This is a genomic window from Paenibacillus sedimenti (genome assembly GCF_014534655.1).
In the GTDB taxonomy this organism is placed as follows: Bacteria; Bacillota; Bacilli; order Paenibacillales; family NBRC-103111; genus Paenibacillus_E; species Paenibacillus_E sedimenti.
The window spans coordinates 115344-163000 of sequence record NZ_JACVVD010000013.1; the positions used below are offsets into that span (position 1 = coordinate 115344).

At 41.3% G+C, this 47657-nt stretch carries 28 protein-coding genes and 12 tRNA genes (1 of these 40 only partly in view); 2 read left to right on the forward strand and 38 right to left on the reverse strand.

From position 1 onward, the window contains the following. The 11 genes from ICC18_RS27595 to ICC18_RS27645 form a co-directional block, all read right to left on the reverse strand. On the reverse strand, positions 1-167 hold the 5' portion of the coding sequence (locus tag ICC18_RS27595; RefSeq protein WP_188177648.1) for a hypothetical protein. The gene continues 163 nt to the left of window position 1, outside the view; the window shows 167 of its 330 coding nt (coding positions 1-167); it begins with the start codon at positions 165-167; its stop codon lies off the left edge, out of view. Between the two features lie 889 nt (positions 168-1056). Next, positions 1057-2154, reverse strand: coding sequence for an AAA family ATPase (locus ICC18_RS27600; RefSeq protein ID WP_223192918.1), 1098 nt, complete (start codon positions 2152-2154; stop codon positions 1057-1059). Next, positions 2151-3314 carry a hypothetical protein gene (locus ICC18_RS27605; RefSeq protein WP_188177649.1) on the reverse strand — a complete coding sequence of 388 codons (1164 nt, stop codon included), beginning with the start codon at positions 3312-3314 and terminating at the stop codon, positions 2151-2153. Before ICC18_RS27605 ends, ICC18_RS27600 begins: the two co-directional genes overlap by 4 nt. A gap of 12 nt (positions 3315-3326) precedes the next feature. Beyond that, on the reverse strand, positions 3327-4985 hold the full coding sequence (locus ICC18_RS27610; protein ID WP_188177650.1) for an AI-2E family transporter: 1659 nt from the start codon (positions 4983-4985) through the stop codon (positions 3327-3329). A 390-nt stretch (positions 4986-5375) separates the two neighbouring features. Continuing rightward, positions 5376-7154, reverse strand: a complete 1779-nt coding sequence (locus tag ICC18_RS27615; RefSeq protein ID WP_188177651.1) for a DUF262 domain-containing protein — start codon at positions 7152-7154, stop codon at positions 5376-5378. A 3-nt stretch (positions 7155-7157) separates the two neighbouring features. Further along, the gene (locus tag ICC18_RS27620; RefSeq protein ID WP_188177652.1) at positions 7158-8456 is read right to left on the reverse strand and encodes a DUF262 domain-containing protein; all 1299 of its coding nucleotides are present in this window, start codon (positions 8454-8456) and stop codon (positions 7158-7160) included. Positions 8457-8477: 21 nt separating this feature from the next. Beyond that, positions 8478-9053 (reverse strand): hypothetical protein, encoded by a 576-nt coding sequence (locus tag ICC18_RS27625; protein ID WP_188177653.1) that lies wholly within the window; start codon positions 9051-9053, stop codon positions 8478-8480. A 90-nt stretch (positions 9054-9143) separates the two neighbouring features. After that, on the reverse strand, positions 9144-9656 hold the full coding sequence (locus tag ICC18_RS27630; protein WP_188177654.1) for a hypothetical protein: 513 nt from the start codon (positions 9654-9656) through the stop codon (positions 9144-9146). 416 nt (positions 9657-10072) lie between these two features. Then, positions 10073-10567 carry a PD-(D/E)XK nuclease family protein gene (locus ICC18_RS27635; RefSeq protein ID WP_188177655.1) on the reverse strand — a complete coding sequence of 165 codons (495 nt, stop codon included), beginning with the start codon at positions 10565-10567 and terminating at the stop codon, positions 10073-10075. Between the two features lie 111 nt (positions 10568-10678). Further along, positions 10679-13336 carry a UvrD-helicase domain-containing protein gene (locus ICC18_RS27640; RefSeq protein WP_188177656.1) on the reverse strand — a complete coding sequence of 886 codons (2658 nt, stop codon included), beginning with the start codon at positions 13334-13336 and terminating at the stop codon, positions 10679-10681. Next, on the reverse strand, positions 13329-16223 hold the full coding sequence (locus ICC18_RS27645; protein WP_223192919.1) for a PD-(D/E)XK nuclease family protein: 2895 nt from the start codon (positions 16221-16223) through the stop codon (positions 13329-13331). Before ICC18_RS27645 ends, ICC18_RS27640 begins: the two co-directional genes overlap by 8 nt. A gap of 557 nt (positions 16224-16780) precedes the next feature. On the opposite strand from ICC18_RS27645, the gene ICC18_RS27650 reads away from it, so the two are divergent. Further along, positions 16781-18109, forward strand: a complete 1329-nt coding sequence (locus ICC18_RS27650; protein ID WP_188177658.1) for a DUF4365 domain-containing protein — start codon at positions 16781-16783, stop codon at positions 18107-18109. 662 nt (positions 18110-18771) lie between these two features. On the opposite strand, the gene ICC18_RS27655 is transcribed toward ICC18_RS27650, so the two are convergent. From ICC18_RS27655 to ICC18_RS27685, 7 genes are all read right to left on the reverse strand, one after another. Next, on the reverse strand, positions 18772-19065 hold the full coding sequence (locus tag ICC18_RS27655) for a hypothetical protein (RefSeq protein WP_188177659.1): 294 nt from the start codon (positions 19063-19065) through the stop codon (positions 18772-18774). A 94-nt stretch (positions 19066-19159) separates the two neighbouring features. Continuing rightward, a complete protein-coding gene (locus ICC18_RS27660; RefSeq protein ID WP_188177660.1) occupies positions 19160-20089 on the reverse strand; it encodes a hypothetical protein in 930 nt (309 codons plus the stop codon). 1602 nt (positions 20090-21691) lie between these two features. Then, positions 21692-22966: a hypothetical protein gene (locus ICC18_RS27665; RefSeq protein ID WP_188177661.1), complete on the reverse strand. Its 1275-nt coding sequence runs from the start codon at positions 22964-22966 to the stop codon at positions 21692-21694. A gap of 128 nt (positions 22967-23094) precedes the next feature. Beyond that, positions 23095-23658 (reverse strand): PIN domain-containing protein, encoded by a 564-nt coding sequence (locus ICC18_RS27670; protein ID WP_188177662.1) that lies wholly within the window; start codon positions 23656-23658, stop codon positions 23095-23097. Continuing rightward, positions 23645-27034 (reverse strand): type I restriction endonuclease subunit R, EcoR124 family, encoded by a 3390-nt coding sequence (locus ICC18_RS27675; RefSeq protein ID WP_188177663.1) that lies wholly within the window; start codon positions 27032-27034, stop codon positions 23645-23647. Before ICC18_RS27675 ends, ICC18_RS27670 begins: the two co-directional genes overlap by 14 nt. 15 nt (positions 27035-27049) lie before the next feature. Then, complete coding sequence (locus ICC18_RS27680) at positions 27050-28273, reverse strand: restriction endonuclease subunit S (protein WP_188177664.1); 1224 nt, start codon at positions 28271-28273, stop codon at positions 27050-27052. A gap of 1 nt (position 28274) precedes the next feature. Further along, on the reverse strand, positions 28275-31022 hold the full coding sequence (locus ICC18_RS27685) for a type I restriction-modification system subunit M (protein ID WP_188177665.1): 2748 nt from the start codon (positions 31020-31022) through the stop codon (positions 28275-28277). 457 nt (positions 31023-31479) lie between these two features. Here ICC18_RS27685 and ICC18_RS27690 point away from each other — a divergent pair, with 457 nt between their 5' ends. Continuing rightward, entirely contained in the window at positions 31480-34251 is a 2772-nt protein-coding gene (locus ICC18_RS27690) for a TrlF family AAA-like ATPase (protein ID WP_188177666.1), read from the forward strand. Between the two features lie 416 nt (positions 34252-34667). Here the strand turns inward: ICC18_RS27690 and ICC18_RS27695 are convergent, their stop codons facing one another. The 20 genes from ICC18_RS27695 to ICC18_RS27790 all read right to left on the reverse strand — a co-directional run bounded on the left by ICC18_RS27695 (position 34668) and on the right by ICC18_RS27790 (position 47624). Continuing rightward, positions 34668-35045, reverse strand: a complete 378-nt coding sequence (locus tag ICC18_RS27695; protein WP_223192921.1) for a helix-turn-helix domain-containing protein — start codon at positions 35043-35045, stop codon at positions 34668-34670. A 302-nt stretch (positions 35046-35347) separates the two neighbouring features. Next, a complete protein-coding gene (gene glmS, locus ICC18_RS27700; protein ID WP_188177667.1) occupies positions 35348-37177 on the reverse strand; it encodes a glutamine--fructose-6-phosphate transaminase (isomerizing) in 1830 nt (609 codons plus the stop codon). A 504-nt stretch (positions 37178-37681) separates the two neighbouring features. Next, complete coding sequence (glmM, locus tag ICC18_RS27705; protein ID WP_188177668.1) at positions 37682-39022, reverse strand: phosphoglucosamine mutase; 1341 nt, start codon at positions 39020-39022, stop codon at positions 37682-37684. 35 nt (positions 39023-39057) lie between these two features. Beyond that, entirely contained in the window at positions 39058-40302 is a 1245-nt protein-coding gene (locus ICC18_RS27710) for a CdaR family protein (protein ID WP_188177669.1), read from the reverse strand. Then, positions 40295-41110, reverse strand: a complete 816-nt coding sequence (cdaA, locus tag ICC18_RS27715) for a diadenylate cyclase CdaA (protein WP_188177670.1) — start codon at positions 41108-41110, stop codon at positions 40295-40297. The genes ICC18_RS27710 and cdaA overlap by 8 nt, the downstream gene beginning before the upstream one ends. 177 nt (positions 41111-41287) lie before the next feature. Further along, positions 41288-41893: a zf-HC2 domain-containing protein gene (locus ICC18_RS27720; protein ID WP_188177671.1), complete on the reverse strand. Its 606-nt coding sequence runs from the start codon at positions 41891-41893 to the stop codon at positions 41288-41290. A gap of 88 nt (positions 41894-41981) precedes the next feature. Next, complete coding sequence (gene sigW / locus ICC18_RS27725; RefSeq protein ID WP_188177672.1) at positions 41982-42560, reverse strand: RNA polymerase sigma factor SigW; 579 nt, start codon at positions 42558-42560, stop codon at positions 41982-41984. A 500-nt stretch (positions 42561-43060) separates the two neighbouring features. Further along, a complete protein-coding gene (gene ppc, locus ICC18_RS27730) occupies positions 43061-45847 on the reverse strand; it encodes a phosphoenolpyruvate carboxylase (RefSeq protein ID WP_188177673.1) in 2787 nt (928 codons plus the stop codon). Positions 45848-46557: 710 nt separating this feature from the next. Further along, positions 46558-46628: transfer RNA gene (locus tag ICC18_RS27735), tRNA-Gly, on the reverse strand. Positions 46629-46635: 7 nt separating this feature from the next. Beyond that, positions 46636-46709, reverse strand: a tRNA-Pro gene (locus ICC18_RS27740). 23 nt (positions 46710-46732) lie between these two features. Then, positions 46733-46809: transfer RNA gene (locus tag ICC18_RS27745), tRNA-Arg, on the reverse strand. Positions 46810-46817: 8 nt separating this feature from the next. After that, positions 46818-46892, reverse strand: a tRNA-Gly gene (locus ICC18_RS27750). A 46-nt stretch (positions 46893-46938) separates the two neighbouring features. Beyond that, positions 46939-47018 (reverse strand) — tRNA-Leu (locus ICC18_RS27755). Positions 47019-47037: 19 nt separating this feature from the next. Further along, a tRNA-Lys gene (locus ICC18_RS27760) sits at positions 47038-47113 on the reverse strand. 9 nt (positions 47114-47122) lie between these two features. Next, positions 47123-47194, reverse strand: a tRNA-Gln gene (locus ICC18_RS27765). Between the two features lie 9 nt (positions 47195-47203). Then, positions 47204-47276: transfer RNA gene (locus tag ICC18_RS27770), tRNA-Thr, on the reverse strand. 14 nt (positions 47277-47290) lie between these two features. Then, a tRNA-Val gene (locus tag ICC18_RS27775) sits at positions 47291-47366 on the reverse strand. 16 nt (positions 47367-47382) lie between these two features. Further along, positions 47383-47457: transfer RNA gene (locus tag ICC18_RS27780), tRNA-Glu, on the reverse strand. A gap of 13 nt (positions 47458-47470) precedes the next feature. Further along, positions 47471-47546 (reverse strand) — tRNA-Thr (locus ICC18_RS27785). Positions 47547-47548: 2 nt separating this feature from the next. Further along, a tRNA-Asn gene (locus tag ICC18_RS27790) sits at positions 47549-47624 on the reverse strand. Positions 47625-47657: the final 33 nt, after the last annotated feature.

Below are 47657 nucleotides of genomic sequence, written 5' to 3' on the forward strand. Positions count from 1 at the left end.
TCAACTGGATTATACAAAATCTTTATATCCCAGCCACCAGAAATTTTAGCATTTTCAAACCAACGCTCGGAAATTGCCCGCGGGCATGAATAATATAAGTTCCGAAAATGAACTCCTTTTGGTGTTACCGTGGCAATTCCAGTTAATTGCATCGTATCTTCTTGCATTAGACTCCCTCCAAATCTTTTGTTATAGTCCTTTCATCTCCATTAATATCCTTATTGCTATATTTATTTATACATTTTTTATTGTAATTCGGATATTTTTAACGCAAAAAATGAACCAGTTAGCATAAACTGATTCATCTTTTCAACTGTTGATCATCAAATACATCTATAAACCCATCCTCGTAGCTAATTTTATTAGCCTGTACGGCTGCAACGGGCTGTTGTTTATATTAAATTTCTGTTGGTTTTTATCTGCCTCAGAGGAAACATTACTCTTCACTCCCCAAAAGTCTATATACTCCTCTTGCCTCTCTAACAAGCAATCGGTACTCTGTCGGAACATTCGAAGAACTGTTGCCTCCATTCGCTTCCGAGACCATATCTGCCATAACTGTGCCGATACCTCTATTGCTTACATTGCAATTTTCGGAGATCCAATCAGTAATCTCCTAAATACTACGTGAGTGGCCAAGAGCCCTAAATGCACTGATCACTGCTTCATATTGTGTCATAACAACTCACCTCTTCAACAATTAGGCTGGAGATACTTAGTTTTCACCTTGATAGTTCAGTTTGCCATGATAATGATTATGAAAACTTATCTTACTAAGGTATACTTATTAGTTGGTGCTCTTCTAATTTTTCTTCGGATTCAGTATCGAAAATACATCTAAAACCCCCACCATTATAGCCATGAATTCGAAACAATCCTGGATTTTTTGCAAGGCACCGCTATGTGAGTTGTCAGAAGGAATAATCCTCTACCCTCTGGGAATGTTTTTATTGGAGGGTAACAGGTTGCATTTTCCAAGCTCCAAAGACCTGAAAAAATCCATTGCTTTTGACATTAGCCGTTACTCCTTTAGATATAAATTTAAAAATATGTCTGTCACGAGGGAACATCTTCTTTAGTAATTAACATCAACGATTCTTTAGCAATATGCCCCGTCAACTTCGACAGCCTCTTCGACTGATTCAGCGTTATATCATCAAACAAATTCCGAACAAGACGACCATTTGAAAAGTGATCATCTTTTTCATTTAATCTCGATTGCAACAAATCACGGACTTTTTCCATAGCTTGCTCTTCGGCAACATAGTCATTTTGATTGCAGGTGTAATTGAATATTTTAACAAGCTCATCGAGTGAATAATCACTAAATGGAATAAAAGTATTGAATCTTGACTTTAATCCTGGGTTGGATTCAAAGAACTGCTCCATCAAATCTGTATACCCAGCTACGATTACAACTAGGTCATTGCGATAATCTTCGAGAGCTTTTGTTAACTCAGTAAGGCTTTCTCTCCCATAACTATCGCTATGATCATTCTCTGTTATGCTATACGCTTCATCAATAAATAGGACTCCACCTTTCGCACGATTAATTAATCTTTTTACCTTGATTGCTGTTTGTCCTTGATACTCAGCAATTAAATCAGTCCTGCTCGCTTCAATAAATTGTCCTTTACTTAGTAATCCAATAGCTTTATACATCCTCCCAACAATACGAGCCACTGTAGTTTTAGCTGTACCTGGGTTACCTAGAAATGCCATGTGCAAAGTCTTGTTAGACTTCTTCAATCCGTTTTTCACCCGTAAATGTTGTATTTGATTATAGTCAATCAAATCACGGACTAGTTGCTTCACATTCTCGAGACCAACCAATTCGTCTAATTGGTTAAGTAACTCATCTAGTGAAACATTTGATGACTCTTTTAAGTCTTGGAAAAGCCCATCAACTTTTGATGCTCCTAGATATTTGTATAATATCTCAACAACTCTTTCTTGCTTTTGCTCCATATTAGGCAAGGTTTGTTTCTTAGTTAAGATACCTAAGTTTTTGATTAACTCTAAAACAGCTTTATCATTTTGTTCGTCTGTTATTTCTTGAACTAATTTTTCAAAATCAGATGTTTGCCCTAAGGTAACATCTATCTGCATAACTTCTTTAATCAGCTGGCGTTTGTAATTTCCTGAAATCATCATAGCACCCCAATTATTATCAAAATCACTAGAACACATGTTATAGCAATACTAGTAATTGAAATAATCTTAGTAGTCTTCAAAACTTTTGATAAGCTTCCTATCAACAGACTAAGCTCTGTAATCTCATTTTTCGCCCTTGACAATTCAGATTCAAGATAAACAGACATACTTTCTTCTTGTTGCTCGATTCCAACCTTGAGTTCCTTAATAGCATTTTCAAAATTTATCTTGTTTTTTGTGACTTCGTTAGTAGTTGAATCGAGTTTGGCATCCAACTCAGAATTGTTTCGAGCGACTTTTTTAGATAAGGTCTGGATATCATCCTGAATTAATCGTTTTAGATCACCAAGTTTCTCTCCATGAATAGCAACTTCTTTATTTATAGTTTCGATATTAGTATTGTTTTCTTTGCTTATTGCTTCGATTTTAGATATACTTTCGTTTTGATTTGAAACCAGTTGTTTCACTGTTTGAAATTGCTCAACTTGAATTTCTCTTAGGTGATTAAAATCATCTTGAAAAACTGACTGTGAAGATAACAATGCTTTCATTTCATCAGTCAGGTCAGCTACTCTCAGTTCTTGAGCTTCAACCTTTGCTTTGATTGCTTTAACATTACTTTGCATTGTAGAAAAGACAGCAAAAATTTTATCCACATCTGCCAAGTGTTCTATCTTCTCAATCTTTTCTTTAAAGTTTTTCAGAACCTGAATTACCTGTTTTTGTTGATTAATGATTTGTTTAATCTCATTTTGATTTTCTTGAACGCCTTCTATTCCTTTTAAAGCTTTTGAATTAGCTTCTTCAGCTGCTTTCAATGAGACTAAAATTCCCTGAATGTACTCTTTATCTAATGCAGAAAATGTATCGTAAATAGTATTAAACTCTTGAATCGTTCTAACAAGAACTTTATTCTGCTCAATCATTTTATCTTGAATACTTTCAGTTAGCCTATTTAAGTCACTACCCTTCACATCATAATTAAACAACCCAAATAACCCTCCCGAAGTCGGGACACAGGGTAACTCTGTTTCCTTAGGTAATTTCTGACTGAATGCCTTTAATTCATTTTTCTTTTTATCGAAACTATTGCTTCTCGTAGTCACATTTACTGCCTGTTCATTATTTGAGTTTCGCTCTATAGTCTTTATCTTTGTCATTTCCCTTCACCTTTAAAGTAAGCCTTCTAAATCTTTTTGCATTTGAACTAAATCACTCTGATTTTCACTAATATTGTTCTTATTTTTTGAATCATTAGTATTATCATCATAAAATATCTTATTAAGTGATTCCCGCATTACGCCCTTCGCTAATGCGTGATTCTCTAAAATTTCGCCCATAACATTTTCTTTCAATGCTACTACACGATTTTCAGCTACATAAAGTTGTGCTTGTTGAAGATTCATTATCTCATTTTTCTTACCGATAATTTGATGGCCCTTTTCTCCTTTTAACGTTTTTGAGATAAACTTATCGATAAGATTCAAAATTATTGCACCAACTAATCCAGATACTAAACTTGATAAAAACAAGCCAATCATATTAGCAAGAGTGCCAATTAGAGGTATATTAATTTGCATTCCAGGAACAGTTAGTAAGAATTTCTCGAAAACCTCTCCTAAGAAAATCGCACTGCCACCAACTAATCCAACAGTTATTATTTTTCCGACTTGAGCTGCCTTTACAGTAAACGGTTTGTCCTTATTCTTCTTATCACGAAGATAATTAACTGCATCAATAACAGAAGATATCCCTTGTTTAATTAAACTTGCCAATTTCTTAAAAAGACTAACAATAGGCCCGAAGATTTCAGATATAATTGTACCAATAAATGTTGATGCTCCCGTCTGAACAACACTGAGAATTTTGGAAAAGAAAGATTTTATCGATTCCTTCATTTCAGATAAGAATCCTTTAATCGACTTAGATTTTTCTTTAAAAAAACGAATTAGGCCCTTCATGATTTCTTTCAACAATGAAAAAAGTGCTGAGATGGCCATAGTCTTTAGAGCGTCTTTTCCGGCTTTTTTCCCGATTTCTTTTGCTGCATTTACACGAATATCTTTATTAATTGCTTTTCTTGCTTCTTTATCAGCTTGCATCATAAGATCGTCATCAGCAGCAAGCTTATCGTTCAAACGTTTATCATTCTTTTCTTTTTGTAAACGTTTTTCAACATCTGACTTGTTTGATTCATCGACTTTTTTATTCGCCCTTTCGTTTTCTTCAATAAGTTTTTTTTCCCTAGTCTCGCGGGTTTCTACATACTCTTTGTTGCTCTTTGCACCTTTGCTTTTGTTCAATGACTCGTTTGTCGGCTTTAGATTTTCTTCTTTGTTCGCAAGGTCAGCTACATCTAAATTCGCTTGCTTTCTTCTTTGATTTTCAAATACTTCTTTTCTAGATACTACATGGTCTAAATTAGCTTCTTCATTACGCTTTAAGTCTTTTCCTGAGTATTCATCCTTTAAAGTTCCAGCTTTTTGTTTTTCCTTCATTGCCTTATTGGCATCTTTGTATTGTTGATTTTGCATAACCTTGTCAGCAATATCCTTATACTGCTCAGGATGCTCTCTATCATATTTTTGAATTAATGTCTCATTAGTCATGTCGAGTCCAATTTGATTCCCAAACTGTTTCCAAACTTCATCCAAGACTACTTTTCCTAAAGAATCAGGTTCTGATATCGTTGCTCTATCTTTTTCCAGTAATTCTAAATCAGAAAAGCTTTCTTCCAACTGTTTTGATAAGAAACCTTCCACTTCTTCAAAATCAAAGTCAGTTTCAATATTATCAATTTCAATATTTTGATTTGCATTCTTATTAGCCATAGGTTCAAACAATCCTTCCAAAAAAAATTTATTAATAAAAAATTTGGTAATAATACCACCGTAATTTTTCTTTCTTGCGGCTTTTGACGGATATATGCCTCCCCAAACAATGAAAGAAATAATAAAGTCAAACGTTGCTCACCGTCAATCGGGCAGTATTTTCAGCCGATATACCCTTTTATTTGGATAGGGCGAGGAAGCTTGATAGTAAAAATACTGGAATTAGCCTGTGGTACATGCAGAATTACAATTCCACTTGCTGCGGAAGGTATCAACATATGGGGCTACATTGATACAAAGCTACTTTAACTCTTCAATGCTACTTCGGAAACATATAAACAGTTGTCGATAATCCATCTACTTCTTAAATCATACCTTCACTCATAAATACTAACCCTTCATAATCCTAAACATTTCTTCTTTATGTTTGCTTGCTTTTGCTTCAGTCCATCCTTCATCATCGAGAGTGACTAATTCTTTCATGATCTTAAGTTTCAAACTTTGCTCGATAACGCTTGGGTAAGAACTAATTTTTCCTACTGGTGGTAAATTAGAAAACTTGGAGTTTCCTGATACAGTTATTAATGCAAGGTTTCCAAAACCATCAAGATCATCCGATTCCCATTTTACACCTTCAATTGGATGTTGTGGTTGGAAGTGTTCAACGGAACTTCTAAATTGAAATTGCCAGTCATCATGCATCGGGTGGATAATTTCCTTGCCCAAGCAAGAATACCCATTTTTATATAAAAGATAATCAAGGTAAGTAAATATGATTCTTTCAAAACCAAATCCACTAGCATCCTCAAACCTTGTTTCGATAATTTTTGTTTTGCAGTAATCTTCAAGGATTTTAATGATGTCACATGTTTCATTCTCTAATAACCCTGTTAAGACTAGTGAAATCCAATGCATCGTCTTAGGTGATGTGTAGGTTATACGCAAGCAGGATTGCAGAGTTCTTATTTGTTTATTATTCCGACTATCGTCATCGCCGAAAGTGCCTATATATTTAGGCTTATCACCGTTCACATCACTATATTTCTCTAAACGTTGTAACGACCATTTTCCAATTTCTTTATAATCTCTAGCATATTCACGTTTCAATATATATTTATCAAACAATACGCGGCATTTTAGCATGTGATATAAAAAGTTCTTTGCTTTGTCAGCATCATCCCAAGCCCAAGATAAATTATTCAAGAAATGTTTATCATCAAGTGTTGAATCTTCCTCTTCTAACTTACTAATTACAGCATTTACCTGTAGTAAAAAATTGGGGAATGAAATAATCGATTCAAAACGTTCATTCTCAACTTCATTCTTACTTACAACATTATTAAGGAGTTTCTTATTTTTTAGAATTTCAATCAAAAGAACTAAATTTTTGTCTTCATCATCTTTCGGAATACATTTCCTAATTGAATCAAAATCGTCGAGATTATCCTTGATACTAGCCCATTCTTTTGTAAAAAGTGACATCCTAACTTTGGGACTGAAATTCATTTGGATATAAGAGTCCATGTTAGAGCATTTTTCCCAAATCAATGCTGCAGTTTTTTTATCGTGTTCTGTATCCAAAACTTCTAAAAACTTTGCTTTTGCTATTTCATGAAGTTCAAGTTGCTCTCCTCGAGTATTCATGATTTCAAAATAATGATTTAAATCTATACCTTGAGGAACTTGTACACGAACAAGAAAAACTTTTTCTAGTTTGCTAATTAACTTATTTTTGTCTATATCTTTAGTTTTGAAATAGTTATCAATGATTTGATATCCCTTTAAGATTTCAACAGATACTAATTCCTCTAATAATTCAGCACTGTCGCCATTGTTAATCATGTTAAGTGTACGGTTTGATTTTTCACGCGCCTCGAATCTTAACGCATCTTTTGTAAAATTCAAGCCAAGATAATTTTCTAAAAGAAATAATGTTGTCAATCTTTGTTGACCATCTATTACTTCATAAACATTATTATCAGCTTGATTAACAATCAGATTTCCAAGAAAATAGTTTTTATTAGAATTGTCAATTGAACTATCAATGTCTTCTATAAGTTGCTCAATCTCCATATCTCCCCAAGCATAGTTGCGTTGATAAATTGGAACTACATAACTAATATTGGTAAAAATGCTTGACACCGGTATGATTGTTAAATTATTATCCATCGCCTACCACCTATTCCATTCACAAAGTAAATCATACACCGCTTTGTACTTCTCTTTATTTTTCCCCTCAACATCGGGTTGCGCCAAAACAATAAGCTTTAATTCTTCTGCATTGTTCATTTCACTGATTTCTGAAAACAGATCCAAACCCTTGTTTACACGTTCATGGCCTCCTTGTGCATACTTATTTATTGTCTGAGGATACACAGCAGTCATAGTCAGTCGCAAAGAATAGCTCCATGAATATAATTGCTGCATCACACCTTTAGATAGACTTTCAATACCAAAGCGATCTGCAAAAAACAATAACGCACATTCATATAATTGTTTAATATAAAGATCTCCAGTACGTATACTCGGAACTTGTTCTTTCGTGTGAACTTTATTAATAAATTTTTGTATTTGCTCGAGTAGATTTCTATAGTGAAGAGTATAATTAAAAAATCGCTTTCCTGCCAAAAGTGGCTGTGTTAATTGAAATTGGTTTAATGTTTTAGATGCAAGTAGTTCACTACTTCCATTTGCATTAAACTGTTCCACGAAAAGGTTACTGGCTTTATGATAGATCGCATAATTAAATACATTTGTGGTTTTAATCCCTTTGAACACGTCGGTTTTACTTGACGAATAGTCAAACCCATTCTTTCCTTTATACCATTGAGTCAACGGGTAAAGATAAGTTTTAAATAAGTCATTCAAACCATCCTGGTTCATATTTTCCCATTGGCTGATAATTCTTACTTTCTGATGTTCGTCTTCATCATCCATCTCACGTAAATGATATGACTTCAATAAATCATGTGGTTTTAACTCTTTGCCGCGGGAGTTTTGTGAATCAAAGAATTGAAAAGCCTCTTGCTCGCTGTCTGTGACAATTTGAACTGCACTACAATGTTCGAGTAAATATTCTTTGTACCTGCTTCGCTCATCTTCCGAAAGTTCATTTATCCGCATAGATAAAATTTCAAAATTAGTTACTATTGCATCATTAGATAGTTGATTATATTTTTCTCGTAATAGCCCCTGATCCTCATCACCTAAACAGTATAGAAGAATCGAAAGAGTTGTCAGTCGCTGTTGGCCATCCACAATGTTGTATTTTTCATGTTCTTTATGTAAAATTACAGAGCCAATTCTGTATTCTTGTATACCATCTTGATATGCATTATAAGTATCAAGAAAAAGCGTATTTGTAGACTTCACACTCCAACTATACGGACGTTGATATGATGGTAAGGCTAATTTCATATCAAGTAATTCATTAATCTTTCTTATTTTTAATTCATTTCGAAGTAGAGCCATCTATAAATCCCCCTAACTACTTCAAATCTCGATTATGTAATATTTGCGACCCTCGCTTAAGTCTTGCCAGATAAAATCATATCTGCCTGATAAGGTAATGGAATCTTCGTTTTTTCCTACCCCGGTTGGTTTAAATATACTACCGTATACAGAATGTTCTTCTCTAAAAAATTTATACACGCCTTCAGTGTTGCGTCCTTCAAAGAAAGGCTTTTCTGAAACAAGGGTAACAGTAGCCGTTTTAGTAAATCCTCTGCTTTTAAGTTCTTCCATGAATTTAATGTCCTTCACGAATGAATACATCTGCTCTGGATACTGGCCATTTAATGGACACTTAAGTTCAATGGCATACTTCTCAGATTTATCTTCATTAAATATGGTAATATCTATTTCCTTCTTAATGGTTTTGTTGTCTGGAGTGAAGTATGACACATTTCTTTCAAATTGAATCCGATAGTCTGGAAGTTTTTTACGTAGAAATATCCCCAACTCATGCTGGTGGCTAAACTCATTATAAATTTCAATACCATTAGACTGAACACATAAGTAAAAATCCTCTATTAATTTCCTTATCTCTAGCAATGTTTCTACCCCCATATTTCATCATCATAGATAAGGCTTTATCTGAACAGAAACAAGAGTTTCCTTTAATTAATGCGACAGCAAGTGTGAATCGCCCTAACATCTTTAATCACAAAAACTCGATTTGTATTTCATCAGTGTATCTTCAACCTCGTGCCAGACTGTTACCGTTTCACCGTCATCCTCAAATACTTTACCGTGGCTCTTAGGTCCATCCAACTTCATCTGTGAGTAATTATTCTTAAAAGTAGGCACGAACAGTTCTGGGTTGTTTTCATCACTACACAAGCGTTCCATCATATCTATGGTAGCACGACCTGTGGTAGCAACTGCCTTGAAATAAGCACGGATGATCTTGTGATTATATTGATTCGGCTTAACAGCCCATACTGGGATTCGTTGATTTGCTTTTCCGTAAAAATCCTTGTTTGCATCCTCATTCTGTCTTACTACTGTTTTTGGGTTATAGGCTTGTGATGCTTTTTCAAAGGTTTTTGCAATATACCAACGCAAACAGCTTTCCACTGCGGTCTCTTGTGTTTCATTTGATAAATTCAATGCGATGCAGAATTTCTCATACACATCTGCATCCACTGTAAAGGTAACGCTCTTATTCACCTTTTACACCTCCGCTATTTACTCTATAAAAAAAATTATATCACTAATTTGTATTTTGTAATTACTAATATAATAATTTGTTTTGACTCATCGAAAGAAATATGAAAACACCCTGCATTCAGCAAGGTGTTAGATCCTAGTGACAATTTGTTTACCAATTTAACTTTCAACGGCTATGCTAATGCCTAACTTAAATTCCACCGCAATTCTGTCTATTTCTCATCACTTGACATCAAGACAACACACTAAACGTGTACTGTATGCGGGTTAAGATCCCTTTAGGTTGAGGTCTGTCATAGTCTGATAAGCCCTTGTATTTATTGATTTTTTTGTTCATCCCGTTTCCTCGCGTGTTAGCCCGCGCAAAGTAAGCCTATTATTTAAGGCAACCTCTCTGTCCCCGGCCTACTCACCAGCTATTTCACGCTCGGTGAAATCCTTACATACCGAAGCCGATCAACAAAAAACAACCCCGCTTCTTTCACACCACCCTGGGCGGATCGTTCCCATTCATAAACATAAGCCATAACTTGCGGCTTATAGTACTGGACAAGCTGGTCCTCCTGCCAGGCCTCGTATCGGTCGGTCTTAAAATCAACAATTACCCATCCATCTTCTTCCTCAAACACCAAGTCAATCACACCCCGAAGAACGTGGTTTTCCCCGTCATCACCGCCTGATTCCCGGACTAAGACAAATGAAAACTCATGATACCGCTGCAGTGCCAGCATGCTGCGCTTCCATAATTCGCTTTCCGTTACCCGAAGCACAGTCTCCACAGCCTGCTTCGTCCATTTTGGATCAACTCCTTCCTCCTGAGCGACCATTCGGCAGTAGTCCTCAAGATCATTTAATTCCAGCCCTTCACCAATCACCTGTAAGCATCGATGCACCAGACTGCCGTAGGCCATTCCTTTCCCTTCCGAAGATCTAACAATGGTAATCGCGCTGGCAGTCTTCGTTAGTCCGGTAACGCTGGCATTCCGGTAGCTTGGCTTAGAGGCCAGTTCTAGTCTCGACTCCTATTCGGCAATGTGAGACCCAATATCGGATGGAGCGTCTATCTTTTCGCGTCGCACCTGATCAACGACTACGATGTCCAGCTCAGGCTGATGTTGAAGGGAAACGGCCAGTTTGCTCCACGGATCAATTGCGGGCCTCGAAGGATATTGACTCACAATCAAAAGCTGCTTAGCACGGGTCGTTGCGACATAAAGCAGCCGCTCTTCTTCTGCGTTCATGTATTCGCGTTCCTTTTCAGATATCCCATTCCACCCAGCCGGTTGAGCGATGATTTCTGATTGGTAAGCGTTTTTCGGCTTCGAGATTGTAACATACCCGACCGGCGGCTCCACCATCCGATCGATATGCTCTTGTGCATCGTGGTCATCCTCACCGCAAGGACAAGCAAGTATGACGATCGGCGCTTCCAGCCCTTTGGCCTTGTGCAGATTCATAATTCGAACTGTATCAGCTTTGCCTGCAAAAATGCTGGCGGCTTCCATACTCTCAGCATCCTTCATTAATGCACCAAGCTTCTTAGTAAGGGCCAACCATTCGTTCGCAGCTTCGGTATCGCTCTGCAGTACTTCAAGCAGCTTCATCAAGGTACCGCAGCGGATCGCTCCCGACTCACTTACCGCCGCAGCTGGAATGAGACCGTGATCGATAACGATCTTCGAAAATGCAGACAATGCTGGCAGCTCACGCACCCATTTTGCATATTGACGAATCTTGTCCAGTGCTTGATCCACAACGGCGCTTTTGTCTGACGCGCATTCCAAAGAAGAATACAGGCTAATGTTCCCGCCCGCATTACGGTAGTGGTACAACGCATCGTCACTGATCCCAAAGAGCATACCGCGAAGAACAGCCAAGAGAGGAATCCGATCAGTTGGATCACATAATACCATGGCCAACTGATAGAGTGCTTTCGTCTCTTCGAATACAGCCAAACTCCCTGCAGTGTCCGAAGGAAAACCATAACGCTCGAGCAGCTCGGCATACAGGTCGATATATTCTTTGCGTTTCAATAAAATCAAAAAATCACCTGGCCGCGCAGGCCGTGTGGTCGTCTTCCCCTCTACCACTTCTTGAATACTAACCTTGTCTCCGCAAGCCCAAGCGACGAACTGTGCAGCCTGCTCCGCATCAAACCTAGCGATATCATCAAATCGATCAAAAGCTTGCTTAGGTACCGCCATCGTATATATACCATGGAGACCTGCATTCTCCCTCGGATTCGCTTGTGTTGTTAGCATACGAACGTAAGGTGCTTGTGTGTCCGAAAGCTGCCCAGGTGGAGAGAACTTGCTCTCAAAGGCATAGTTGACGTAGTCTCCAATCGATTTAACCGACCGAAAATTGCGGGTTAGCTGCAATACCCCACCACATTGCTCGATCCTTTTCTTCACGAAATTATAAGTAGAAATGTCCGCGCGGCGGAATCGATAGATCGACTGCTTCGGATCCCCAACGATGAAAACGGATCCTGGACGAGGCTGCTGCTTGCGCCAATTGGATTCCGCCGGATCGTCACCGGTCAATAGCAGCATCATTTCCGCTTGAATCGGATCCGTATCCTGGAATTCATCGACAAAGAGATGACTATAACGCCGGCCAAAATAAGCCCGCACCTCCGGATAACCACGTAAAAGCTCAGTCGCCTTCATTAGCAAATCCTGAAAATTGAGTTTACCCGCTTCCATTCTGCGACTGCGGTAAAATTCAACGGCAGGTAGCGCAAAACCGATCAACTTGGGATGGACGTATTCACGCCATCTTTGCAAAAACGGCTGCAACGTTGTAATTCGCCAATCCTGAAACTGCTCTTTAAACAACTTGGCCTGATTCTTATCTGTCCACCTTTTTTGCGTCACGTTTAAAGCCCGGTCAAAAAGCTTGGCAAGAGCTAGCACATTCAGATCGTCCGCCATATTCATACTGCGCAAATAACGCTTGGCGGCAAGAATTGTTCGCTGCAAATCATCCCAGTCTTTCTCCGGCACCACCGAAGGAATAAATAATGCGGCTTCCTCAACCATTGGAAATAGAGAATAACGGATGATATCTAAATCAGGTCGAATAGCTGCCTCATCTATCATGATCGCAACATCCTCATATTGGGCTGCACGATTATAAGCCGCTTTCAGATCGTCTATGTTGATTTCCATTTCCAACAGCTCATCAATACGAGAGTCTTCCCCGTTCGTACGAAGCTTTTCTAGATAGTCATCCCAGCACTTGTCTCGAAACTCACGGTCTTCCTGCGGATCCATCTCCTGAAATGAAGGGTCAAGCTTCGCTTCAATTGGACGCTCTCTAAGAAGACGACCACAAAACGCATGGATCGTTCCAATATAACTTTCCGGAACTTGTTGAATTGCCTTTTTCAGTAGAGCACGAACTGGGGACGCTTCCTCAGCCCCCGCTAATTCAGACTCCAACCGCATCCGAAAACGTCCCATCAATTCAGATGCGGCTTTGTTCGTAAACGTAATAGCGGCAATATCCCGTACCTCAGCCTTTTCCGTTTTGACCAGAGCAATCATTCGGTCAACAATGGACTTGGTCTTACCGGATCCCGCACCCGCTTCCACCAAAAAGGTCGTATCAAGATTGCGTTCAATACGTTCTCGAGCCTTCAAGTCTTCCTGCAGCAGTACTTGTTCATTAATCAAAACGTTCCACCTCCAGGATACTACCCAATTTCTCACTATGCTCTTGCATCTCACGCTTATCTGCAAATTGCTCCGCATGAACTCCGCATACATCCTTATAGTCACACCAGGTGCAGTTCTTTGGATCATTTGTGGGCGGATACAATCCTTGCTTCATGGCCTCAAGCATGGCCTCGACCAATATGGACAAGTCCTTACGGCGATGCTGCGGCCTGCTGATTTCTTCTCCCATCCCTTTCTCAGTCGGAAAGTAATAGACGGAATTCGTCACTCTAGCTTCCACATCGTACCCTGATTGCCGCATCCACTGCTCAACTGCCATGCCATATAACGGCAACTGAAGCTTTGTGCCCCCTGAAAAGCATTCATTTTGTTTAAACTTTCGCGGATTTCCCGTCTTGTAATCAAAGATTTTATATTGATGGGGCTCTATCTCATCCACTCGGTCCACAAATCCTCTGACTGGCAGTGACATTCCACCTTCTAGCTCCAAAAGCATTGGCGAATCCTGTTCATGAAGCTGCAGTTCCATATGGGCTGGAATTGTCGTTCTCTGCTGTTCATTCACAAAGAAGATATTTACATCTTTTCGAATGTTGTCGCACTCTTTGTGGAAAATATGCTCGCTTGGCGCAGGGATTTGCTCCTTATACTGCTGAATCACCTGCTCTGTCAACTGATTCAGACGCGCCTCTGTCAGAGGATCAGAGGTAGAGGCTCGCCATTCCTTCATTTCCGTCAAATATTTATTGAAAATGTCGTGCATCAGACTTCCACGCTGCAGTGCATTTAGCCATTTCGTACGGTCATGAACCGTAGCATCCTTCCTCCGTACATGGAGGATATCATGAAAAAAATATTGCAGTGGACACCGAGCATACATCTCCAGCTTGCTTGCACTAAACGCTTGATGAGCAGCTTCACCCGGCCTCTCTGCAGGATAAGCGCTGAGATCCAACAGGCCGTCATATGGCGAAAGCGCTGCATCTGCTCTGGCCCTAGAAGCAATCACCCCACCGAAAATGTGAGGGTAATTTGAATAGACCTCTTCAGAACCATCCTTGATTTGAGAACCATCAGACAGTAACGCACGCATCCAACTATCTGCTGTATCCATCGCGATCCGGCTGCCAATACCCGTATAACTGACACCTGGCTCCAGATTCTGAACCATCGATTCATAATCTGCACTTGGTTGGCCATTTTTCATCCGATAGATTTGCAGCATTTCATATGCAGGCAATTGCTCATGTCCTTCTGCCGTATCATAGGAGCAATAGCTTAAGAAACATTTCCCGCGGATTATGCCAAGCCTTCTGCTTCTTTGCTCAATTAATCGCCCAGTACGCCCAACGCTTGTAATTAACTTCGAATGAATTCGAGCCCGCTCTTCATCAAGCAGCACCGGATCTTGACGAGCCGATACCATCCAATTCTTCTCACTCATCCCGACGATAAACGTGTAAGGTCTCCCGGATTGTCCGCCTGTAGATAAAGGAGTTACGTGTATATATCCAGGGGAAGGTGTGCCAGATACATGAATCCGCAACCCGTCCAGTCCATCTCTAACATATTGAAGTGTTAATGCTTTATCCATGTTGAGTTCACCGGCTGTAGCGATCGCTTGCTCCAAGGTTCTGATCCCATTCAGCACTTGATGTTCCCCTTCATCCTTAAGCACGGCATACCTATCAACAAATTCTATTAGTACTCGAAGAATGGCCCGCGGAGATGACAAAGCTTCCTCGCTCACCGCAGTAAACAAATGCTGGAAAAAGGAATTCAATATTTTTACCGTATTAATGGTCTCTCCATTCGCGGCTTCTGCAGCAACCCGCTTCTCCAGTAGATGGTATCGGTCCCTCCCCCACCCAATCCCTGTTCGCTCTGCTTCGCGAACTAAGCGGAATGTCGTTATATCTGCATTCGTTTCCTGCTCTTTCACACGAATGTAACTTTGTTTGAGGGCCAAAAGCAAGTATTCAATGTTATAGCCCGATTCGATCCAATCCAATAACAGCTTTGCCGACTTCCCCGCATTCGTCAGTCCGATCGGCAGGCCGCCTGAATATGTGCAGCGGATCCCCGCTCCAGACGCAACGGTATTGACTGCTCCGGCATACTTCTCATCATTTGAGAGCACGAGTTCAACCTGATCCCATGGGATAGACATTTCCGTTATACGCCGGAATACTTCACGAACCTCCGCAAGGACGGCTGATGCATGGAATATCTCTGTATGCTTAAATGGAAATCGGCTATCTAGGTCAATAAAAGAAGGTTCTTTTACCAAAGGGATGAATCGCCCCCCGCCGGTGATCGCATCAACCAGCTGACGATCCAGTTCAGTACGAATGGCATCTTCATCTACGACAATAATGATATCAAGCGACATTGGAGGTAGCTGCTTTACCCATGCCAAGAGGCCCGCGAGATCTGTAAGCTTACCTCGCTCAAGCTCCTCCTCATATCGATGAAGCAGCCCTTTCACGAAGCGGCCTTTATCCTCATTTTCAAATGCATCAATGCTTAAAGTCTCTGGTTTAACCCCAGCGCTTCGCAGTTCCATTAACGCCTGATGGAATACATCTGTTACGCCCGGTGAGATTGTCATCCCATGTAAATAGCCATCACCTGAAGCAATTTCCGACTGCAGCAGCCTGCAGCTGATCCATCTTGCCTCCAAATATGTAATATAACGCAGGTGTTTCTGTGTCAGAAGAAGATTGACTCGCTCAAGCGCCCACAATTCCAGCGTCTTGACCTCCATATTGAGTACAGGTCCAAATTCCCGGCTGACTTGTTCAAGCAGAATGTGACCTTGTGCATGGCTCGGCATCAGAAGCACTTTACGTTTCAGCGGATGATTCCGGATGATTTCATACAAGTGTTCACTTCGTCCTCCAACAGCAGTCAGATAAACCCCTCCATTATCTTCTAATTGACACATATACGCTAGTAGCATAGTCTCATTAGTTCCTCAGATATCTGACTAATTACCTAATCAGATTCGAGATTGCTCGTCATTATCCTGTAATTCCCTTTTTAATTTATATCAAACTACATCCAGCAGATAACATTCGAAAATTATCAGAGGATCACGGGAAATAACGAGCGGGCATCCATCTGGTGACTAATAGTTCGAGCAGCATCGCTTTACTCCAACTCATGGGCTTCATCAATCACCACAACCACACCATGCTCTGGTAACGACAGGCTCGGTGTTCGCCGTTTAGGTTAATCGGAAGGAGCGGGAACGAAACCCGCTTCTTCCTTATTGTTCGGTGCCGGCTCCCCATTATTGTGTCCCTATTCTAGAGGATGGACAACATGTAGTGAAGCTCGTATGATGAAAGAAAGTCATCTGCATTCACAACATTGAGACGAGAAATACACAAGATAAATATTCAATTCCTTGAGTCATTACTAAAAGGAGGCAATATCGTGTACGATCATTTACCCGCAACCCATCCGTTGAATAACTTTAGAGATATTGAATCAGTCGGATTCGCCCTTTATCTTCTCGGTAAACACCGACGGGCAATTGCTCAAACAGCAACCGTTGATAAATGGCCCAATACGGATGGGATTATTGATTTACTGAGTATTAATGGGGAACTAATAGGTAAATTCGATATACAAATTAAAAAGCTACCCGACGATCATAATATGGTGTTTGACTTACCGGTCAAATATCTATCTTATTGTCTTAAGGTAGCATCCGAACCGACAATTACCCTTATGGTAGACACCATTAATGAAAAAATATATTGGTTTCACGTTACCAAGGAGTGGATTCAAGCCTCCAATTACTCAGAGAATAAAGAGACCGTTCGGATTCCATTAAGCGATGATCGTTGCCTTGATAGATCCAATATAAGCTACCTCACCCATTGGGAAGAGATCGCCAAGGAAAATCGAAGACATAAAAATATGTTGCAACAGCTGCTGGATGCTGAGAAGGGCAACACGTTCCTTCGTATGAACTTACTTGACGAATCGTATTCACCTATTCTGTCCAATATAAAAATGAGCGTGATCACGAGACAAGAAAATGAAGATGGATCCTTCACCTTCATCATGGCAAATACCTATGAATTTGAAGAGACGGTTTTTCTTCAAGTAAATGCCCACCTTTCACCTGATTTAGTCCCTACTCTTTCCCTTAATATGTCGCCAATGAGTAAGGAGAACGCCTTTCACAACATGATATATTTCAAATGCCTGGCACAATTGAGAACAAGTGGAAGGTTCTATTTGGCCGATAATCATTCCGATTTCTGGGCTGAAGGCGCAGTTCAATTCGAAGAACCAATTGAACATATCGAGAATAGCATCAAGTTTTACAAAACGGTCGTGGACCTCGAGCGGCGAATTAATGAAAAGTTGCCATTATCTCAGTCAGAGTTAACCCCAAATGAGTTACGATGTGTAGAACAACTTGTTTCGGCTACCCAAAGTGGATTTGTACTCGCAGCATTGACAGGGATTAAACTTCCCTATCCTTCAAATGAGATCGATATGAATGAAGCCCTAAGAATAAAAAGCCAAATAATAAATGCTGAAGGACATTGGGGAATCAACCTCGGAAACAAGATATTGGCTAGTTCAAAGCCATTTATTATTATCAAGGAAGAAGAAGATGGGACACTTATTCAGCCAGACCCTAGTGGAAAATTCGCGATCATATTCGAGCAATTTTACCTGGGGGAATTTTCGGACGTATTTAAAAGGATTAATACTAACGATTCATCTGATGTCGATACCCAGTAAACACACATGCAGACGGACGATCTGTTACCATAAGAAGACAAATGAAAAGGAGCGGGTTCTGTTTGAAACCCGCTCCTTTTTCTGTTTTTGCCATTTCACGCTGATGAGAAGACCCGCTCCTGAGAAAGAGGGGCAGGCCTATTCCTCCAGTCGATGTATTTTTTAACACTTGGTTATTTGGAGAATTGCGGTTCAAAGATACCAAACCCTGTTGCCTGGTACCCGCTCGTATAGTTAAACGTAATTTTCATTGCATTAGAAACATCTATATCGAGGTTGTCTGGGAAATCGCCAGCAGCGAACGATTTGGCGATCCAAGCCAAAATCGGAAACTTCAATTAGAGCGTTATGTAAAGAGGTGGAAAATCATCTTCATATCTCAGGGAAGCAAACAGCAAAAGAAATCCAGGTCCTTGAAGCAGCAGGAGTCGCTCACTACGAAAGAGAAAGGGATAAAGTGGATACTTTTGTAGTTGGAAACGCGGTCGTATTGTTTCTGGTGGATTATGCAAGAAAACAAATATTCCGCTCCAGCAGATTTTTAACGAGATGGATTTTTCAGTATTGAATTGAGCCTAGCTGCGTCCATACAAAATGTGAGGCGGTTCGTTCACTTAAACCGCCTCTGGATTTCCTCACAATACAATTGTCGTCACTTACGCTCAGTCTATAATATACCCCTGAAAAATCTTCACTAATTTCTCCATAATGTCATTCTCCACCTGTGCTTGGATCACCATCTCTAGAGAACTGTTTCGATTTTCTGGGAAACAGTTGATGATATCGCTTTTACACTGACCTAGTGCATGATCAACAAGTGAATCAAATTGGGCCTGTTGTGAAGAAGACAATTCGAGGTAGGTGGAGTATGCATCCTCTAATGATTCCTGAGTATCCCATTCTACCTCATAGTGTTTAGCAAGAACCAAATTGTAAATCTCAGTCAGTGTGAACATTAGTGATTTCCTCCTAAAGGTATAGGTTTAGTGATGAAGACCTGAAGGCATATTGGTAGTAACACATCTTTCATCTTTTCTGTGATTCTACGAGTCATGTGTCTAATTCAGTTTCCTCTTTGTCGCCGGTGACATTAAAGAAATTCAAGACCCCGGTAGAATCTGATTTTTCCTCCACTTCTTTGAGCAGAAGCGGGTCCTGCTTTAAGGCCTCGTAGATGTTGCGATATTGATGAAGATAGTCCGTCCCTGTCGAGGGATCGGAGACGAGCTCCCTAGCTGTCCAATCCCTATCGTCATGAAGATTTCGAACCCCTACCAGATACAAAATGTCATCGAGTGATTTTGCTTTCGCATGATCAATAAACCTCGCCAAAAGGATATTGAGTATCTGAAAGTAATCCTTCTCAGTGGAGACATACTCCAACATCTGTTGGATAAGCGCTTCGTTCAAGTGAAGGTTTTTTTTCTTGCCCCGTATAGCGAATTGACGATCCCCGTCATCTTCAGAAACCACAATGATATCGCCATACCCAATGTTGTTATTTAATGGTTTAGCAGATACTCGTAATTTTTCAAGAAGTTTTTTCATTTGAAGCGTCTTTTGAGCGTTGGCAGCATCCAAAGCCGCCTCGATTGCCGCCAGCCACTCGATTTTAGTGACCGCATTAATCTGACCTTCATTAAACAGACTCTCGATTATCGATTCAAGACTCTGATAGAGCTGCACACACTTTTCCGAATCGGAAAGATCAATTCGACCATTTGACCATTTCTGAACGATCGACCCATTTTGAAGCATCTCGGTGAGGATGTTCTTTACAATGATGGCTTCTCGTTTAAAGATTTCAACCTTCTTGTTCTTTTTTATTTCCTTCGGATCACGTAACAGCACCGATGTAAGGAGAAAGTTCGCCTTATTCCGTAAGAGCCGAGATTTTGATGCATGATCTATGTCCCAGCCATTTTCCGAGATTATTTCATCATAAATGCTCTGAATCCTTATCTTCACCATTTCAGACATCCCCTTTTGCTTGAATTAGTTTGAGTGTAAACAATCTGTGTAGAAAAGGCGAGGAATGGAAAAATTTATTTTCATTCCGCAAAGGAGAACGAAAAAGAGAGGCCTGAATTCGAACTAGTCCTCATAAATACTTTATTCGAATATCGTTTGGCCTTTGACCATTACGTCTACGGAAGGTGCTCTTGATTAGGCAGTGAAGTTACTGACCCAACATACCTCCGGTCATATGTTAGAAAACATGTCGAATACCCGTTTCTTTCAAGCTTGTTTGAAACATACGAGGTTTTGAGCCGCGCAAAGAAAGATGGATCACTGATCCAGTTTAGGGACGGTGTACGCATAGTATGGGAGTCATGTTCTGAATGAAAGTCAAGCGCTGAGGTGGTTGGCGAACTATCTTTAATAATCGTAATCCCAGTCTACTTTGCACTGATTCTTACTGTTTTAACGAGCTCGCTTTTATTAATGAACACCAATTCATATATGGCATAAACATAGATGCATATTTATGCAGTGGATGAATAAGTGCCCAAATATGAACCAGAATTTTTTCTAACGAAATCTGCAACAACAATAACGAAGCGTCGTGGGTTTACTGGCTCCATTTTCTAATCAATTCTGGAATATCACAAGTAACTTACTTCCATTTCTTAGAAAACAAAAAACAAACTTCCAATAACATTGCGTTATCGGAAGTAAAAAAGATTTCTCTTGGATTAAATGTCGGTACTTTATTACATCATGCCGCCCATGAGACAAATACGTTTTATTGTGTTTATTGAGTCTTTATGTGGCGATTTAATCCGATTTTCTTCAGAATTTAGTTCAATAAATCCATGTGAGTATAATGTGTGGGTAGAATTTGTGGGCAAAATGTGGGCAAGTGGTGGGCCATGGAATTATTCAGGTGCATGTTTCGTATGCGGGAAGCGACCTTATTCTCGCGGCATCTGTTATAGTCGCAAATATCGCATAGAATCAATGTTCTTGAAGATAGTTATCTTAGTTTTCTTTGTCTTTACTAGACTTTATCACGGATATTTGCGGCAGTTTTACGGCATGCACCGCATTTAATACGCGAATCAAAAATACGAATTCTCGGGCTCTTACGTTATAGAGTTACAGCCGAATACCTGTGCATTGTTCCATGGTCTGGATTGGCACTAGTTGATTTAAGCATCTTCACATGTGCATCGAGCTCCGTCTTGAGTGCTTTCAGACAGGCATCTAGAAAACCACTTTCCCTGAATCCAATAGTGCTACTGAACCTTCATAGACATCCATCTGCCATTTCTTACGTTCTTTGTTGAACGCCAAGCAAGCTGGCCATGAATCGTCTTCGTGATCTGTTGTTAATGCGTAGTTGAGGTGATATACATAGAAATCCGCCGTTATCTCGTAGCCATATATGTGAACGTCTCTCAATTTCAGCAAATTACATCGCACCTTTCCGGATTTTTTTACAAAGATGTTAGGATCTATCAATGTTCTACTACTAGTAAATTCGCATAATTAATCAATCACATAAATGTGATATCACAACTGCACGAAGCGTTCTACAACAACGTGCGAACTTTTGAAACGATCTACTAGGATATCTCTTTAAGAAGAAGTTTCATATAATATACCCATTATTTCTGCATCATGAATATCCTGCCATTCGAAAGGAATATCTGCTATCCCTTCTCTATGTACAATATATAAATAAACTTTAGCTGCATCTGAAAGTTTATTAAATGCTGTTTTATTAAAATATATATTTATTGCATTAATTAGCAATTCCTTAATGAAATTCCACAAATAAAAAAGTTGTTTGTTTTTGTCATTGCATGATTCATACTGCTGCTTCAATTTGTCAATGCTAATAATTCTTTTCCGATCTTTATAATAAGAAACAATAATATACGGCTTCTTGCTATTTATTACATTCACATAACAAAATATATCCTCAAACTCAATAACTTCTGATAGAGAAAGGTTAATCCTGTCAACAGGCAATTCGAAGTAAATGGTTTCTAATTCAGATTCTACTTCCTGCTTTTTTAATTGTTTTAGTTCATTTAACATTTTCAACATTAAGGGATGAAGCCTAAATAACGTTTTAACTGAGTTATGATAGTTTCTAAAATATTCAGACTGGGAGCCATCAGAATTACATGTAGCATACTTATTTTCACTAATTAGTTCTGCCATATAAAAAATATTCATAATTCGGTAGTAAATATCAAAAGTAATAGCCTTTAATGAATACTCGATATTTTGGATACTTGTTCCCGAATAATCAGTATTTCCATCCTTTTCAATATCAGCAAATAGTTCTTCATCATGCTTTTCGCAAAACGAGACTGTAACACTCGCTTTTCTAATAGGGACTTCAGAATAAAACTTTGAGATTTCTTTTTCAAGTGTCTCCACATCAGGCACTTTATGATCATTAAAGCGAATTACTTTGTTGCCAGAACTTAAGTTATTCAGAACGTTTCCCCGAGACAATGTATGCGAATGTACTATAGAGTCATCGTGATTGCAATCACCAAACACTTCATGAGCAGAGCAATAAGAAATACTCTTTTTATTTACAGATTTTTCCTCTATTTTATGACTTATCAATTTGCTGTCTTTTTGAAAATAAAGTTGATTAAGTTCTTCTTCTACTAATTTAAAATTCTCTTTTCTAAATTTAATAGCTTCATCAAGTTTTTTTTTGCAACAGTCTTTATAATGTTTACCTATTAAGCAAACACATACTTCCTCATCCATGGGTAAGTATGATTCTAATGAAAACTTAGGATACTTTTCTCTATTAAAAAAATCTTCATATTTTTGAAAAATATCTTTATATTTTCGAAAAATACCTTCATATTCTTGAAAGTCCAACCTAATCGCCTCCAGCATATAATTGGGTGAAATTACAAAAATCTTAAAATTTTTATAGCTTTATTGTATAAAAAGACAAGCCCGCCTCACAACGGACTTGTTATGTTCAGCGGTAAAAGCTTTATGTATTAGTCCAAAATCTTATTATAAAAATCGCCGGGTTTTATAGCCTCGATGCCACCGATATTTTGAGGGAAGCGTTTTGTATTACTCGTGACGATGTATTTGCACTCTTCATTGATTGCCGTCACCCAAACATGAACATCGTTTTCGTCATAGTTACTCAACGGTTTTTGTAGACCGTGGTCTTGAGCGATGGAGACGGCCGTTTGTGTATCGCATTCGCTTATTTCCGCTAGTGCTTGTCCGATAGGGTCACCTAATCTACTTACTATATCAAGGGCGTGCCTGCCAACTCGGCTGTTTACGGCTGGTTGATTATCTAAGATGGGATACACAAAAAGTTCCAAAAAGTCATCAACTAGATCTAAGGGATACAACTTACCGCCAATCCCTTTGAATAGGGCGTTATGATAAAACTCCATCAAGCATACACGAGATAAAACAACCCGGTAATCAATCGTCTGCGAGGCAATAGTTAACAACTGACGATTGATTCCCGGACTGTGGATCGCCCCGCATAGCACCGTTGTATCAAAAAGAACGTGGGGGGAGGTATTAAATCCACTCACTCTCGTCGGCCTCCCCCTTTGATGCGTTAAATTCATTTAGTTGTTGCTCATATACCTTGCGCTTTCTTGCTTGCTCAAGGCTGATTTTGAAGTATTTTTGCGGAATTCTCCAGTGACCACCATCGGTTTGATACGCTTCCGGATACTTATTTTTATCACACCAGCGCAGAATCGTCAGATCCGTTACGCCTAATATTTCCGCAACTTCCGACGATGTGTAAACTTCCACCTTCGGCTCTTCAATATCGAACCCACCTTTAAGAACGAACTCCTGGAGTAAATTATGTACTTTTATGTTGATCTTAAAAATCGGTATATTAACGTTTTCTAATCTCTCAAAATACTCCTTTGCCTTAGCTTTGTCTACGGAGGCCTTCAAATCATCAAAACGACCGAATTCATTGATGCTTGCTTCAGTTACATTGGCAGCCATCAGATTACGGAGTTTCCTTTCATCTACCCCTAAAAATCGTGAAATACGCCTGATTTGGTCATTCTTTGCTCTGAATTGATATTCAGTGACGTATTCCCTGAAAGTTTTCCCACTTTCCATCTTGGCATTTCCGCTTTCTACGTCGTGAAGAAAGATATTTGCATACTTTTGTTCTTCCTGCGTCAATGCAGCGAATGACTTATGCAGATCATCAAGCGTCTTCCGCATTTCAGCTTCATCAACATTATCTTGAGTAAGAATTCTCTGAAACTTTTCAAAACGCGAGTTCATATAATCTGAATCGATTCTCCCGGTATCAATCTCCGTCAGGTAACCAACGATCTCGAAAGGAACATCGTCGCCGCCACCCCCACCTCCGCCGCCGAACAGCTCTTTATACCGCATAGCCAGAACCAAATAAGTATTTTCATCCAGTTTCATTTCGACTCGAGTCTTTGGCTTACCACTGCCCTGGCTGAACAGGTAAGTTGATTGATTCCACTTAAAACCTTGAATTTTTGAAGCTTCCAGATAGTCATTGAATGATTTGAAGAGCGAGGCAAATTTACCGCGCTCCGAACGATCATCCGGCAGTTTTTCAAAGTTCGGAATCCCAGAACGAGCGAACAGTTCACTGATATCAACAAAAATTGCATTCAGCTTGTTTAAGTTATACTCAAGCCGTTCTACAAACAATCCAATTGGCTTATCGCCAGAATAGGTCTTCACAGCTTTTTCGATGTGTTGCTCCATTGTATGCGGATATCTGTAGTATCGTATCGTTCCAAAGGGTTTTTCCGGGCCGAACAAACGATTGGTGCGCGAGAATGCCTGAATGATATTTTCGTATTCAAGCATCTTATCCATGTACAGCGTGTTAATCCACTTGGAATCGAAGCCTGTAAGCATCTGGTTGACTACAATCAGAAGATCGAGCTGCATTTCGGGTGTTCTCTCAATAAATTGATATGGCTTTTTGTGAGCAAGTCTTGCAGCAATGTCCTTTTTCAGCTTGTCGTATCTCTTCAGACTAAATTCCTGTTTGTATCTGGCGTTATAATCCTCGATTATTTCAACAAGACCATCCTCTTTGAAAGCTACTCCACCGTTATTGTCAATGCTTGGGTCAAACAAGCAGGTAGCCTTTAATGTGGGCAGGGCTTGTTTTATTATTCGATAATAACGGATCGCCTCTGGAATGCTGCTTGTAGCAAAGATTGCATGAAACTTGCTATTATGGCTTAATGTCACCCAGTTATCTGCAATGTCACGAATAACCGTACTCCGATGTTCTTCCCTTTGATATTGGGATTTTGCCAAATAGTCCTCAATACCCTTCACATACTTTCCATCATCACCAATATAGCCAGCCATTTTTACTTCAGAGGAATTCATATATTTATAAAAGACTTCGCTCTTATCAGGATCAGCTAGAGCTTCTTCAACGGTAGAGGCTTTTGCCCGCTCCAAAGCAACAGCCTGCCGAATATCCCGATCTCTGTAGGTCAACACTTTATAAGGATCGAATCCAAGAACATTTTTATCACGAATCCCGTCGGCAATGCTGTACCTGTGCAACTCGTTGCCGAAGATGGTCGAGGTAGTGTTCATGTTTTTCTGGTTTTCATCCTGAATGGGTGTTCCTGAAAATCCAAAGAAAACGGCAGACGGAAAAGAATCCTTTATATTTTGGAGCATATCTCCAAAGGTAGTGCGATGCGCCTCATCGACAATAATAACAATTCTCTTGGAATTCATTATCTTAATATCATGAGCATTTAATCCGTCTTCTTCGTCCTTGATATTGCTCATTTTCTGAATAGATGTGACGATAAGTGTATTGGCCGGGTCGTCGCTTTTTAGTTTTGAAATTAATACTATCGTATCTTCCGTTGCCTGAACGGACTCATTTTCATCTGCAAAACCGCGATACTCTTTTAAGGACTGAGTTCCGAGTTCAATTCTGTCCATAAGGAAGATGACTTTATCGGCATCTTTGGAGTTTGCAATCAATTGCGCCGACTTAAAACTTGTCATCGTCTTGCCTGAGCCTGTGGTATGCCAAACATATCCGCCAAGCCTATCTCGACCGTCCCAGTTGGTTTTGGAAACACGGTCAGAAATCGCATTTGCTGCATAGTACTGATAACTACGCATGACTTTCAATACGCCATCGGTGTCATCAGCAACAGTGTAAAAGCCGATAAGCCGGTGTGCCATCGGAATGGAAAGCAGTGAAGAAGCAATCGTTTTCCAATCATTAATAGGCTCGTTATTAAAATCTGCCCAGTGAAAATAGTAATCTTTATTGAACTTTCCGTCCATTCCGGGATTGGCGAAATAAACAGTTTCTGCCGGTTCCATAGCAACAAATATTTGAATCAGCGCAAATATTCCGGTGAAAATCCCTTCATCGGAGTATTTTTCGATTTGGTTATAAGCCTGGCTGACCGAAACGCCGCTGCGCTTCAGCTCAATATGTATAACCGGCATACCATTGATCAAGAGCATCAAGTCGCCGCGGCGGTCATTTAATATTTTGGACTTGCTCTTATATTTAGGCTGTTGTGCGATCTGATAGCGGCTTTGTCCGGCAGCGATTTCACGGCGATCGTAGATTTTGAGGCTGATCTCTTTACCGAAGTGCAGAGTATCATCGGGATTATCACGAATAATGGCTACAGTTCTCCCATTGATAAACCCGTTTAATTTCAAAGGCGAACGAAGTGTCGTGATCTGCTCCATAATCTGTTGCATCTCGCCGCTTGTTAGAGGATAATTATTCAAACGGTCAATCCCTCTGTTGTTTTCAAAAAGAATACCCGCCCAGTTTTTTATTAAATCTTCTTCAGAGGGGTTCTTTAAAACCTTAGGTTCCCAGCCTTTATGTGATAGTACCTCTATCAAGGATTCCTCAAAATCAGATTCTTTGTTAAAGACCATTGTGCGTTCACACCTCTACACAAACATTTTTCCGAGCATAGCTTTCTTGATATTCTTCAACTTTTCTAACTTACGCCGATGAAGGGTGATGAGTTTGTCGAATTGTGTCAGATACTCACCAACTTTTTGTTGCTCTTTCAAACTTGGGTATGGTATTGGCATCTCAATAAGCACAGAATCCTTAATTGAAAATCTGTCAGACCTTGCACCTGAGTCGCCGTTCAACTTCATAAACGAATGCCAATATCTGCTTTTAAAATACTGCTCGAGAAATGTGTTATCAATGTCGTGAGTTCTGAAAACAGTATAAAGTGGCGACATTACGCCGCTTCTGCCCAATTTATTACGGTTAATTGGTCCAACAGGGGCAAATGTTGAAATTCTTGGATTGTAAACAAAATCCTCACTTTTTACCACGTAATAGCCATTCAAGTTTGCTGCATTTGAAATATCATGGTCAAAAAAATCACGTTGGCTAATTATTCCGAACTCTGCGGAGTTCGTAAATGTTTCTGTAAATTTTAGATTTACATTCTTTTCTATGACCTTGTCCGAAATATCTTTCAACTTGCGCTGTTTCCACGCTTCAGTAAATCCGGCAAAACGAAATTCCGGAGCATTGACTCCATCCTTCGGGAACATTTTTTCGAGCATGGATTTTTTGACGATTATCAGCTTGTCATATTTACGCTGATGAATGGTGATAAGGTTGTCAAGGTGGGTGAAGAAGGCCGAAATTCTCTCCTGCTCAGAAACAGAAGGTATTCGACACAAAACATTAATAAACGAGTCCCAATATAGTCTTTTTCTGAAGTCGGTGACTCCATAAGAGAGATTGTTCATCTGAATAATCATTTCATCTCGGCGTAAACAATAATCCATAAACAGAGGGTAAAGCTGTGCGCTAGGAATAGCAGTTATATATGCAGGGCTTACCATCCCCTCTGACATTACGACTCCGAGCGCCCCTTGCCACGCACGCATCATGTTAAGTACAAGATCACCGAAATAAACATGTTTATATAGAGATTTATCCTCGCTCCTGCGTACTTTTTTCCCTAAAGTATCACTGTCTAATTCTTCGGTTGAAACCCCATGTTGGATAGAAACGGAAAGAATCTGTAACGAATCGTATCCTCGCTCTTTCCTCTCTGTGTATATTTCTCTCAACTCATGCTGTTCCCAAGCATCGGTAAATCCAGTGAATCGAATCTCTGGTTTATTATCTTTTCCAACCATATCATTCACCCTTTAACAGCCTCTGGAACTCGCTGAGACCTTTCATATCATAATCATTACCGACGAGTTCATCAAAGAGTGCCGAGAGGGAAGCCTCCGTTTCCTTTACCTCCGATTCGATCGCAGAGTATGTGACAGCGTATTTGTCAGAAAGGGCTTTGATTTTATGTACCAGAACATGAATTACCGCATGGGGAAGTTGCTTGATACTCTCCGTAAGCGGAAAAATCCATTTTTGCTCAAGCAGTGCAAGCGCCTGTTCGTCGGAAAGCGATTCAATGGTTTCCTTGGTCTTCATATGCAAGGCTGCGGCATCCGCTTTTACCTGTGCTTTTACTTCTTTTTCTTCGGCCATCAACTTACTTACTTTTATAATTTTTGCTTCAAAGGATTCTTCCGGAAATTCAAAAACACATTGAAGCTCTGCTAAATAAGCATTTACAGCTTTTTTAGCATAGGTGCCATCATGGCTCGCTTCCATATTGGACCATACGACGTCGTCGTGTGCGCTGATAAAGGCAAGTTTGTCGGCTTTCCTGGAAAGTTCGGCATAGGCGTTAAGAGCCTTAATTTCCTGGGTATCGACATCAGCATAGATTTCTTTAAGTTTTTCACTGACTTCTTTTGCGACGAACGCATCACTTGACTCGGTTGTCACGCTTGAATCCTTTTCTTCTTCGGAAAGTGAGTCGAGTATTTCATCATATTCAGAGGAGATTTCGGCAAGGCGGCCCTCTTTTTGCATAACCGCTTCATATTCATCCGAAAGAAGTGTCCGCTGCACAAGTTCAAACGGAATAACATGACCGATCCAACCGTCCTGTACTTCTTCCTCTTTGCCGTCCTTCTTCTTAATGACCATGTTGGGATCAACCTTCTTAACAGCGTTGAAGCCCTCTGTCTGAATAACTTCAAGATCAACAGATGTTTTTGCCCACTCATCAGCAAGAATTTGATAGGCTTCGTATTTATTAATAAGCGGAATGGAGGTAAGTCGGGCAAAAATTTCAGCACTCAATACAGCCTCTTCTTTTAAAACATTCAGGCTTGCCATATTAGTTATAAGCTCATTTTTCATGAAACTGTAAAAGTCCCCAAAAGCCCCCATGAAATTAGAAAAAAGAGATTTTACGGCGGGATGCTCATTGACAGTCTGTTCAATATTGCCAAATGTTAATTCAGCATAAGGACCTTCACCTTTTGTAAACAAGGCCTCTTTTAATTCCGGGAAAGCACCCCAGTACTCACCAAGTTCAGCAATTTCGCTCATTGGAATGCCGCCAAACATAGAAGCAAATAGGTCCCACTTTTCAACGCCTTCGGAAGAATCAACATATCTCGAAATATACAAGTTGTATTCATTTCGGCGGATTTCCTCACGACTGACTTTCCTTGAGAATTTGTCAATATCGACTCTGGCAATTACAGCATCAACGATCTTTTTAATATCAGATGCTCTGAGCATATTGTTCTTGTTAACTTTAATAAAGCCTTTGGATGCATCAATAATCAAAACATCAGTATTCTCACGCTTTTGCTTCAAAACCATGATGACTGTCGGAATTTCCGTACCAAAGAAAATATTGGAAGGAAGCCCAATGATAGCATCGATGTGATTGCCTTCAACAAGATTTCTTCGAATCTGGCCCTCTTCACCTCCACGGAATAAAACACCATGAGGAAGAACTATCGTCATGATGCCGTCCGGCTTAAGATGAAATAAGTCGTGAAGCAAGAAAGCATAATCGGCTTTTGATTTCGGAGCTAGACCGAAACGTGCGTAGCGAGGGTCTGTTTCCTTATTGCTCGGGTCCCAATGCTGAGAGTATGGGGGATTGGAAACAACCGCATCCACATAAAGTGGATTGTACGTTTCAATCGGGTTGGCTTCATCAAAGTACGGCCAATCATCTTCCAAAGTATCACCATTGCGGGTAACGATATTATCCGGAAGGATGCCACGCATAATTAAATTCATACGAGTCAGGTTGAATGTATTCTGCTTTAGTTCCTGTGCAAAGTATTTAATGTTGTCTTCATCATTAATATACTTTGCAACAGAACGACCGATGTTGATCAAAAGGGAGCCCGAACCGCTCGTCGGGTCGTAAATGTTGATTTCCGTCCTATCTTTCAGATGGCCTGCAACAATTTCGGACATAAGAAGGGATACTTCATGCGGCGTGTAAAATTCTCCTGCCTTTTTTCCAGCATTGGCTGCAAACATGCTAATCAGATATTCATAAATGAAGCCAAGGACATCATAGTCCTGCTTTCCATTCATTGGAATATCTTTAATCATATGAATTAGATCGCTTATCGCTTTGGTTCGAGAAGCGGAGTTGTCACCGAGTTTGCTCAAACCAATTTGCAAGGTATTGAATATCCCCTCGAATACCATCTTATAAGAGGGATTAATCAGACGGTTGAATGCTGATAAGGCATCCGTGACATTAGACACATCGAAATCTTTGCCCATTTTGAGCCATGTTGAGAACAGGTCCTTGTAAGCAATAAAATATCCGACACGTTCACGAACATACTTTACGGTTTCGGCATCGTCTTCAACAAGCGTCTCGATATCTTCCTGGGGAAAGCCTTCTTCTTTTAGAAACTTTAACTCCCTGTCCGAAAGATACTTATAAAATATGAAGCCTAGAATGTAATCTTTATATTCGTTGGCCTCGATTTTTGAGCGCATTTTATTAGCGGATTCCCATATTTTCGTGGCAAGTTGTTGCTTATTCATGATAATCCTCCAATTTCATATCTTTACGGTTTGTTTTAAGTTCGCTCATCATCATTCTGTAATACTGCCCCTACTCAAGTTTATCAAAAATCAACTTAAACACTTTATACTGTGCGGCATTCGTGCAGTCGTCCACAAAATGGAGGTCTTCACTAATTCCGTTGGGCTATGGTGGTAACTTTCACCTTTTATGTTCACTCTGCTCGAGTGATTCAGGCGACGTTCGAGTATATTTAGCAGCATTCTGCTTAGTTAGCCCGTAAACAAAGTTATGATACGCAGTACTCATTTAAAAGCACCATCCTGTCAGTTCCTAATTCTATATTATACAAGAAAAGAAACTAATTCGACAGGATAGGTCTTGATTCCTTGTTTCCATAATTGGTAATTTAGAAGGTTCTTCCATGCTTTATGTCGAAATTAGTCTTTTCAATTACTACATATGGGGGTATTCTGCATGTCTTACCAAGGAATGAGATGGTACAAGTGTGATTTTCAAATGCAAACACCAGGTGACCCTAATAATTGGCTTCAAAGTGACCCGGCGCACTTGAAAAAGGAACATTCTCAAGATGAATTAATTAGATCCGTTGACTTATATTTGACCCGGTGCCACGAAGTCGGATTAGAAGTAGTGTGCATTACCGATCATAACTTTATTGGCATTGATTACCTACGTGTATTGAAGGGTAGAAACGATTACATTGCGAATCAATTGCAGAAGCCTCCTTTGGTTATTTTCCCTGGTTTTGAGATAGAGGTTTCTCAAGGATTAGGTATTCATTTGCTTTGTATTTTTGATGTAAATAAGCCGCTTCATGATATCGACGATATCGTAACGCAATTAGGACTTACTAGGTCCGAACGTGTTAGAAACGGGAATATTGTACCGTTGCCACAAGCTACATTTGATCGTATTGAAAAGATCGTGCAAGAAGATCATAACGGAGTCATTATCGCCGCTCACCCCCTATCGGATAGCGGTCTCCTAAATGACGATTTTCTTACAGAATTCTTTCAAAGGGACATGTTCCTAAATCCGAAATTGCTGGCGCTAGAGCTCCCGAAGCCGCTTGCTGATTTTTCCGTAAATATGCAGAGATTAATTACTGCGGATGTAGCTTGTCACGCCGAGTGGAAAAGAGAACGAAGAATAGCTGCTGTCATGTCATCGGATGCATATAGTATTAATGAAAGTTCTAAAGGCTACATAGGTAAAAGACATACATGGGTCAAGATGTCCGACCCTTCATTAAAATCCATCATTCAAGCTTTCCTTGATCATGAACGAATAGCGTTGAGTCCAAATAATCCTAACGAAAATGTTAGACATGACAAGATTATTTCTCTATCCATAGAAAACGCTGCCTTTCTTGACGATCAAACGATTCATTTATCCCCTCATTTAAATTGTATTATAGGCGGTAGGGGTTCAGGTAAATCGTCAATTCTTGAATATATCCGGCTCGCTGTATCTCATAATCAAGATCTAAATGAAACAGAGCAGATTCAAAGAGTTAGAAGAACGTTACCTCCAACATCAGTGGTAAGGCTCACTTGGGAGGGTCTAAATGGACTAACGGATACTTTTGAATACGATATCGCCTCACAAAATGCGAGAATTATTAGTAGAGAAGCACAAGATCCTGCAACTATCTTGAGGAACTTGAAAGTTCAAGTATTCAGTCAGCGAGAAATATCCGAAATTGCTCAAGAACAGAAAAGTTTATCAATATTGATTGACACCATTTCCGGCTCAGAGCTTGACAGACTAAAATCGAAGGAAATTGAGTTGAGATCGACCATCCAAAATTTATTTCAATCGAGAAATACCATCGAGCGTCTCAAGAATGAGCGTAATACCCTTCTTCAAGAGATTAGCGAGATTCAAAGACAATGGAATGCATTCGTGTCTGTACAGGCGGAAAACGAGCGTAGGAATAAGGCTTTGGTTGCAGAAAACTACATCCATGAAGTCTTAGAGGAGACCAAGCAACTCGTTGCATCTTGGAACGAACAAATTAAATCATCCACAAGGGAACATGCTGATCTTGTTAAACAAGATTGGTTAGATGATCCTTTCTTTGACGACTTAAATGTGGGATTAAGAGCCGCGAAACAAGAATTAGAAAAAGGCGTGGAAGCTGCATTAATAAAATATTCCGAAGCAGTGGACAGTCTTACGGAGAAAAACGAGAAATGGGAAGCAATAACAGTTGCTATTCAACAAACAAAAACAGATTTTATTGCTGCCTGCCATGAAAAAGGTGTTCACCCTGATCAGCTTGAAGTTATGAAGGAGCTAGAGCACAGCATTCAATTAAAAGAACAAGATTTGGATGAGAGAGAAAAAAAATTAGCCAACTCTTCGCAAGAAATTGAAAAACTATTTTCGAGCATTGGAACTCTTCATGATACTTGGCTCGCACAGACAACGCTGAAGACTGAAAAAATCTATTCAATTTTGGCATCCGGATCTATTCCTTATACGAGGCAGGGTTCCCCTTTCATATCCGTTGAAATCTTCAAATGTAGAGATCAGGAGCATTTCAAGCAGATATGGGGTACGAACCATAACATTCGCGGTAACACTCGTCTAGGGAGAAATTGGGATACAATTGGCGAAAAATTGTTTCAATCATTTGAAGTAAGCGAAGACTTGACTCCATGGACATTACTCACGCAGTGGCTAGAAAATGTGGAACTGATGCCTTCCGAGCTAAGAGGATACCATGGTGAGCTTAATGCATATCTCACGGGAGAAGGTATTGGATATTGGGAGACAATGCAAGTCACTCGAATTAATGACAGAATCAATATCACATTATATCGGGATGATGGAACTCGCGCTGGTTCTCTGGATGACGGTGGACTTTCCGACGGACAAAAGAACACTGCGATTTTAGCATTACTTTTTGCTCATGGAACAAATCCTTTACTTATTGACCAACCAGAAGATGAGCTGGATTCTGATTTCATTTATAATCAACTGGTTCCACTTTTGAGAAGGGTCAAACACAACCGCCAAATCATCCTTGCTACACACAACGCTAATATTCCGGTCAACGGAGATTGCGAATTGCTCTATGCATTACACACCGAAATGGGCAAAGGCATTCTGAAGGCTGAAGGCGGACTTGAGAAACCGCATGTCAAAGAAGCCGTGTTAGACATCATGGAGGGATCTAGGGAAGCATTTAAGCGAAGACAAGAGAAATATAATTTCTAGCCGGTTCAAGTTTCAACTTTATATCAATTTAAGGCTTCGGGATTTCCAAATAATTGTCCTTTAACAAAACAACTTAAACAAATTGTAAGCATAGCATAAACGCTATCCACATATCCTTCCATTAAAATGCAGTTGTCAACTCTAATTTGACAACTGCATTTTCTGTTATCTCTTTGTTTTACCGTATTCATGGGAGGTTGCGAGTTGAAATTCAGTCGCAAATCACAAAATGTCATTTCTATATTATATCTGTGATACATAAGATGATGATGATGCCAGCAAGTGTAGAAACAATGTTTTACCTAAGGAAAGCACCATGGACATATAGTTTCTTCAAAAACAATACTTAACATTGCCCTTTGAGCAAAATCGTTTAAGCCTACAACGTGTGACATGTATTACGTTGAAAACATGAACTAAATATATCTTTTAAGTTTAATTCCAATAATCTCTATAATCTCATCTTGATCATCGTTATTTAGTTTTCTGAATCCAGAAATCAATTTGGTTTCCTTCTCATTAAGATTGATGCTATATGTATCTTCGGCTGATCCGATGATTAACCATTCTATACCAACCTTAAATTTTTCTTGTATTACAATAAGTATATCAACTGACGGCTTGTACTTATCTTGTTCCAGTTCGCTAAGGGTACCTTGTGATACGCCGATCATATTGGCAAATTCAATTTGATTTAATTGATTGTTCTTTCTTATCCCCCTAATTCTCTCCCCTAAGGTTGACAATTCCATCACCCCAACATTAGAAATAAAGTCCCGATGAAGATGTTCCATCGGGACTGACTCAGTAGTAGTTCCACCGTTTAATCGGACAGTTAAAAACTCACGTATTATGACGAAGTTAAATATAATTTTTAACTCTTATTTTCTTTAACATTGTCATAATCCGTTAAGCCAACAGTATTTCAATTTTTCATTTGTTTCCTCTGCAAAATCCCCATACAGTGCGAAAAAATACTCGAAAAACATTTGATTTTAATGACATTTTGTTATTATATTCACTGCCAAATTTAATTATTTTTACTGACAGGATTAATTATTACTCAGAACAAAAAAATCTTCAGGATCGTCTAGTTTTACTCTACTGTCACGCTCTTCGCCAAATTCCGCGGCTTATCCACATCATTACCACGCGCCAAAGACGCATAGTAAGATAGCAATTGCAACGGCACAACGGCAAGCGCTGGTGACAATACATCCAGCGTCTTCGGAATCACAAAGGTGCTGTCAACGGACTTCTGCAGCTCCATTTCGCCTTCTACGGCGATACCCAACACGTTAGCGCCGCGTGCTTTCACTTCTTTAATGTTGCTTACAGTTTTCTCCAGCAGCTCGTGTTGAGTAGCCAATGCGATAACTGGAACGCCATCCTCGATAAGCGCCAAGGTACCATGCTTCAACTCGCCTGCTGCATAAGCTTCGGAGTGGATATAGGAAATTTCCTTCAGCTTCAAGGAGCCTTCCAACGCTACCGCATAATCCAAACCACGACCGATGAAGAAGAGGTTGTCATGTTTAGCCATCTCTTCGGCTACACCTTTAATTGCTTCAGCTTGTTCCAGGATCGCTTCTACCTGTGTAGGAAGCTCCTTCAAAGCGGCAATCGTCTCTTCAATCTCTGTAATCGACTGCGTTCCCAACGTTTGAGCCAGATGCAGCCCAAACAAATAAAAAGCAATCAATTGCGATGTATAAGCCTTTGTTGACGCTACCGCGATCTCAGGCCCCGCCCAAGTCGTGATGATGTCGTCCGCTTCGCGGGCTACTGAGCTGCCCACCACATTCGTGATTGCCATCACGCGCGCTCCACATCGTTTTGCTTCACGAAGCGCAGCCAACGTATCTGCCGTTTCACCGGATTGACTCACAACAATCACGAGCGTGTCCTTCGTAATAATCGGTGAGCGATAACGATATTCGGATGCTACATCCGTTTCAACCGGAATGCGAGCTAGCTTCTCGATGACATATTTTCCAACCATACCTGCATGATACGCCGTACCACAAGCTACAATATGAACACGGCTGATATTACGAATCTCTTCAGGCGTCATCGACAATTCATTTAACGTTACTCGGCTTCCATTTATCGAAATGCGACTTCCCATCGTATCGCGATAAGCTTTAGGCTGTTCATGGATTTCTTTCAACATAAAATGATCAAATCCGGCTTTTTCAGCTGTAATAATGTCCCAATCGACATGGAACATTTCCCGGGAAATAAAATTGCCTTCGAGGGTCATTAATTCGACACCTTCTCTGGTCAATAGTGCCATTTCGCCATCGTTCAAAATAAATACATTACGCGTATATTCCAAAATAGCCGGGATATCCGAACCAATAAAGTTCTCGCCTTCACCGATACCGATGATGAGAGGACTAGCTTGTCGAACTGCCACCAATCGATCCGGTTCGAGTTCAGTCAAAACACCCAGTGCGAAAGCACCGGTCATGCGTTTAACCGCCTTCTGAACGGCTTTCAGAATATCTCCTTCATACAAATCGGCAATCAGGTGAGAAATGACCTCCGTATCCGTTTCCGATACGAACACATGCCCTTTGGCCATCAATTCTTCCTTTAAGCTAATGTAATTCTCAATAATCCCATTATGCACGACGGAAAATTTCATCGAGTTGTCCGTATGCGGGTGCGAATTCACATCGGATGGCTTACCGTGCGTCGCCCAGCGCGTATGCCCGATTCCAACGCTTCCGTTCAGAGGAGCTTCCTCCAGCTTGGATTCAAGGTTCGCAATCCGTCCCTTTGCTTTTTGAATTTGCAGCCCGCTCGCCGTATATACAGCTACACCAGCCGAATCATAGCCCCGGTACTCGAGTTTTTTGAGACCTTCCAGTAGAATTTCTTGAGAATTACGCTTGCCGATATATCCAACGATTCCGCACATAGTGTAGTACCTCCATAGTTTTATAAGCCTCTGAATGTAAGGCTGTTTGTCAAAGATCCTGATTTTGTTCTCATACCAAATAAAGCACAACATCTATAATAACGATCAATAAGTTCTTATTTATGTTGCTAGCATGTTGGAATCTTGTCAGCCCGGTCGCCCGAGCGTTTTTGCCTTCCAACTTAACGGTACTCTAGCTTCTTACCGGAAGGTCCCCGCCGAATGTTTCGAACACCTTCACCTCGTCAACTCGTTCGCGCAGTATCATACTTTTCCGTCCCGCTTGCGAGTTCTGGCGCTATTGTTACTTGGTCAACCTCTACCCTGCCTTTCCTTCTTGAGTAAGGGAATTATGAAAATTTGCAAAAACCTCTTTACATCATATTCATTTTAGAGCTTCTACGCAACATTTTTTTCTTGAAACCGGCACCTGTTCTATACAAAATAAGCGAATCCCCCTTCAAGCAATCAACCAAGAAAGGGGATCCCCAATCACTATAATCTTTATACCAGCTGTTCTTCAATCACTTTAGCGATGGTTTGGACATAAGCCTCGACTTGTTCTTTATCCGGACCTTCAGCCATAACACGGATCAGAGACTCCGTACCCGATGGACGAACTAACACGCGGCCATTATCTCCAAGCTCTTCTTCCACCTTGCGAATAGCTTCTTCAATAACCGCGTTGTCTTTCAGCTTGCTTTTATCAGCAACCCGTACATTGACCAGCAGCTGCGGATATTTGCGCATAATGCCTTTCAATTCGCTTAGCTTTTTCCCTGATTGAACAACGGTATTCATTAGCTGTAAAGCAGTTAGTATACCATCACCGGTCGAAATGTAATCCAGGAAAATAACATGCCCCGACTGCTCGCCGCCCAGGTTATAGCCGCCCTTGCGCATCTCTTCCATCACATAGCGATCGCCGACTGCGGTCTGCAAAGCTTTCAAACCCGCTTTTTCAATCCCTTTGAAAAAGCCGATATTCGCCATAACCGTCGTAACTATCGTGCTATGGTTTAACTTCCCTGCGCGATTCATTGCATCGCCGCAAATGCTAAGGATATAGTCGCCGTCTACTTCGGCGCCTGTCTCATCGATCGCGATCAGCCGATCCGCGTCACCGTCAAAAGCGAGCCCAATGGCTGCGCCATGCTTCACCACTTCCTCGCGAAGCTTCTCGGGATGGGTAGATCCGCAATCGTCATTGATGTTGCGCCCGTTCGGCTCAGCGCCGATCGTGATGACTTCCGCTCCCAGATCGCGGAACACCTTCGGTGCGAGCTCATATGCGGCTCCATTCGCGCAATCCAGTACGACCTTATATCCTTGGAAAGACCCGGATAAGGTCGATTTCAAAAACTCCAGATAAGCAAACTTCGCATCCTCATCGTCCGAAACCGTACCGATCTCGCCGCCTACAGGCCGCGGCAGCTCATCCACAGCCGCATCCAGCAGCTGTTCGATCTCCAGCTCCTTCTCATCCAGCAGTTTAAAGCCGTCGCCGCCGAAAAACTTGATGCCATTATCCTCAACCGGATTATGTGACGCCGAGATCATAACCCCGGCATCTGCTCCCAGCTTCTTCGTCAAATAGGCAACAGCCGGTGTGCTGACAACACCGATTCGAATCACATTTACGCCAATGGACAGTAATCCTGCAACCAAGGCTGCCTCCAGCATAGGCCCCGAAATCCGAGTATCCCGCCCAATGATAACCTTCGGATGCTGAGCTTGCCTTGTTAATACATAACCGCCGCAGCGGCCGACTTTATAAGCTAATTCAGGCGTCAGCTCGTTGTTGGCAACTCCCCGAACACCATCTGTACCAAAATATTTCCCCATGTCTATTCTTCTCCTCTTTTTCTATAAGCCGCGGCTTAAGGCCTTGCGACTTTCGGTGCTTTCTCGCTGATTTCTACAGTAGCTTTCACGTCTTCAGGCAAACCCAGCTTTACGTAAGTAGGCAGATTCATAGTAACATTCAATTCGTGCTTCCCTGGCGGCAAATTGCTTACATCCAGTATCGCTTGAATGTCTTCCGGCTTAATCTGATCAATAAGAGCCGGTGCGCCTTCTACCGTGACGTTCAACTTTGCCGTATCCGGTGCAACCACTTTTGTGTTGTAGTTTTCATTTTGGCCGATAATCGTTATCGGAATGTTCTCCATCGCCTTCGTAATCGAAGGGACGATTTCAACACGTACAATAACTTTATCCGGGTCCAGTTGAGTTACTTTATTCCTAAGCGGGATATCTAGTGAATAATCCTTTGTTTCCTTGATATCTTGAATGCTCAATTGCGGCCCCTGATAGAACTCCAGTCGATCCACTTCCTCTTGTGTTCCATAGACCGTAATCTTGTCCGGATTTTGGGTTACAGAGGCTATAGCGTATCCTTTAGGCGGTTCTCCGCTCAGCTTCAGTTGAAGTGGGATGGTTTGGAACGGACTCGTAATAGGAACCTCGACATCCACGACGGTCGGATTCATATTGACCACAACTTCTTTACCCTCTTTATTAAAAGCTTGCAGCCTCACTTGCTTCGTTACAGCGGATTGAGCCTTATCCACAGAAACTTCGCCTAGGACGTTCTCAATCTGTTCCAACTTACTCGTCGGTGCCGTGATATATACTTTATTCGGTTTTACTATAGGTTGTCCAGCTTTAAGCCCTGCTGCCGGAGTACCTTTGATATTAATAACAACAGGTACTTCTTTCATTTGCAACTCTTCGATAACGACATGCACGGTCCTTGGAACGACTTGAACTTCCACATCCGACGGAAATCCTACTGGCGTTAGCGAAAGCTCATGATCCCCTTTGCCGACCTGCGTCAAATCTAGCTGAATTTGATAATTATTGCTTGTCGTTACTTTCTTCACGGCAGATTCTTTCCCGCTCAGAATTACCTGTACATTCGATGGAGACATAGATGAGATGAAATAGCGACTCTCATCATATCTGGTCGTAATCGCGACGTTATTAATCGTTTCGACGCGCTCTCTTAATGGAGAAGTACCGGAAACGTTCGTCTCCTCCATATGCACAACAACCCATAGAAAAATACCGATGATCAGCGCGACGACCCGCACGACATTCGTATTTCGCAACCATTTATCCATTCGATCGCCCCCTCCACTTCAAGAAAGGGTTCTTTTCTTTCACTTTGGCCTTCGGCTTCAGTTCTTCAAACAGCTTCGCGATGAGCGATTCCTCTTTAATATCCCGAACAATATGCCCGTTCATCGTCAATGAAATCTGTCCGGTCTCTTCGGAGACAACGATACACATCGCATCCGAAACTTCGCTCATGCCAATCGCTGCGCGGTGCCGAGTACCAAGCTCCTTGCTGATAAAAGGGTTCTCAGACAGCGGTAAATAACACCCTGCAGCCATCAATTGATTTTGGCGCATAATAACAGCACCATCGTGCAGCGGCGTATTCGGGATGAAAATATTAATCAACAGCTCCGCGCTGATCTTACTCTCTATCGCAATACCGGATTCCACGTAGTCCGTGAGACCAGTCTCTTTCTCGAATACAATTAAAGCGCCTATCTTCCTCTTGGCCAAATAATTCGCAGCCCGGATCACTTCGCCGATCCGCTTGTTCACATCCTGATCCTCCTCGGAGGATGAACGGCTGAACAAACTGCCGCGGCCCAACTGTTCAAGTGCCCGACGCAGCTCGGGCTGGAAGATAATCATGATCCCCAAGACCCCGAACGTCAAAGTCTGATTCATCATCCATTGCAAGGTGCTCAACTTAAACCATATGCTGAGTGCCCAAGTAATGACAACGACAAGAATCCCCTTCATTAACTGAATGGCCCTTGTCCCACGAACGATGAGAATCAGTTTATAAATCACATAGCTGACGATTAGAATATCGATGACATCCTTAATCGAAATGCTCGTGAGTAAGTCCATCTGTTATTCTCCCCCAACGACTGCACACATTGTTCTCTCTGTATTAGAATCATACCATAATCCATTCGATACTTCTATTTATCTCTCCCAAATGGCGTTTTATGTCTTCAATCTGTTAATTTTCTCACAAAAAAAACGTCCTAATCCAGCTGACAGCCAGATAAAGGACGTCTTATCTTATTTTGAAAGCATGCCCACGAACTCGTTTAATTTGTACCAAATCCAACTTATGGCCTCGTCCACTTGCGTGACCTGTCCGGAGATGTGCGCCGTTGATGCCAAATTGAGCGAACCGTCAATCACAGTCAAGTTCCCTGTCACATCGCCATCAACCTGTAATTTACCGCGCTGTACAACGAGATCCCCGTTAACCGTATGGCCTTGAGGCACAATAACCGTATCGCCCTGAATAACAACATCTTGCAGGTCACTGCCCTTCACCATCAAGTTCTTATCATCATTCCACATGGACATGAAACTACCGAACATGACAGCTGCAAAAACAACCGCTACAGATACAGCCGGGTGCCTGCGAATCCATTCCGTCCATACATTGCGTTTCTTCATTGGTGGAAGTCCGCTCATAATCTGCGCAGTCAAAGTGTCAGATACATGGACCGAAGGTAACGATCTGACAATCGCATCCGTTCTCTCCAATTCTCTGAACAAGGCATGGCATGCCGTACAAGATATCAGATGCTCCTTCAGCTGAAGAGTTTCTGCACCCTGCAAATCACCATCGAGATATTCGTGAATGAGCGGGAGGGCTTCCTTACAATTCATGATTAAGCCACCCCTTTCTTTAACTTTTGCGTTTTGTGGTATACCATACGTTTGAATTTCAAATATGTTTCACTTTGGAACAGTTTTTTTATATAGTAACATGAACCTCTTGCTCCAACCGCTTGCGCAAGTACTCCCGTCCGCGATGCACCCTTGTTTTGACTGTTGTTACAGGCATTTGAAGTACATCTCCGATCTCCTGAAGCGACATATCGTGCAAATATCTAAGAACCACGACAGATTTATACTTCTCTGGAAGCGTCTCTATAGCTTCACGAATCTGTTCCTGTGTTTCCGATACAATCACCTGCTTCTCAGGCGTATCTTCGTGACTAGGGAGCATGGCATAATAATCGTTCCCCTCGCCATCCGGCATTTCTGCATCCAACGAATAGGTGTTCTTCCTTCTCCGAAGCTTGTCGATACATAAATTTGTCCCGATTCGGAAGATCCAAGTCGAAAATTTCTGATTCTCATCATACCTGTGCAAATTCGTATAAACGCGCAAGAACGTCTCCTGCACCGCATCCTCGGCCTCTTGCTTGTTATTTAACATTCGATAAGCCAAGTGAAAGATCTTGTCCTTATAGAGCTCTACAAGCTCAGCAAAAGCGTTTCGATCCCCATTCCTGGCCAGCTTCGCCAGACGTGCTTCAACAAAATTCACTACGATACCTCCGGCTTCTTGGCAATTCAATTCCTTTATCTATTCTTACGCAGTAGTTCCCGTTTTGTATTCAGAAATAATAATGCTTCCAAGAATCAATCCCATACCTAACCACTGAAGCCCAGATACGGGTTCCCCGATAAAAACTGTACGTTAAAGCTGACAGTAAGCTAAATAGAAGCCCGCTAATCCAAATATACCAATCATTCCTAACTTTATCCACGGTCCTTTGCAAGGATTTACCCAAGACTTTTTATTAAAAAGTATAAGCAGCCAAACAAATAATGTTCCCATCGTCATTTGAGCCGGAGTAATTTGTCCATCGCTAATCTTGAAGCCCCTATGATAACAAGGACTATAGCCAACCATCGCCCCACGTTGTTCAACAACTCCTGTCCATGGGCAACAGCGGGAAATGACAGGAAAAGTCGAGCGCCTCATCATCTAAGGCCCCGACTCCTACATCCTGTTCCATGCTTTTCCGTTATATATTCTATGGATCAGCCCGTATTTCTAAGCCCTGCGGCAATTCCGTTAATGGTAAGCAAAACTTCACGCAGCAGAACCGCATCATCCTCATTATTATCGCGTAATGCACGAAGCTCTGCAAGCAATTCAACCTGCATATAGCTCAGCGGATCCACGTAGGGATTACGTAGACGAATCGACTCCTGGATAACAGGAACGTTATCCAGAATTTCTTGCTGTCCGGTAATTTGCAAAATAATCGAAGAAGTTAAATCGTATTCTTCCCTAATCAAGCCGAAGATACGCTCAGCAATTTCCGATTTCTTAACCATGCTGCCGTATTCCTTGGCAATGAGAAGATCTGCTTTGGCTAATGCCATCTGCAAATTGTCGATCATAGAACGGAAGAATGACCATTCCGCATACATTTCTTTTAACGTATCCAGATTTTGCGCTTCACCCTGGTAAAAGCTTTGTAAACCCGTTCCAGCCGCATACCAAGCAGGCAGTAAGTATCTGCTTTGCGTCCATGCGAACACCCATGGAATGGCACGCAAATCCTCGAAACGATCGCTATTCTTACGCTTAGACGGGCGTGAGCCAATGTTTAGTTCACCGATTTCCGGAAGCGGCGTGGACTCCTTGAAGAACGTTAAGAAATCTTCATCCCGGAAAATCAAATCTTGATATTTCGTCTGCGCTTGCTCAGAAATACCTCTCATGATATGCTCCCACTTCTCTTCCAACGGATGCCTTTGAGGAGAACGCGATAGCTTAGAGGCCGTAATCAAAGCAAAAGTTGCCTGCTCCAAGCTGCGGTAAGCAATACCTTTCAAGGAATAACGAGAAGAAAGCACCTCGCCTTGCTCAGTAATTTTAATACCGCCGCCTAGTGTTTCTACCGGTTGTGCCAAAATACTCCGGTTAAGCGGCATACCGCCGCGACCAAGCGCGCCGCCGCGGCCATGAAAAAACTTCAGCTTCACGCCGAATTGTTTCGCCGCTTCGGTAATATTCTGGAGCGCCATACGCAGCTCCCAGTTTGCCGTAATCACGCCGCCGTCTTTGTTGCTGTCCGAATACCCGAGCATAATCTCGTGCAGCTGCGTAACAGGGTCCAGGCTCGCCTTGTAAGCCGGTATCGCTAATAGAGTGCTCATGATCTCAGGAGCCGCATGCAAGTCATCAATCGTCTCAAATAGAGGCACAGATTGAAGCGTGCAAGTTACACTGCCATCACTCTCCTTACGATACAGCCCTGCCTCTTTAGCAAACACCAGCACCTCTAACAGGTCGCTAGCCCCTTGCGTCATACTGATCAAATAGCTGTTGATACAGTTGCGCCCGAATTCCTTTTGTGCACGTCCAACCGTGCGGTATACGTTCAGGCACTCTTCCGTACCTTCTGTATATTCCAAGTACATCGATGTAATCGGTCTTGGATCATTCAAAACGCTTGTTAATAAGCTGATTTTCTCTTCCTCTGACAGTTTGCTGTAGTCAGCAACAAGACCCATTTTCGCCAAAATCTCAGTCATGGCATTCTCATGCTCTTTGCTATGCTGTCTAATATCCAGCGCAGCCAAATGGAAGCCGAACAGCTCTACCTGACGGATCAGCTTTTTGATATATTTATCAGCTACATAATCGGCGTAATGACCTCTTAAACTTGCATCAATTATTTGCAAATCAGCAATAAACTCTTCAGGACTGTTATATTTCTGAGTAGAAGGTACGTTCGGGTTGCCTGTCTGATGAATCTTCTCAATCATATATGTCGTCTTGATTCTATACGGCTCTTTTTCGTTGCGCCATACGTCTTGAATATTGCCAAGTGCTTCACGATCGCTTTGGATGGATGCTAACAAAGCATCGCTGACGTGAACAATATTTTTACTGAAACTCATGTGTTCGAGCGTTTCCTTGAGAATCTCTTCATACTTCTGAAGAGCTAATTGCCGGTGCAGCCCTAATGTTTCCCATGTTACATTCGCTTTAACGGATGGGTTACCATCACGGTCCCCGCCGATCCAAGAGCCAAATTTCAAGAACGATGGCACATGCCATCCTTCTTGTGGATAGTATTTATTTAGACAGCGCTCCAGCTCATGATAGACCTCCGGAAGCACATCAAATAACGTTTCATCAAAATAGTACAACCCATTCCTAACTTCATCGATTACCGTAGGTTTACGATCACGAAGCTCGTCCGTTTGCCATAGGCTAAGAACTTCACCCAGCAGCTTCTCACGAAGTTGCTCGCGCTCTCGATGAGTCAGCATCGGATTATCCAGCTTCATCATATCTTCGGAAATGCGAAGATTCACATCGAGAACAGCTCTACGCATCGCTTCAGTTGGATGTGCAGTCATCACGAGTTCCAGTGAGATGGCCTGAAGAATCTCTTGCACCTCTTGATAAGGGATATGATTGTTCTTCAACTCTTGTACGATGCTCTCAATGGATCCTGGTTGTACCAATTCACCGGAAGAACGCTCGTAATCTCTTTTGCGGCGAATCCGATGATTCTGCTCGGCAATATTAACAAGTTGAAAATAAATAGCAAAAGCACGAATAACATGGTGACGTATTTCCGGATCTAACGAGCTGATCGTCTTCTTGAATTCCTCGTATATCTCAGGTACATAATGAGCTCTTAACGATTTACTCATTTCACGAATTTTCTCTACGACATCGAGCAGCTCATTACCACCTTGATGGACAAGAACTTCACCCAATATGTGACCTAAGAAGCGTACATCCCTGCGCAGCAGGTTATTGGTTGATTGCTTTTGTAAGCTGATTCCGTTCTCTGACATACTCTCCACCTCATCTATTCACTATGCTACATTAAAGCTTCTCTCTAGCAAAGTTCTTCCTTAGAAAAACCCATTTCAGAATATTTTACCACAATCCGCTCTTTGCACATAGAGTAAAAATAAAAAAAGACCCCAATTAGGTCGTGGTAATTTATGTATGTCATCTAGTGTGAAGACATTACCTTTGCTGAAAATTAAAACATACGATGTTATCACGGATGGTCGAACTCTGGTGGGTTCTCTCCCCGTACCTTTAAATAAAGGCTTTGTTAAATTCTTCATTGTTGATTTCTAACCATGAGATAAACCTCTATCGAGGTCTTTCGAAGATGTGCGACCGCGTTCAGCGGAAGGTTTATTCGCCAATAAGAATTTCGTTTTCCAACTCATCGGAAACTTATAAATTCTTATGTGGTAAGAAAAACCACCTAAACAATTAGCGATCATTTCGAAACTATCGTTCCCTCATATATACTCGAAAAATCATACAGATTTATCCTTCAAACGGTAATTTCCATAGTTATACACGAAAAATCATACACAAAAGCTCTAATTGAAGCGAAGAGCCCGATTTTATATGAAATTTCATACAGAATCGTTGTTTCTTTTTTAAGTCCCGTTACTTAAATAAAGAAAATCAACAACAAAGTTTAACAGAGCCTAAATAAAAAGAAGATCACCTAATTAATCGGTGATCTTCTTTTTATTTAAGCGGGTGATGGGAATCGAACCCACGCTACCAGCTTGGAAGGCTGGAGTTCTACCATTGAACTACACCCGCGTGTTTATCGGGACGACACGATTTGAACATGCGACCCCCTGCTCCCAAAGCAGGTGCTCTACCAAGCTGAGCTACGTCCCGATAGTATTGATTTTTTATAAAAATGGCGTGCCCAGAGAGATTCGAACTCCCGACCTTTTGATTCGTAGTCAAACGCTCTATCCGGCTGAGCTATGGGCACATAAATAATGGAGCGGAAGACGGGATTCGAACCCGCGACCCTCGCCTTGGCAAGGCGATGCTCTACCCCTGAGCCACTTCCGCATAATAGGGTCCCCATAAAGCAACGAATTGCTTTATGGGGGTGTGATGCGCGTAGAGGGACTTGAACCCCCACGGTCTCCCGCTAGATCCTAAGTCTAGTGCGTCTGCCAATTCCGCCATACGCGCACACTGTAAATAAGGCAAATGGTGAGCCATGTAGGACTCGAACCTACGACACCCTGATTAAAAGTCAGGTGCTCTACCAACTGAGCTAATGGCTCGTGTAAGAACTGGGGATCAAGGATTCGAACCTTGGCATGACGGAGTCAAAGTCCGTTGCCTTACCGCTTGGCTAATCCCCATTACACACATGCCGTCGAGAGGACTTGAACCCCCAACCTACTGATTACAAGTCAGTTGCTCTACCAGTTGAGCTACAACGGCATAATTAGTATAGATGGTGGAGGCTGACGGGATCGAACCGCCGACCCTCTGCTTGTAAGGCAGATGCTCTCCCAGCTGAGCTAAGCCTCCAAAATTTGTTAAAAAGTGGTGACCCGTAGGGGATTCGAACCCCTGTTACCTCCGTGAAAGGGAGGTGTCTTAACCCCTTGACCAACGGGCCTCATAAAAAATCGTGGAGCTTCCAACCGGGATCGAACCGGTGACCTCATCCTTACCATGGATGCACTCTACCGACTGAGCTATGGAAGCATTGGCTCCCCGAACAGGACTCGAACCTGTGACAACTCGATTAACAGTCGAGTGCTCTACCAACTGAGCTATCAGGGAACATCGCTTGGCAACGTTCTACTCTCCCAGAAC

Coding starts and splice junctions, on each gene's coding strand:
- ICC18_RS27605 (WP_188177649.1), bottom strand. CDS start 3,314: ATGACAAAGATAAAGACTATAGAGCGAAACTCAAATAATGAACAGGCA.
- ICC18_RS27655 (WP_188177659.1), bottom strand. CDS start 19,065: ATGTTCACACTGACTGAGATTTACAATTTGGTTCTTGCTAAACACTAT.
- ICC18_RS27690 (WP_188177666.1), top strand. CDS start 31,480: ATGTCTTACCAAGGAATGAGATGGTACAAGTGTGATTTTCAAATGCAA.
- glmS (WP_188177667.1), bottom strand. CDS start 37,177: ATGTGCGGAATCGTTGGATATATCGGCAAGCGTAATTCTCAAGAAATT.
- ICC18_RS27625 (WP_188177653.1), bottom strand. CDS start 9,053: ATGGGGGTAGAAACATTGCTAGAGATAAGGAAATTAATAGAGGATTTT.
- glmM (WP_188177668.1), bottom strand. CDS start 39,022: ATGGGGAAATATTTTGGTACAGATGGTGTTCGGGGAGTTGCCAACAAC.
- ICC18_RS27615 (WP_188177651.1), bottom strand. CDS start 7,154: ATGGATAATAATTTAACAATCATACCGGTGTCAAGCATTTTTACCAAT.
- ICC18_RS27610 (WP_188177650.1), bottom strand. CDS start 4,985: ATGGCTAATAAGAATGCAAATCAAAATATTGAAATTGATAATATTGAA.
- ICC18_RS27660 (WP_188177660.1), bottom strand. CDS start 20,089: ATGTCTGAAATGGTGAAGATAAGGATTCAGAGCATTTATGATGAAATA.
- ICC18_RS27695 (WP_223192921.1), bottom strand. CDS start 35,045: ATGGAACATCTTCATCGGGACTTTATTTCTAATGTTGGGGTGATGGAA.
- ICC18_RS27675 (WP_188177663.1), bottom strand. CDS start 27,034: ATGGTCTTTAACAAAGAATCTGATTTTGAGGAATCCTTGATAGAGGTA.
- ICC18_RS27680 (WP_188177664.1), bottom strand. CDS start 28,273: ATGGTTGGAAAAGATAATAAACCAGAGATTCGATTCACTGGATTTACC.
- ICC18_RS27710 (WP_188177669.1), bottom strand. CDS start 40,302: ATGGATAAATGGTTGCGAAATACGAATGTCGTGCGGGTCGTCGCGCTG.
- ICC18_RS27600 (WP_223192918.1), bottom strand. CDS start 2,154: ATGATGATTTCAGGAAATTACAAACGCCAGCTGATTAAAGAAGTTATG.
- ICC18_RS27620 (WP_188177652.1), bottom strand. CDS start 8,456: ATGGCTCTACTTCGAAATGAATTAAAAATAAGAAAGATTAATGAATTA.
- ICC18_RS27685 (WP_188177665.1), bottom strand. CDS start 31,022: ATGAATAAGCAACAACTTGCCACGAAAATATGGGAATCCGCTAATAAA.
- ppc (WP_188177673.1), bottom strand. CDS start 45,847: ATGTCAGAGAACGGAATCAGCTTACAAAAGCAATCAACCAATAACCTG.
- ICC18_RS27635 (WP_188177655.1), bottom strand. CDS start 10,567: ATGGCCTACGGCAGTCTGGTGCATCGATGCTTACAGGTGATTGGTGAA.
- cdaA (WP_188177670.1), bottom strand. CDS start 41,110: ATGGACTTACTCACGAGCATTTCGATTAAGGATGTCATCGATATTCTA.
- ICC18_RS27720 (WP_188177671.1), bottom strand. CDS start 41,893: ATGAATTGTAAGGAAGCCCTCCCGCTCATTCACGAATATCTCGATGGT.